Genomic DNA, 57204 nt, shown 5'->3' with positions numbered 1-57204 from the left:
GTTCTTCACGTTGTCGGCAACGAACGGCGCCGCGCTGAGGCGCTGCCCGAAGAGCGTGATCAGCCCGGTTCCGGATAGCATCATGATCGCGCGATGATTCTCGCTGCCGTAGAACGCGGATGCCGCAAAGTCGCCGATCTTGTACGTGGCCGCTGCCTGGTACGCGCGCGCATAGGCCGGATCGCCGGCCACGCCGGTCAGTCCGCCGAACAGCAAGCCGATCTCAAAGCCCTTGAATACGGGCGAGCGATACTTCAACGAGCTGTCGATCTGATGGCTGTTGAACAGGTCGTCGATGTTGCCGGGGTGATACATCAAATCGGTGCCGAGCGTCCATCCGGCTGCGTAGAGCGGCGAGATCATTTCGAATTCGAGCGACGCCTGATGCCCCATCGTCAAGGTGCCGTAGTCACGATTGGCGAGTCCCACATACGCCTGGCGATTGAAAAACGAATTCGGATTGATCTGCGCGCCCGTCGAAGCGAGAAAGCCGTTTTCGAGCTTGAACACCGCGCGCGTGCCGCCACCGAGATCCTCGGCACCTGTCAAACCCCACATGGTCGGCACCGAGGTCGCGTCGAGCATCTTCACGGCCGACGCGCCCCCCAGCTTGCTCACGTACGCGACGCCGAGATCGATCATGCCGTACAACGTCACGCTGCTCTGTGCGCAGGCCGGCATGCTGATGGCCGCGAACACGGCGGCACCTAGGCAATAACGCTTCATCTGTTTGTCTCCTGGAGTGGTATCTGTTGTTATTCGCGCCCGCGTGGGCCGGCTTTTGCGAGTGCGCGGGCGTCCCTCCCTGCCGTCCTGGGCGGACGGAGGGATCGCTCGGCTAACCGGTCGGAAAAAGCAGTGCGTCAGGCGGCGTGCGGCAGCGGCCACCCAGGGCGCGCGCGCGGTGATTCGTGCGAGTCCGCCGGATCCGCGGACTTTGCGAGCGCCACACGCCGGAGCACGTCCTTGAACCAGATGAGCGCCGCATCGCCGCCGCGCGAGTCGTGCCACTGCACGACCCAGCGGACGACGGGCAGCTCGACCGGACACGGCGTGAGCACGAGCGGCCAGGTCTCGGCCATGCGGTGGGCGAGCCGCGTAAACACGGTGCCGACGTAATCGGAGCCGACGACGAACTGCGGAATCTGCACAGGCGTCGAGACCGTGACCGCGCGCCGGCGGCGATAGCCGAGCTGCACCGTCGTCAGCTCGTCGAGGGCCGGCATGCGCGGCATGCCGAAGTCGAACACGACGTGCTGCGCCGACATATAGTCGTCGAGCGAAAGCGGCGCGCCCGCCCATTTGCCGTGCTGCCAACACAGGCAAGAAAACGTGTCATCGAAGAGCGGCTCGGACGGCAATTGCGGGCTCGCATAGCCGTCGACCACGATCATCAGATCGACGTCGCCCTGATTGAACTCCTCGGCGAAACGGTTCGTCACGGGGCGCACGTCGATCTCCATGCCCGGGGCCTGGGCGCGGACTTCGCGCATCACGTCGATCAGCAACACCGAGACGATGTTGTCCGCCGCGATCAGCGTGATCTTGCGCCCGGTCACGGCCGGATCGAAATCCGGCTTGATCAGCGTGATGGCCTGCGCTCTCAATAGCAGCTCGCGCACGGGTGCCTTGAGCATCGAGCCGAGCGGCGTCAGCGTCAACGTCTTGCCGACCTGCACGAGCAGCTCGTCGCCGAAATAGTCGCGCAGCCGCGCGAGCGCGCAACTCATGGCCGACTGGCTCAGGAACACGCGTTCGGCTGCCTTGCAGACGCTACGCTCGTCGAGCACGGCATCGAGTGCGACGAGCAGATTCAGATCGAGGCGGTTAAAGCGCATTCACGAATCTCCGGACAGAACGTGGACGTGGGCACCGCACGCGGCTCAGGCATTCGAGGACGGCATGCGGTCGAGGTCGAGGCATCCGACCCGCGCGAAAGTCTGCGCGGGCACGCCGCCCCACAGGTCGGCGCTCTCGCGCGTCGGCGGCAGCGTCTGCGCCGCGCGCGGATCGATCTCGGGAAATTCCTCCATGCCGAACGAGTACTCGGCGGTCATGCCGTCGGGGTCGAGGAAGTAGAGGAAGATGCTGCCCGACGCCTTGTGACGCCCCGGCCCGTAGACGATCTCGATGCCCGCCTCGCGCAGCCGGTTCGTCGCGCGGCCGAGATCGTCGATGTCCTTCACCATGAAATTGACGTGATGAAGCCCGTCGAAATTGCTTGTCGCGATGCCGATCGCGTGGTGGTACGGATTCGGAAACGCGCGCAGAAAGGTGAGCCGCTCGCCGACCCGATCGGAGACGCGAAATCCCGCATGATCGACAAGCCAGTCGATGGCGGCGCGCGCTTCGCGCAGATGCACCACGACATGCCCGAGCCGCTCGATCTGGGCGACGCCCGGTGAGTGCGCATCGGCGCGCGCCATCTCGCAGTACAACTCGATCAGCAGGCCGACGCCGGGGATCCGATAGCGCAGCGTCGTGCCCTGGCGCAGCGCACGGCATTGGCCGTGGTCCACGCATTCCACGGCCACGCCGTCGGCTTCGAGCGCGCGTCGCGCTGCATCGAGGTCCGCCAGCGATTCGAGCTCGAACGCGATGCGCTCGAGGCCCGGCGCGGCGCGTTCGCGCAAGATCAGGTTATGGTCGTCGCTGCTGCAGCGCAGATAGGCAAGGCCTGGTTCCGTGCGCGTGAGCGAAAGGCCGACGTGGTCGCGATAGAAACGCAGCGAGGCGTCGAGGTCGGTCACGTTCAGCATCAGGTAGCCGAGCTTCCTGTAACGATAGGGGTTCAATCTCAATCTCCGTGGTGAGGCGTGAGCAGGCGAATTCGCAGAGAGGCACCGGCAACGGTCAAGCGGGCCGCGCGGCCACGCCCCCTTGCTCGTTCGCATCCCTCACGCGGCCGACGCGATACGGACCGAGGCGGCTGATCAGCAGCGCGCCGAGCAGGCAGAGCGCCGCGCAGGCCCACACGCCGCTCGTGTACGAGCCCGTGAGGTCGTGGCACAGTCCGAGCAGATAGCCGCCGCTCCCGCTCGCGACGCTGAACGCGAAGAACACGAGTCCATAGGCCCGGCCGAACGTGTCGATGTCGAAGTAGCGGCTGACGAGGTAGCCGATCACATCCACTTCCGCGCCGAGCGCGCCGCCGATCAGCACGCTCGCAACGAGATACACCCAGGTCGGTCCGCCGACCGCCATCAGCGCGATGCCGAGCGCGCTGGCGACGAACGCGCAGGCCGCCACGCGCGGGCCGAAGAACACGTCGAGCAGCGCCCCCGTCAAGAGCCGGCCGCCGGCCGACGCGAGCCCCGCGCTCGACACGACCGAGGTCGCGATCAGCGCGGGCATGCCGCGATCGGTGAGCAGCGGCACAGCCGTCACAATCATCCCCGTCAGCGCAGTGCAGACGGCGAACACCGCGAGCGCCATCAGCCAGAATTCGGTGCGCGCGAGAATCGTGCGCCACGGCGCGGGCGTAAGCGGCCTGCGTTCGCGCTGCGGCGTGGCGACGGCGGGCGGGTCACGCAGCACGGACGCTGTCGCGACGAGGCCGATCACCGCCGCGAGCAGCGCGAGTCCCTGATAGCCCGCCCGCCAGCCGTAATGCGTGAGCAGTTCGTGCGCGAGCAAGGGGACGAGCGCGGCGCCGACCCCCGTGCCCGACATCGCGAGCCCGAGCGCCAGCCCGCGGCGGCTGCCGAACCACGCGGCAATCAGCTTCGCGTGCGGCACCGGCGTGATGCCGCCGCAAAACACACCGAACAAGGCAAACGCGAGCACGAACGCCCAGAAGCTGTGCGCGAGCGACACGGCCGCGAGCGCAAGGCACGAAAGCACGATCGACGCGAGCATCGGGCGGCGCACGCCGAATCGATCGATGCATGCGCCAAAGAACGGAATCGCGAACGCACCGCAAATATTGAGCGCACCCAGCGCAGCGCCGACTGCGCCGCGGCTCCACCCGAACTCGGCAACCACGGCCTTCGAAAAAATTCCGAACGTGAAAATGGCGATCGGTGCATTGCCGACGGCGAGCGCGCACGCGGATGCGAACACGATCGACCAGCGCCGCAAAGCGAGCGGGTCTGCAGGCATGATGTCTCCTGTTTGTGATGACGTGGCGCGAACTGTTTCGTTCGCTTTCAACTGGCATTCTATGAGCCGCGGTGAATAAGCTCTATCGATTAATTTTCAAGGTATTCAATCGATTTTCTTCATGTCTCGGCACCGTTTCCCCGCAGCCGCGGCGTGCTGCTCAGCGGGCTTCGGCCTGCAGCAGATCGTCGATGATGCGGCGCGCGCGCAGGCCCGCTCCGTCCAGCTTGATGTGCAGCGGGCTCAGGCCGGGATAGCGCCTGAAGCCCGCATGGACGCCTTCGATCGCGCGGACGTCCTCGCTGATTGCCGTGTCGATGAATGCGCAGGTCATCGCCGTGAGTTGCGTGTCGTCGAGCCGGAAATTGCGGTTGTGCGAGTAGAAGTAGTGGAACGAATCGGCGTCGGCGGGCGTCGCCAGATTGATCGCACGCATCTCGACGCCCTCGCGCCGGTCGCCCTGCCGTGCCCCGGTGCCCGTCGCGCAACTGCCCAGATCGACCTCGATAAAGCTCGGCGCCGTGAAGGTCGTGATCTGCCAGCGATCGACATTACCCGGGAAATCCCTCATTTGCGCGAACATCGGCGCGGGCGGACGGTCGATCGTCCAGCGCGTCGCGCGCACCTGCCACTCGCCGAAGTCGTATTCGACCGGCACATCGGAGACGTCGCTCGCGAGCGTCGTGCGATGCAGATAGGCGACGTGGCTCGAGTCGAGCAGATTGTCGGCGAGCAGCCGATAGTCGCCGTTCACCGTCACGCGCCCCGCTACGCTCGTCGCCCAGCCAGGCGCTTCGTGCATCCACAGATTGGGGATGAGCGATTCGTCGGCGAGCTGCGGGTCGCCCATCCAGATCCACACGAATTGCCATTTTTCGCGCACCGTGAAGCCGCGAATATGTGCGCCGCGAGGCACCGTGTCCTGACCGGGAATGCGCAGGCACTGTCCTTCGCAGTCGAATTCGAGCCCGTGATACTCGCAGATCACCGTATCGCCCTTCAGCATGCCGTTCGACAACGGATAGAAGCGGTGGGAACAGCGGTCTTCGATGGCGGCTGGCGCACCGTCCTCCTTGCGGTACAGCACCACGGCCTCGCCGAGCAGGCGGCGCGGCAGCAGGCTGCGTCCGACCTCATGGGAAAGCGCGGCGACATACCAGGCATTTTTCACGAACATACGACGTCTCCCTTTACGTGAACTCTGTTGCGATCGAATGGCGCCATGCTGAAGGCGCCGCGACGCGCCGTACATTTGATTCGCTCGATTCACGGCATTGAGGCCGTCAATGTCCTGCCGCAGTGCGCGCATTGACCTCGTCAATGCGCCGCCTTGAAACGATCAACTTGGTTCGCGGCCGGCGCCAGCCGATCATCTCGTCACGAAAGCCGGCGCGGCGCCCCCGCTCGCGCCCATGAGTTCCTTTCCTTCGTGGAGCACCTCGATGTTCGAATATTTCCCCGGCAATTACGTCTGGAACCTGTCCGTCAATATCGCCCTTGGCATGGGCGCCCAAATGGGCGAGATCGATGCGATGTGCGAGCCCTTGCGCGATGCCGCCCGGCACGGCGACGACGCCGGCACCGAAGCCTTCTTCCGCAGCTGGTGCGCACAGGCCGACACGCTCGTCGAGCTCGCGCAGGAAGAGGAAGCGGCCGGCAAGCGCCTGAGCGCCGGCGCCAAGTACGGCCGCGCCTCGACCTATTACCTGACCGCCGAGCGCATGCAGCGCCGCGATTACGCGCCGCGCAAGGAGGCCTATCGCAAGATGCTCGACACCTTCGCGAAGTTCATCGACCTGCACGACGAGAACTGCGAACGCGTGACGATTCCCTATGCGGGCACGACGCTCTCGGGGCTGCTCGTCGCGGGGCATCGGCCCGACGGCAGTCCGGCACCGTGCGTCGCGCATTTCAACGGCCTCGACAGCACCAAGGAGATGATCTACGGCGCCGGCATCGCGCAGGCGCTCGCGCGACGCGGCATCTCGACCTTGATGGTGGATCAGCCGGGCGTTGGCGAAGCATTGCGGCTTCAGTCGTTACCCGCCATCGTCGAAGCCGAGCACTGGGCGGGCGCTGTCGTCGATTACCTGGAAACGCGCGACGACGTCGACGCCATGCGCCTCGGCGTGTGCGCGTGGTCGCTCGGCGGCTACTACGCCCCGCGCGCGGCCGCGTTCGAAAAGCGCTTCAAGCTGTGCGTCGCGTGGGGCGCCAACTACAACTGGGGCGAGTTGCAGCAGCGCCGTCTCGCGCGCGAAGGCGACCGGCCCGTGCCGCACTATTGGGAGCACGTGCAGTGGGTATGGGGCCAGCCATCGCTCGAAGCGTTCATGGCGTTCGCGCCGCGCGTGACGCTCGAAGGGGTCGTCGAGCAGATCACGGTCCCCTTTCTTGTCACGCACGGCGCGCAGGACCGGCAGATCCCCATCGACTACGCGTTTGCGCAATACGAACACGCGCGCAACAGCCCCAAGCGCGAGCTGAAGATCTTCACCGCTCGCGAAGGCGGCGTCGCGCATTGCAGCGCCGACAACATGACTCACGCCCGCGACACGATCGCCGACTGGATCGCGCAGACTTTCATCGAGCAAGGCGCGCACGGCATCCGGCTCTGAGGCGGCCCATCGCTTCGTTACTCATACACCCGAATACTCAAGGAACCCATTTCATGACGGACTCCAGCAGACTCGATCTCGGCGGCAAACGCGTGCTCGTCACGGGCGCCGCGAGCGGAATCGGCAGGCAAACAGCGGCACGCCTGATCGCAATGGGCGCCCGCGTTACGATCGCCGATCTGAACGCAGCGCAGCTCGATACGGTCGGTAGCGAGATCGGCGCGCACGGCGTGAGCGCCGGCGACATCGCGAACGAAGTCGACTGCGCTCGCATGGTGGCCGACACGCTCGTGCATTGCGGCGGCATCGATGCCGTCGTCAACGCCGCCGGCATCAGTGACAAGGTCGGGCCGGCGCTCGACATCGCGCTCGCGGACTGGCAGCGCGTCGTCGACGTGCATCTGCGCGGCGCCTTCGCCATCTCGCGCGCGGCGGGGCACCCGATGCTCGCGCAGCGCAGTGGCTCGATTGTGCACGTTTCCTCGGCGTACGGCGTCGGCGGCACGCCGTTCCGTTATGCCTATAGCCCCGCGAAAGCGGCTGTCGCGATGCTCGCGCGCGATCTGGCCTGCGAATGGGGAAGGCACGGCGTGCGAGTCAATGCGCTCGTGCCGGGCTACATCGCGACGCCCATGATCGAGCGCCTGAGCGCCGAAGGCAAAGTCGACGTGCCGCGCCTTGAAGCGCGCACGCCGCTCGGGCGCCTCGGCCGCCCCGACGAAGTCGCCAACGCGGCGGCGTTTTTGATCTCCGATCTCGCAACGTACGTGACCGGCAGCCTGCTCGCCGTCGACGGCGGCTGGACCGCGTACGGCGGCCCCGGCGACGTGAGCGCCCCTTGAAGCACGACATGTTTTTACGGAGACCTCATGAATCTTGCACGCTCGCGCCGCGCGGCGCGTAACCCGCTGAAGGGCTGGCAGCTCGATCCCGCCGCGGTCCGAACGATTGGCCACGATCTGCGGCGCCCCGAGTGCATCCTCGCGGAGCGCGACGGCACGTTGTGGTCCGCCGACGCGCGCGGCGGCGTCATGCGCATCGACGCCGCCGGCCGCCAGAGCCTGATCGCGCCGCATGTCGACGGCCATTTCGATCTTCGAGGCGACGCGCATCGCAGTCTCGTGAGCGGCACGCTGCCGAACGGTCTCGCATTCGCCGCAAACGGCGACTTCCTGATCGCGAACTTCGGCACCGACCGCCTCGAGCGCATGACGCGCAACGGCGACTTGCACGTCGTCTGCGACACGCTCGACGGTTTACCGATGGGCAAGGTGAATTTCGTGCTGCGCGATCCGTGGGATCGTTTATGGCTGACGATCTCGACACGCGTGAACCCATGGACCGATGCACAGCGCACGGGGCTCGCGGACGGCTATATTGCATTGCTCGACGAGCGCGGCTTGCGCATAGTTGCGGACGGCTTTCACTTCACGAACGAAATCCGTTTCGACGCGCGGCACGAATGGCTCTATGTCGCGGAGACAACGGCGAAACGCGTCACACGGCTGCGCGTTCAGCCCGATGGCAACCTCACTGACCGCGAGATTTACGGACCCGATAACCTCGGCGCGGGCTTGATCGACGGCATCGCGTTCGACAGCTACGGCAACCTCTGGGCGACGATGATTCTCGCGGACCGCCTGATTGCGATCACGCCCGATGGCGAACTGCTCGAACTGTTCGCCGATGGCGACGCCAGCGCGCTTGCTCGTTTCGAGCGCGAGTTCGCGTCCGGCGAGATCGTCAGCAGCGAGACGTTGCTCGCGACGGGCGGCCAGCTATGCCGCTGGATGGCGAGCGTCACGTTCGGAGGGCCTGAATTGCGCACGGTGTATCTCGGCGGTCTGCGCTCCACCACGATCCCGTCTTTCCCGGTTCCCGTCAGTGGCTTGCCGATGGTGCACTGGTAGCATCATTACACGAGATCCGCCGCAATCGCATAACGCGCGCCAATGCCGAACGTACCCTGCGCGTAGTCGGCGCGAAAACTATAGGTGCTTGACGAACCCTGTTCGGTTGTCGTGCCGGTGGTCGTGAAGTGTCATGCACACGGCTTTTGCCGCGTCGCGCCAGATGGCACGGTCAAGAGCCTGGTGAACGACTTCAGGGCGCGCGCGGCGTTGCTGTCGACAATGACAATGCCCGGCATGTGCTCTACCGTTGACGGCGCCCTCGGTGAAGGAAGCGACCTCACCGGGCCCGTCCACATTCCGTTCATTTACTCGAGTGGCGCAACCGAGGCACCTGCAATGCGGTGACGCTCCAGTGCTTCTGCAACGAAGCCATTTCGTTTCATGTCCTCGACGAACTCGCGCAGCACCCCGGCAGCCAGTTCCCCCCGGCCCCTTGCGACGCCCATCGCCTGGCGGATCACCATGAATCGTTCGCCGAGCAAGCGCAATCCTCCGGCCTTCGCGGCATCGGCTTCGAGTTGCTGCTTCACGCCCGCGGCAACCTCCAGTTCCTGATCGAGGAATGTCTGCACGACCGTCGGCGAAGTCGGGGCGCGCACGATCGACGCCGCCTTCAGCTCGCGCGTGAGGAACAGGTCGTAGGCACTACCCTTGCCCACCGCCACGCGGTTATGTGGCTGATCGACTTCGGCATTGGTGCGGATCGGCGATGCTTCGCGCACCAGATAAAAGCCTTCGATCAGCACATAGGGCGCCGTAAACGCGATGGTTTCGCCACGCTCGGGGTCGACCGCGAAAAAACCGAAGTCGGCGCGCGCATCGCTCACGGCTTCAACGGACTTGCCCGCTGCATCGAACACGACGAGTTCGAGCGGCACGCCCAGGCATTGTGCGAACGCACGCGCGAGATCGACCGATACGCCAACCGGTTCACCCGACTGTGGGTCGCGGTTTGCGAGAATGGGATTGCCGAGATTGATGGACGCGCGAAGCGTGCCGCTGGGAGCGAATGCCTCGACGGCGGCGGAATCGATATTCATGAGGTCGTTTCAGATTGGGCCGTGTGTTGATCGTGCGGCCCGGAGTCGAGAATTTCGCGGATGCTCGCCAATGCCTCCAGCGTATGCAAAAGGTGCTGGCGCAGTGCCTCGGACGCCTCTTCGTTGCGCTCGCGCTCCAGGAGTTCGAGCACGTGCAGATGCTGCATCGCATGCTCCACGTAGCGCTCGCGATGCTGCATCGACCGGTAGGAGATCAGCCGGCGCACACGGTTCACACGGCGAATGGTGTCGATGAAAAAGCTGTTGCCCGACGCCTCGACAAGCGACTCGTGAAAGCGCACGCCGCGCTCGTGCAACTGGTCGGCGGTATCGGTTTCGATACCGCCCGCGAGCAGATGCTTTTCAACCTCGCGACAGCGCTCGAGAACCTTGCGTTCAAGCCGGTAGCCCGGCTCGAGCAGCGCGGCGGGCTCCAGCGCGAGGCGCAGCCGGTACGACTGGAGCAGGCTGTCGGGTGTCGTGAGCATCGGCGAGAATTCCCAGCCATAGCCGGGCTTGCGCTCCGCCCAGCCCTCCTGCGCGATGCGGTTCAGCACCGCCGTCAACTGCGCGCTCGTGAGACCGTAGCGTGTCCGGATCATCTGTTCGGACACGACGCCCGGCAGGACTCCCTTGAGGCGATCGTCGGCAATCTGGAAATAGACGCTCGCCAGAATGCTGGTCTCGGCAAGTCCCAGTTCGCTTACCACATCGGCAAGCGGACCGACGAGCGGCCGCGCCAGGAAGAAGCCCCGATTCTTCTCGCGCGTGAGCACCCCCTTCTCGTGCAGCAGCGCGAGTGCTTCGTTCACGGGCGAGCGCGACACGCGAAGCCGGTCGGCGAGCATTTGCGCGGGCAAATGCGCGCCGGCCTCGAGCCCTTCGTTCCTGATCAGTTCGAGTATTTGGGTCGCAATGGAGCGGTCAATCATCTCTGTCAGCCAGCGGCGCCGCGCAGGGCTTGCTGTCAGCCTTCCACGGTCGCGAGATTCTTTTGCAGGATTAGCGGAATGACGCCGCCCGAGCGCAGCAGCCTGCATTCGAGCTGCGTCTCCACGGCCGCGCGCACGTCGATCGCCTCGACGCGGCCATCGGCGCGCACGATACGAACGGGCACCGCACAGCGCGGGGTGATCGTGTCGGCGTGGGCGTCGACTTCGAGCATATCACCCGGGCCGAGCGCGAGTGTATCGGGATGGGTGCCGGGCGCGAAGCGCAGCGGCAGGATGCCCATGCCGATGAGATTCGAGCGGTGGATGCGCTCGAAGCTCGCGGCCAGCACCGCGCGTATGCCCAGGAGCCGCTGGCCCTTCGCGGCCCAGTCGCGCGACGAACCCGTACCGTAGCGTTCGCCCGCGACAAGCACGACGGAGTCGCCCGCATCGGCATAGCGCTGCGCGGCTTCGAAAATCGGCAGCACCTCGCCGCTCGGCGCGTGCAGCGTGTGAGCGACCGGCATGCCAGGCTTCAGCCGGTTGACGAGCGTTTTGTTGTAGAACGCCGCGCGCATCATCACCTCCCAGTTGCCGCGGCGCGAGGCGAACACGTTCAGGTCGTCGCGGTCGTCGCCGCGCGAGACCAGGAAATCGGCGACGAAGCTGTCTTTCGGGATCGCGCTCGCCGGCGAGATATGGTCGGTCGTAATGTCGTCGCCGAGCACGAGCAGCGGATACGCACGATAGCTGCCGAGCTGGCTGCCCTGATCCACTGCCGCGAATGGCGGGCGGCGCAACGCCGTGGACTTCGGATCCCACGGGAAACGGGCGGACGTTGGCGCGTCGAGATCGTGCCACGCCGGATTGCGGCTCGCCATTGCGAACGCGCGCGGATAATCCTCGGGGTCTGCCGACTGCGCGACGAGCGTGGCCACTTCTTCGCGCGTGGGCCACAGCTCGCGCAGCCAGACCGGCGAGCCATCAGCGGCGAGTTGCACGGGCTCGCGGCTCAGATCGATTTCGGCGTTGCCCGCGAGTGCGAAGGCGACCACGAGCGGCGGCGACATGATGAAGCCCAGATCGAGATCGGGGTGGATGCGTCCCGCGAAATTGCGGTTGCCCGAGAGCACCGCGACGGGATAGATGCGGCCTTCGGCCTGCGCCGCGCGCACGCTTTGCGTGAGCGGCCCCGAATTGCCGATGCAGGTCGTGCAGCCATAGCCGACGATGTCGAAGCCCACGGCCGAAAGATCGTCGATCAGGCCGGCGCGCTCCAGATACGCGGCGGCGGCGGGCGATCCGGGGGCGAGCGACGTCTTGATCCACGCCGGCACCGAAAGGCCTTTCTCGCGCGCCTTGCGAGCCACGAGGCCGGCGGCGATCAGCAACGCGGGATCGGACGTGTTCGTGCAGCTCGTGATCGCCGCGATTGCTACCGGGTGGCGCGGCATTTCAGCGTGCAGGGTTTCCGGCTTGAATTCGAGCTTCGCCAGCGTGGCAGGCAGCGCCGTGTAATCGAGCAGATCCTGAGGGCGGCGCGGGCCGGCCACATGCATCCCAATGCTCGCAAGGTCGATCCCGATCGTGCGCGTGTAACGCGGCGTAGCCTCGGGATCGAACCACAAACCGGCCGCGCGCGTGAACGCTTCCACGAGTTGCACGGCGGCTTCGCTGCGATGCGTTTCGCGCAGATAGTCGAGCGTGCGCGCATCGACCGGGAAAAATCCCGTCGATGCGCCGTACTCGGGCGCCATGTTCGCCACGACCGAGCGCTCCCCCGCGCTGAGCGTCGAAACGCCCGGCCCGAAGAACTCGACGAATTCGCCCGACACCCCGATCGCGCGCAGGCGCTGCGTGACCGTGAGCGCCAGGTCCGTGGCCAGCACGCCCGGACGCAGCGCACCGGTCAGACGCACGCCGATCACGTCGGGAATGCGCTGCATCACCGGCATGCCGAACATCACCGTCTGCGCTTCGAGTCCGCCCACGCCCCAGCCGAGCACGCCGATGCCGTTGATCATCGGCGTATGGCTGTCCGTGCCGATCAGCGTATCGGGCACCGCCCACTCCTCGCCGCCGCGCGTGACGCGTGTCACCACCGTCGCTAGCTGCTCCAGATTGATCGTATGCATGATGCCCGTGCCGGGCGGGTGGATGCGCACGCCCGTGAGCGCCTGTGAAGCCCAGCGCAGAAAGCGGTAGCGCTCCTCGTTGCGGCGCAGTTCGAGCGCGAGATTCCTCGGCGCGGCGTCGGGCTCGCCGAAGTATTCGACGGCGAGCGAATGGTCCACCGACGAATCGACCGGCAGCACCGGATTGAGCGCGGCGGGGTCGGCGCCGGCCTCCGCGAGCGCGTCGCGCATGGCCGCGATGTCGACCAGCGCGGGCGTGCTCGTCGTGTCGTGCATCAGCACGCGATTGGGCTGGAACGCGATCTCGTGCTCGCTGGTGGCGCGCTCGCGCCACGCGAATATCGCCGCCACGGCTTGCCGGCGCTCGTCGCCATCCGTGTTGCGAATGACGTTTTCGAGCAGCAGGCGCAGCACGACGGGCAAGTCGCGCAGCGATGCGCCGAACATCGCGGGCAGATCGACGAAACGCACGCTCGCGCCGGCAGCGTCGAGGCTGGAGATGAGGGGGGTGTCAGTGTTTTCCATAACTGTATTTTTGCACTTTACTAGATAAAAATGCAATCCAGTGAAAACCCGAGATCCAAAAAATCAGGAGACATCCGTGACGAAAACCGGCTTTCCGGAGGCCACACCACGAGAAACGGGGCCGCATGGCAGCCCGGACGCGGTCCGCCGCAGCCTCGTGCTGGGTGCCGCAACGCTTGGGGCGCTGGCGCTCCCCGGAGCGAGAACGCAGCCGGCCTGCGCGGATGAAGAGGCCCTGCACCACCCCATTTTGAAAGGAAAGAAACCCATGTTTGCTTATGTCGGTTCGCGCACCACGCGCGAACGCAACGCCCGCGGCGATGGCATCAGCGTCTATCAGGTCGATACGCAGACCGGCGCGCTCACGCTCGTGCAACTCCTCAAGGACCTGGTGAACCCGTCGTTCCTTGCGCTGAGCCGCGACGGCGCGCATCTCTACACGGTGCACGGCGACATGAGCGACATCAGCGCGTTCAAGGTGGACAAGGCGAGCGGCAAGCTCACGTTCATCAACCGCCAGAGCACCGAAGGCAAGAATCCCGTGCATCTCGCGATCGACCCGACGGGCCGCTACGTGGTCGTGTCCAATCACATCGGCGCGAGCCTTGCGGTGCTGCCCATCGCCGCGGACGGTTCGCTCGAACCGCTCACGCAGCTCGTGCACCTGGACGGGCCGATCGGCCCGCACCGCATCGAACAGAAGCAGTCGAAGCCGCACTTCAATCCGTTCGATCGCACCGGCCGCTTCGTGATCGTCCCGGACAAGGGACTCGACCGCACGTTCTCGTTCCGATTCGAAAACGGCCAGCTCACGCCAGCCGCGACGCCCTTCGTCGTTTCCCGCGAAGGCGCGGGACCGCGCCACATCGCGTTCCATCCCGATGGACGCTACGCGTGGGTCGTCAACGAGCTCGACTCGACGGTCACGACGCATGGCTACGATGCGGCCAACGGCTCGCTCACCCCGCTGCAGGTGCTTTCGAGTCTGCCGGATACCTGCACGGGCAATAGCCGCGCCTCGGAAATCGAAGTCGATCACACCGGGCGCTTCGTCTATGCGTCCAACCGCGGCGACGACAGCATCGCCGTGTTCCGCATCGATGCACCGACGGGGCATCTGCGCTTCCTGAATGCCGTACCCACACAAGGCAAGACGCCCCGTTTCATGACGAGCACACCCGATGGCCGCTTCATGTACGCACTCAACGAGGACAGCGACACCATCGTGGCGTTCTCCGTCGATGCGAACTCCGGGAACCTCGCACCGACCGGCTTCGTCGCCCCGTCGGGCAGCCCCGTTTGCATGGTGTTCTCGCAACGCCACGCCTGACACGCATTTTCGATTCACGCGAAACCCGGCGGGCTGGCCCGCCGGTGGAGAAACACATGCAAGCCAACCCTGCAATCGACGAACACGCGCTCGTACGCAAGATCACGTGGCGCATCATCCCGTTCGTTTTCATCCTCTACATCATTTCGTATATCGACCGCGCGAACATCGGCTACGCGGCGTTGCAGATGAATCACGAACTGGCGCTGAGCAGCGAAGCATTCGGCTTCGCCTCGGGAATCTTCTTCATCGGCTACTTCCTGTTCGAGGTGCCGAGCAACGTCATGCTCAACAGGTTCGGCGCACGCATATGGATCGCCCGCATCCTCGTTACCTGGGGCATCGTTTCCGTGGGCTCCGCATTCGTCCAGAACGCCACGCAGCTTTACGTCCTGCGCTTTTTGCTCGGCGTGGCTGAGGCCGGCTTCTTCCCCGGCATCATCGTCTACCTGACGTACTGGTTCCGCGCGAAGGAACTTGCCACCACGGTCGCGCTGTTTACGGCCGCCATCCCGGTCTCGTACATCGTCGGCGCGCCGCTGAGCACGTGGGTCATGGACAACGCGCAGTGGCTGAACTGGAACGGCTGGCGCTGGATGCTGGTTCTGGAAGGCGCGCCCGCGCTGATCGGCGGTGTGCTGTGCTTCTTCTGGTTGACCGACCGGCCCGCCGATGCAAAGTGGCTCAAGCCCCACGAGCGCGAATGGCTGCTGAACGAACTGGCCAACGACCGCAACGCTCGCCCCAACGCGAAGCATTTCGGTTCCCTCAAGGCGATGACCAATCCGAAAGTTCTCTACCTGTCGTTCATCTACTTCGTCTATCAATGCGGCAGCCTCGGCGTCGGCTACTGGATGCCCCAGATCATCAAGGGTTTCTCGAGGACGCTCAGCCATACGCAGGTCGGCCTCATCGCCGTGGTTCCGTACATTGTCGCGACGATCGCCATGGTGATGTGGTCCAGAAGCTCGGATCGCCGCAACGAACGACGCCTGCACTCAGCGATCCCCCTCGGCGTCGCTGCCGTCGCCCTGCTGGGCGCGGGACTCTCGACGAATCCTTATGTCTCGATCGCGATGATCAGCTTGAGCCTGGCGGGCCTCTACGCGTTCAAGTCCCCGTTCTGGGCGCTGCCTACATTGTTCCTGAGCCGCTCTACGGCTGCGGTTTCCATCGCTGTCATCAATTCGGTGGGAAATCTGGGCGGTTTCGTCGGCCCCTTCGCGATCGGGTATATCAAGGGCGCGGGAAAGAGCGCAACGCCCGGCCTGCTGTTTCTTTCGGCACTGCTGGTCGCGTCGTTCCTGATGACGTATTTCATCCGCATCAGCGAGCACGAGAACGAAGGCGCTGCCGGCGCTGTTCCGAATCAAAGCCATTGACTTCCTGTCGGGCAGGAATGCCCGACAGCCGGGAAGCCACATGTAGTCAATAAAATGAAGTAACTGGAGATCATTTCGATGAAGAAGTCTGCCTTTTCATTTGCAGTGCTAAGCGGTGTCGCGGGTCTCGCTCACGCACAAAGCAGCGTCACGCTGTACGGCATTATCGATAGCGGCGTGAATTACACGAACAATGTTCAGACGGCAAAGACCGCGAGCGGCTTGCAGGGCGGGCACCAGATCGCGATGATCGAAGGCGGCTCGGCGGGCTTGCAAGGCAGCCGCTGGGGCTTGCGAGGCACCGAGGACCTGGGCGGCGGACTCAAGTCGCTGTTCGTGCTCGAAAGCGGGCTTTATAGCAATAACGGCGCGCTCAATCAGGCAGGCGCCTTGTTCGGCCGCCAGGCCTATGTCGGCTTGAGCAACCCCTTCGGCACCGTGACGCTGGGCCGCCAGTACGACCCTGTGGTCGACAACTACGGGCCGTTTCTCGCCGCGCCGCAGTGGGGCGGCTATATGAGTTCGCACCCGGGCGATCTCGACAACGCGCTCAATACCCGCCGGATCAACAACTCGATCAAGTTCCGCAGTGCCAGCTACCAGGGGCTGACCATCGAAGCGATGATGAACCTCGGTGGCACGCCGGGTTCGTTTTCGAGCAACTGGATCTGGGGTGCCGGCGCAGCTTACTCGCATGGCCCCTTCTCGCTCGGCGCCGGCTACCTGAACATCCGCAATCCGAATACGTCGTTCTTCGGCGCGAATCCCAACGCCGGTCCGGCGACGACCAATAATCTGGGCAGCTTCGGCAGCCCGACCAGCCCGCAGAGCAATCCCGTGTTCGCGGGGTACGCGTCCGCGAACCGCCTGGAGATCGCGGGCGTGGGCGCCGGCGTGACGCTCGGCTCGCTCAATGTGAACCTCGCGTACTCGAATACCCGATTCGAGGACATGGGCTCCGCGTCGGGACCGGACACCCTGCACTACAAGGGTACGGCCGCCTTCAATAACGTCGAAATCAACGCGAAATACCAGCTCACTCCTTCGCTGCTCGCCGGTTTGGCCTACGACTACACGCGCAACGGCGGCGCAGGCGGCAGGGATGGCGCCAACTACAACCTCTTCAGCGCGGGGCTCGACTATTTCCTCTCAGCCCGGACCGATGTCTACACGCTTGCCGTCTACGAAAAGGCGAGCGGCACCGATTCGACCGGGCAGAGCGCCGTTGCGCAGATCACCGGCTTGACGGCGTCCACCACCGACAAGCAGGTTTCTCTGCGGGTCGGCATCCGGCACAAGTTCTGACGCCTGCGCATTCTGCTCGCGCAACTCGACGCGATCGGCAAGCCGGACGCGTGACCTCGCCAACCCGCCCGCCGGAATCGCAAGGCGAAAAAAACCGCGGCCGTAAGACCGCGGTAGACAGAGTTCTGCCACTCTCATCGGCCGCGCGCGCCGCTCCCTCAAGCGGCGCGCGCGGGAATTACGTCGCGCGAGCGATGCGGCTCTCGCCGCTCTCGTCGATTTCGCTGATCAGATCAGGTCTGCGAATCCGGCGCTGCGTCGCCTGCGTCGGCTTGCTGGGTGCCGTCGTCGGCCTGCTTGTCGTCCTCTTTCTTTTCGGCCATCTTTTCGAGCGCGCCCGCGCCCTCGAAGCCCGCGACCGCAGCGGCCGCCTTGGTCAGAAAGCCGGCGTCCGAGTCGACCTTTTCCGTCGCTTCCACCGCGGCAATCGCGCCTGCGACCTTGCCTACTTCGTCCAGAATGCCCATTTGATTCCTCCGGTTGATTGCCGCTTGATTACAGATTGATTGCTGATCGATTCTTGCGTTGTGCCTGTCGGGGCGCAGTTGCCGCGGCGCCGGCCACTGCATGGTTGGCCGACTCCTGCCACTGACACCGCGCCTACGCTCCCTGTTGCCCTTGCTGCTCGCCGCCGAGACGGCAGGCGTGGATGCATTTTGGGCGCGCACAGTACGCACGGCAATCATATCTCTCAAAATTTGACAATGGTTAACGGTTCAAACGGCTTACATTTCTTGCGACGCATCAAGGGCGTGCTTATACTGAATCCGTCTCCTCCATGTCTCCTTTTGATGTGGTTCTAGCCCGCCTCAGCTGGTCATTCAGTGGATCTTTTGGCGGGCTTTTTCTTTTTTGTCGCGGGGATTCCGCACCCGCCACGCCCCCCAAAGACAGCCCTCCCCCTCCCACCCTCCCAGCGCACGCGGGCTGGCATAATTCACGTTTTATCTTTCAACGCGCTGTCGCAATGAATCTCCATACCTGGTGGCTGTTCCTCGCCACTGTCTTCGTCGTCTGCGCCATTCCCGGCCCCAATATGCTGCTCATCATGTCGCACGGCGCGCAGTACGGTCTGCGCCGCACCAGCGCGACCATGGGCGGCTGCCTCTCCGCGCTCGTGCTGATGCTGGCCGTTTCCGCCGCCGGACTGGGAGTATTCCTCCAGGCGTGGCCGACCATGTTCAACGTGCTGCGCTTCGTTGGCGCGGCGTATCTCGTGTATCTGGGCGTGAAGGCGTGGCGCGCGCCCGTGCGCGAAGGCGGCGCCGACCACGGCGACGCCATCGCCGAGGCGCCCGCGACCGGCGCCGGCCGCTCGCCGGGTGCGCTCTTTCGCAACGGCTTTCTGGTGGCCAGCAGCAACCCCAAGGCCATCCTGTTCGCGGCGGCGCTGCTGCCGCAGTTCATCGACGCGAGCCGTCCCACGCTGCCCCAGTTCGGCGTGCTGGTGGCCACGTTCGCTGTGTGCGAGGTGAGCTGGTATCTGGTCTACGCGGGCTTCGGCACGCGCATCGGCGCGACGCTCAAGAGCCGCCGCGTGGCGAAGGCGTTCAACCGCGTGACGGGCGGCGTGTTCGTCGGCTTCGGCGCGATGATGGCGTTGATGCGGCAGTGAGTGGCTGCCGCCTCCCGCTTTCATAGCCTGGCCCGAGATGCGAAGCGCACGTCGGGCTTCAGCGCGCGAGCACGACACCTGCCTGCTCGCGGTCCCAGCAATCGGGAGTGACGCCCTCGGCGCGCAAGCGGTATTTGTCGACACGCTCGCTCGGCGTCTTCGGCAACGTGCTGCGAAAGGCGACGTAGCGCGGAATCGCAAAGTAAGCGAGCCGCGACTCGCACCAGGCAATCAGCTCGCGCGCGCTGATGTTCGCACCCGGCCGCAGCACCACGACGGCTTTGACCTCGTCCTCGCCGAGTTCCGAAGGCACGCCGACCACGCACGATTCGAGCACGGCCGGATGGCCGCCGATCACGGCCTCCACCTCGAATGACGAAATGTTCTCGCCACGCCGGCGCAGGGCCTGCTTCTTTCGATCGACGTAATAGAAGTACCCGTCCGCGTCCTGGGTCGCGAGATCGCCCGTATGGATCCACAGATCGCGGAACAGTTCGAGCGTCGCTTCCGGCTGCCGGTAATAACCGGTGGTACCCAGATGCGCGCGCTGCGGCCTCACGACGATCTCGCCGGCCTGGCCGGTTGGCACTTCGTTGCCATCCTCGTCGACGAGCCTCGCTTCATAGCCGTTGATCGCCTTGCCGCACGATCCCGGACGGCGGTCCTCATAGGGATTCACGAGGCAGCCGCTGCATTCGGTCATCCCGTAGAGCTCCAGCAACCGCGTCTGAAAGCGGTTCTCGAAAGCCTGCCAGATCTGCCTCGGGGCAGCGGCGCCGACCATCAGCCGAAGCGGGTTGTCGGCGTCGAGGGCCGCGGGCGGCTGCTTCATCAGGATCGCGAGCATGCTGCCGATGAATTTCGCCGACGTGCATTGCCAGCGCCGGCAATCGTCGAACAGGCGGCTCGCGGAAAAGCGTTCGACCAGCACGGCCTTCGCACCGGCCAGAATGGCGGGGCCGGTCGTCCCGTGCGCGCTCGTGTGAAAGAACGGCAAGCCCGTATAGAGCACGTCGTCCTCGGTGTAGCGCGCATACCGGACCGCTTGCGCCCAGATCTCGTACCAGTAGTGATGGCTGATCATGACGCCCTTCGAGCGCCCGGTCGTGCCCGAGGTGTACGAGATCGTCGACAGTTGCCGGAAGTCGACGATCACCCCCGGCGCGCTTTGCGCGTGCGCGAGCAGCGCACCGAAGTGGAGCGTCTGCACGCCATGCCACGCGGGCAGGCACGCGGCGTCGAACGCGCGCTCGCTTGCGAGGACGAGATGCCGCAACTTCGGCAAACGCTCCGCGACGGCTTCCAGCGCCGCCACATAGGCCGGCTCGGTCACGAGCGCCACGCAATCGGCCTGATCGATCTGCCAGGTCAGCCCATCGCCCTTGAGCGCCACGTTGATCGGCACGCAGACGGCGCCGATTTTCGCGAGGCCGAACCAGGCGAGCATGAATTCGAGCCGGTTCGCAAGCATCAGCGCAACCTTGTCGTCGGGCCGCACACCCATGGCGAGGAAGCCGTTGGCGACACGGTTGCTCAACGCATTCAACTGCTCGAACGTCACGGCGCTCTCGCCGAACTGAAAGACTTCGCGGTAAGGGAAGCGGCGGGCCTTGTCCTCCAGTATCCGGCCGATTACGCGGTCGGTCTGTCCGTACTCGGGCATCGTCCAGCTCGCCCATTTGCGCGCCGCGCGTTCGAACTTGTCATCCCACTGACCCATCGTTGTTCCCGTCCGCTAGTACGCTTGCTCAGGCCGGCACCGCGACGATCAGGCCGTCCAGCTCGGGCGTGATCTCGATCTGGCAGCTCAGGCGGCTATTGGCTCCCTGCACGCCAATGCCTTCGAGCATGTCCCGCTCGAGGTCGCAGGCCTCGCCAACGAGGCTCATCCACGCCGCGTCCACATGGACCGTACAGGTCCCACAGCTACACGCACCGCCACAGTCGGCCAGGATGCCTTCGATCATATGGGCGACCGCGCCCTGCATCACCGAACTGCCGAGCGGCACGTCGGCTTCCACGATCTGGCCATTCGCCTGGACATACTTGATAACCGGCATCACCCACCTCTCTCTCATGCAATAAAACGATCACGCCTGCGCACTGGCAACAAGCGTCTTCAGCGCGCGCCCTTCGTCGCCCCGTTGCGCTCCGCGGCTCAAATGTTGAGATTCACAGCGACCGCTTTCACCTGCGTATAGAGCTCGATCGCGTCGAAGCCGCGCTCGCGGCCCCAGCCCGATTGCTTGTAGCCGCCGTATGGCAGTGTCGCGTCGGGCGAGGACAGCGCGTTGACGTTGACGATGCCCGCCTCCATACGGCTGGCCATCTTGTGCGCGCGTGCGAGATTGCTCGTCCAGATGCTCGCGGCGAGGCCATAGGTAGTCGCATTGGCGGCAGCGGCGATACGGTCGAGCTCGTCGTCGCTCTCGAACGACATCGCACAGAGCACGGGACCGAAAATCTCCTCGTCGTGGACCTTCATGCCGGGTTTCACGCCGGTCAGCACGGTCGGCTGCACGAAATAGCCGCGCTCGCCATTCGAACCGCCACCGGCGGCGAGCGTCGCGCCCTCTTGCTGGCCACTATGGATATAGCCCGCGACGCGATCGAGCTGCCGCCGCGAAATGACCGGCCCCATCTCGGTGCCCGCGTCGAGCCCGTGGCCCAGCTTCATTGCATTCGCGCGCTGCGTGATGCGCTCGAGCATCTCGTCGAAGGCCCGCTCGTGCACATAGAGGCGCGAGCCGGCCGCGCAGATCTGCCCCGCGTGAAAGAAGATCGACGAGCATACGCCGGCGGCGGCGGCTTCGAGATTCGCGTCCGGAAAAACGATCACGGGCGATTTGCCGCCCAGCTCCAGCGAGACTCGCTTGAGATTGCCGCTGGCGGCCTGGAGAATGTGCCGGCCCGTTTCGCCGGAACCCGTGAAGGCCACCTTGTCGATGCCGGGATGTGCCGCCATGGCCGCGCCGACCGGATTGCCAAAACCGGTCACGATGTTGAGCACGCCGGGCGGAACACCCGCTTCGAGTGCGAGCTCACCGAGGCGCAGCGCGGTCAGCGGCGTCTGTTCCGAGGGCTTGAGGATGACCGTGCAGCCGGCCGCGAGCGCCGGCGCGATCTTCCACATCGCCATGTTGAGCGGGAAATTCCATGGAATGATCTGGCCGACCACGCCCACGGGCTCGCGTAGCGTGTAGGCATGCCACTCCCCCGGCAACGAGACATTGGCTGTTTCGCCGCCCATCTTCGTCGTCCAGCCCGCCATGTAGCGCAGCATCTCGACGATGCCCGCCACGTCGCCGTTGAGGCAGAACCGTAGCGGCTTGCCGCTGTTGATGCATTCGAGCTCGGCCAGCTCCTCGCTGTTTGCTTCGATCAGGTTCGCAAAGCGCAGCATGATGCGCGTGCGCTCCGCGGGCGAGACCTTGCGCCATGGGCCTTCGAATGCGCGGCGCGCGGCGTCGACCGCGCGGTCCACGTCGGCGGCGCCGCCCTGCGCGACCGTTGCGATGCGCTCGCCCGTGCCGGGGTCGATGATCCCGGTGCGTTCGCCGCTCTGTGCCTCGACCCCGCGGCCGTCGATGAGAAGCTGATGCGAGCGGGCGAGAAAGGCGCGGGCCGCAGCCCCGAGCGCCGGATGAAGTGCTGTCGTCATGCCTGTGTCCTTGCGAGTCGGAAGAGGTGTGCCACGCTCATTTGCCGAGCAGTTGGCGTGCGATGATGAGCCGGTGAATCTCGTTCGTGCCTTCGAGTATCTGATTGAGCTTCGCGTCGCGCATGAAGCGCTCCACCGGATATTCGGTCGAGTAGCCATAGGAGCCGTGCACCTGCACGGCTTCCAGCGCCACCTCCATGGCCACGTCGGTCACATAGCACTTGGACATGGAGGAGAGCAGCGTGAGACGGCTCGTATCGCCGCCGTCGATTTCCTGCGTACTGCTATAGAGCAGCGTGCGCGCCGCTTCGATCTTCATGGCCATGTCCGCGAGCTTGAACTGAATGGCCTGGAAGTCGCCGATGCGCTTGCCGAACTGGCGCCGGTCCTGCGCATAGCGCACCGATTCGTCGAGCGCCGCCTGCGCGAGACCGAGCGACGACGCCGCAACCGAAGGACGGTTCAGATCGAGAATGCGCATGCACGCCTTGAAGCCGTTGCCCTCCTCGCCCAGCAAACAGTCGGCATCCACGCGCATGCTCTCGAAGAACACCTGATAGCTCGGCGAGCCGTGGCGCCCCATCTTCACTTCCTTGCGGCCGATCTTCAGGCCCGGCGTTTTCGTGTCCACGAGGAATACGCTGATGCCGTCATGTCCGCGGCCTTCCGAAGTCCGCGCGAACACCAGCATGTAGTGCGCCTGCGCGGCCCAGGTAATCCAGCTCTTCTGGCCGTCGATCACATAGCTGTTCCCATCGCGGCGCGCGCGCGTGCGAATGGCGGACACATCCGAACCCGCCTCAGGTTCCGTGATGGCCACCGCGGAAATCGTGCGCCCTTTGGCGGCCTCGGTCAGATAGCGGTCTTTTTGTGCAGGAGTGCCAAAATGCAGGAGCGGCAAAATCAGGCCGATCGAATTGTTCGCGCACAGCGTGGACGCCGCGAGCGACGCCTTGCCGATTTCCTCTTTCGCGATGCACACCGAGGTCAGATCGCCGCCCGGCCCGCCATATTCCTCGGGCACCCACATCTGCAGCAGGCCGAGATCGCCGAACACCTCGACCAGTTCCTCGGGAAAACGGCGCGTCTCTTCCATGCCCGGCACGAGCGGTCGGACCTGCTCGTCCGCCACGCGGCGCACCATCTCGCGCAGCATCTGTTGTTCTTCACTGAATTTCACTTCGCTCTCCCTGTGCGGGCTTGCTCACATCGCGAAAGCCCAGTGCTCGCAGCGCCGGTTCGTCGGTCACGCGAACGAGTTGAGACCAGTCGGCAAGACCTTCGATGCTGAAGGCGTGCCAGCACGGCACGACCGCCACATCGCCACGCGTGAGCTCGACCGTGCCGAAATGCTCGATCGCCATGCGTACACGGCCTTCGATCACCGTGTAGAGGTTGTTGTCGATGCGCTTCGCCTGTTCGTGCGTGGCGCCGCGCTCGAGTCCCAGCGTATGGACGCCGGTCGTATGCAGACTGCGCGTATCGAGCTCGACCGCACCCTGTTCGCGCGTCGTGCGCGCGAGGTCCGCGCCCTTGTGCCGTAGCGGCGAATCCGGCGCGTCGCCCATGGCGGGCTCGTTGCGCTGCGGATGGTCCTCGAAGAACATGCATTCGAGGTTCTGCACGAGCGGCACGTCCAGGAAGTCGATCCAGAACGCGGGCGTGTCGCCGTGGTTGCTATGGCCGTGCCAGTGCCACGAGGGCGTGAGCACAACATCGCCTGGCGCCACCTCGATGCGCACGCCGTTGACGATCGTGCAGGTTGCGCCGCCCGCGTCGAGAATCAGGCGCAGCGCGTTGGGCGCGTGGCGATGCGAGCGCGCGGTTTCGCGGGCAGCACGAGCTGATACGCCGCGACCAGGTTGCGGCATGTGGGATAGAGGTTCTCCGCAACCGGATTCACCATGATCAGATTGCGCCGCTCGGCAAACTCCGGCGAAACGAAGGAACACGCGGCATCGAGCGCGGCGCGAGCCTGCGCATAGCGCCAGACCGCCGGCACGAACCGCGAACGCGGCGCCGCCCACATCTGGGGCACTTTCTTTGCCCAGCCCGGCGAGAGCGCGTGCGCCTGCAGATCCTCGAAATATCCGGGTGGCGCCGCCTGCATGGGCGCATCGACCTGGGTCATTGTTTTCTCCAGTCAATTAGTCATCCAGACCTACGCGCAGCTTCATCGTGCGGCCGCCTCCTCGCAAGCGGCGGGCTGTACGGCGAGCGGATACACGCCGCGCACGATGTCGACGAGCGCCTGGAGATCATCGGGCAGCGCATCGGCGCGCCAGGCGACATGACCGTCGGGACGCACGAGCACCAGCGCCCGCTCGTACAGGCCGCGCACCTTCGCGTCGTCGATGTCCTCGACCGTCAGCGGCAGGCCAACCGTGCGGGCGACAGCCTCGAGCGGGGCGGTATTGACAGCGCGGTCGAAACGCACCAGCACGAATCCGCGACCGAACAGATCGAGCGTCGAGCGACCGGGAGCAAGCCATGCGTGCGGAGCCCGATGGCCCGGACGCGCGGTCTGCGCATAGGTGTTGACGGTGTCCTCCGGCTCCGGTGTGCCGTCGGGCACCACGATCGACGAGCCTTCGTAGCGGAAGCCGAGATGAATGCCGATCGTGTACCACTCGCGCTTCATCATCTGCGTGTAGGCGTCGCCGAAGATCTGGCGCGCCACGTCGCCCTCGGGGCCGGGCTCGAACACCTTCGCGTTGAGGTTCTCGCGCGGCGTGAGCATCAGCTTGAGATTGTTGGTCGCCTCGGCCACGTTGCGGATCGCCACGGGACGGCGCTCGAACTCGTAGGTATCGAGCAGGTGAGCCCCACCCCAGCCTTCCACCATGGCCTGCAGTTTCCAGCCCAGATCGACCGAATCCTGAATGCCCATGTTCATGCCGAAGCCGCCCGTGGGCGAAGTCAGATGCGCCGCGTCGCCGGCGATCTTCACGCGCGTCGTGCCATAGTTGTCCGCCACCAGTTGCCGCCGGATCCACGGCATCAGCGAAACGATGCGGAATTCGAAATCGTCGCGACCGACCGCGCGCCGGAACGCCGCGGCGACCTCGTCTTCCGTGAGCGTGCGCATCGTGCCGTCACCGACAATCGAGAAGCGCCACCAGTTACGGCCATTGATCGCGACCACCGTGCTCCAGGTGCCCTCCGGCCCAATGAAGATGTAGCGGTAGCCCGGCTGCTTGTCGTGCAGCTGCTCGAGGCCCTCGCACTCGATAATCGCGTTGGTCGTGTAGGTCAGTGCCGGCGTGCCGCTCATGCGGGTGCCGAGTTGCTCTTTCACACGGCTCGCACCGCCATCGCAGCCAACCAGGTACTGGCATTCGATGCACTCTTCAGCACCAGTTGCGAGGTTGCGCACGCGCACCGTGACACCGTCCGCGCGCTCATCGTGCGAGAGATACTCGGTCTGGTAACGGATGTCGACACGGCCGCTGCGTTGCGCGAAGCGCGTGAGCACGGGGTCGAAGAAGTTCTGCGGGCAGCGCTCGCGCTTTTGCGGGCTTTGCTCCGGCTTCGCCTCGTCGCGCACGCTCGGGAACGGCTCGCGTCCGAATTCGTAGCCGCCGTGCAGCTTCGAGACCCACGCGTAGTCTTGCGGATAATCGCGGTTGTAGCCGGCGTTCTCCACGTCCTCGACAATGCCCCAGCGGCGGCAGAACTCCATCGTGCGGATACCGACCATATCCATCTTCGGCTGAAAGACCTGGCCATCGCCGCGCTCGATCAGCATGCACGGCACGCCGCGCCAGCCAAGATCGCCCGCCAGCGACAGGCCGATCGGTCCTGCCCCCACGATCATGACGGGCGTGCGGCCCGCGGTGTTCCGATTCGTCATAAGTGAAAGCTCCCTCGTGCTTGCGTCGTTTTCCTCAACGCCGGAAAGCTGTCCGGCGTTTCGAAGTAGAGGCAATTTAGCAAGCGGGAGCACATGCCGGCCAATACTGTTTGCGAAGGGTTTGAGAGGATATTCCTCTTGTCCCGCGCACCCACATTCTTCGTCTGACTGGATCGGAAAATCGTATTGGCGCCGCGTATGAATGCGCGACTATCCTGTGTGCGCAGGCTGGCTCGCGGGGACGATGCAATGTGATTTCAGCGCATGGAAAAATCGGCCGACTTGCGCACGAAGCACAGCACGAGAGCGCCCACTAGCGGACCCGCTGCGATCGATGCGATCGTCATGTCGAGCGAGTGTCCGTGAGCGAACACATAGCCCGCGATCATGGGCGAGGCGAAGCTGCCGACCGACCATACCGTGTTGACGAAGCCTGCCGCCGCGCCGGCAAGCCGTGGCCCGGACGCCTGCGTATAGAGGCCGATCAAAAGCGGCGTGTAGCCATACGCGGCCGCGCCAAGAAATGGCGCAAGCAGGAAGTAACCTGTGTTCGACGAACAGTTTCCGAACACGGCGAGCAACACCACGAAGATCACGAGATCAGCGACGGCCACGAGCTTCGCGTAGCCGCTCGCGGCGTCGTAGAGCCAGCCGAACAACGGCTTCGACACGAACGCGCCCACTCCGAACCCCATCAGGATCGAACCGGCCACGACCGGCGAGAGCCCGTGTGCAACCGTCAGGAGCGCGTTCGCCCACGCGACGAAGCCGAGCGTGCCGTAGAGCGCGCCCGCCCCGCCGAACGCAACGATCAGCAGGTTCCGGTTCTTCAGCAACGAAGCGAACTGCGCCGCCGTGGTGCGCGGGACGGCGCGGCCAACCGGCGCGTTCTTCACGAGCAGCACGCACAGGAGTGCGAACATCAGCGTGGCGACGCCGAGCACCTGATACGCGGATTGCCAGCCGTAGTTGACGGCCATGCGCGGCACGAAGGCGTTGGCCAGCACCACCGACACCGACGTGCCGGTCGCCCAGATGCCGAATGCCCGGCCCTTGTCCCTCGCGAACCAGATCGTCAGCACCTTGATCGTCGCACCATACTCGGCTCCCGCCGCAAACCCCATCAGCGTATGCAGCGCGACGCCGGCCGCGAAGCTATGGACGAAGCTGAACCCGAACGTCAGCAGGCCGAGCAGGAACATCGACACGGCCAGCGTCGCGCGGCTGCCAAGCCGGTCGGCGAGGACGCCACCGACCGGGCATGAAACGGTGTAGCCCACATAGAACGCGGTCGTCAGCGAGCCGAGCAGCGCCAGCTTGAATCCGAGCGCGTGGCCGGCCAGCGCCGCAATGCTTGCCCACGCGAACCGGTCGATACAGCTCACCGTGAAGGCCGACCAGATCACGAGCAGGATGATCCAGCGAAATCGACTGTCCGTCCGGGACGTGCCGGCCGGCGACAGTCCGTGCGCCGTCAACTCGCTATTCGAACTCGTCATCGTGAAGGTATCCTGAATGTTCTATCCGGCGGCCCGGTTACAGCGCATAGTCTCTTTTGCCCGCGCGGGCGGGTTGCCACACCCGATACGCAATCTCCGCCTCCAGCACGGGTGCCGTTGTCGAGTCGCACTCGACCGTGCATTCGAGCACGAACCGGAGGCTGGCGAGTTCGGTTCGCGCGCATTTGAGCCTGGCATCGAGCCGAATGCAGGAATTCACCGGCACGGGCGCCGGAAAACGCAGTCTGTCGATCCCGCACTGCCGGGCGAGCCCGATGTCCTCCAGCAGGAAGATATCGTTCAGCATCGGCGGCACCATCGCGAGAATCAGGCAGTTCTGCGCCACCGGCGCCCCGTAGGGACCGCGCGCGGCTTCTTCGGGATCCACGCTGAGCGGATCGCGGTCGTCGGAGACGGCCGCGTACGCGTCGATCGTCGGTTGCCCGATCTCGACCCAGCCGCTCTTGCCGAGATGGAAGCCCGCATAGGCGCGAATCCCCTCGATGCCTTTGAGCAGGATCGGCATGTCACTCCCCTATGCTCGTTACGCCGTGCCGCGATACGCATGGACGCCGCGCCAGCTCAGCGCCCCAGCAGTTCGGCATTGCCTTCCCCGAGGCCCGGCGCGGGCCGCATGGGCTTGAGCAACTGCCCGTTGATCCGCGCGGGATAGCGAATCGCGCGCAGCTTGCCGGCGCCCGTTTCGAGTTCCGAGTACAGCTCGTTGTGCTGCACCTGCGGGTCACGCAGATGATCGGCAGGCTCGCTGACCGGTCCCGCCGGTACGTCCATCTCGCGAAACCGCGCAAGCCATTCGGCCGTCGTGCGATCCCTGAGGGGCTCGGCAATCCGTTCGAAGAAGGTGTGCGTCATCTGCTTGCGGTCGGCAATGCCCTTGAGCTCCGCTTTCCATTCCGGATGGCCCAGCGCTTCGAGCGTACGGCTCAACTGCTTGCCCGATACCGGCGAGAGCACCATGTAACCGTCCCGCGTCGCGAGCACCGGTTGCGGGGCCAGCGTGCACGGTGCCTCGTCGTCGAGCCATGTCTGGTTATGGAACATATCGGGGAAGTTGAAATACGACAGCATGTCGAGCATCGAGGTCTCGATATGCACCGGCTTGCCGCTCCGATCGCGCTCGCGCAGTCCCGCGAGCGCCATTTGCGCGGCGAAGATCGCCGCCACCTTGTCCGCGAGAAAGCTGTTCGTCGCGCGCGGCACGCCGCCTGCCGCTTCGTAGCTCAAAAGCCCCGTGCGGCCCTGAATCAGGGCATCGAAAGCGGGTTCCTTCGCTAGCTCGCCGTCGGGCCCGTAACCGGTAATCGTGAGTTGCACGAGGCGTGTATTGGTCTCGCCCAGTTGCTCGAAGCTCAGCCCTAGCGAGGCCGAAACGTGCGGGCGCCAGTTCTCGATATAGAGGTCGGCGTCCTGCACGAGCGACCTGAAGTGCGCCAGGTCCGCGGGCAGCTTGAGATCGAGCGCGACGCTGCGCTTGCCGCGGTTCGAATTGGTCCAGACCGTCCCAACGCCGTCGCGGCTATGGCCGAAGTTGCGATACGGGTCGCCCGCGGGGGGTTCGACCTTGATGACCTCGGCGCCCAGATCGGCCAGCATCTGCGCGCAGAACGGACCCGAAATGTAGCTGCACGCCTCGACGACCTTGCAGCCTTCGAGCGGCCGCGCCTGGGCGGATGAACTCATAGTACGGACTCCTCTTTACGATGGGGAAGACGGGCTTGTGCCCGCAGCGAGGCGAGTGCGAGCACCGTGTCGAGCGTGGGTGCATCGGCGCCGGCGAGCCGCGCCACGGCGCGCAAAGAGCGCACGAGCGGCTCAAGCTCGAGTGGGCGCCCGGCTTCGAGGTCCTGCAGCATCGACATTTTGTGATTCGGCGCGCTCAGCGTCGTGGCGATGCGCCGGTCCGGCTCGGGACCCGGCTTCACGCCAAGCCGCACGGCAAGCGCATCGGCTTCGTGCATCAAGGTTCGCACGAGCGGCACGACGCCCGGTGCGTCGCGCATCTCGCCGAGTGTCGCCTGCGTCAGGACGGCGACCGGATTCCAGCACAGGCTGTTGACGAACTTGGTCCAGATCGCCGAACGAATGTCGCCGCTGACCTTCGAGGCGATGCCGCTTTCGTTGAGCAAGGCCGCCAGGCGCGTAACGCGCCCGGACGCGCTGCCGTCCAGTTCGCCCACCGGGCATCCGGCCTTGTCGCCGTCCTGCGCAATCACGCCCGGCTCGATCGTGTGTGCGCCGATCCAGTGCACACAGCCGAGCACCTGGCTGGGCGGCAGCGCGCGCCCTTGCCGGCCGCCCGGGTCGAGTTCAGGCAACTGCGCGGCGCCAGGCGCACGCCCTTCGAATGGCAGACCGTGAAAAAAATAATAAGGAATCCCTGTGGTGGGCGGCAGCACGGTGGTGCGCTCGTCCATCAGCGCGGCGATATCCTCGAGCGCCGCATCGAGTTGATGCGCCTTCAGCGTGATGAACACATAGTCCTGCACACCAAGCTCGCGTGCATCGGCCACCGCCTTCACGCGCGCGGCGATGGTTCCGCCTGGCGTCGCGACGCGCAAGCCTTGCGCCCGTATCGCTTCGAGCGTCGCACCCCGTGCGACCACACTCACTTCGCACTGCTGCGCCCGCGCGAGATGAGCGGCAATGTAGCCTCCAATCGCGCCGCCTCCAAAAATGCACACCTTCAGCATGTCGACTCCGCCCGCTTTGCTCTCTGGTTCGTTCAACCAGGTGATATGGAGCAAACGATAAGGGGCGGCAGCGGCGCGTGACAAATACTAAAAAACGATGATTCGAGCGGATCGCCCGATAGTTCAGCGCGCGGGCGCGTGCCGCTGCTGACGACACGCCTTGCGGTACGAGGCCGGGGGGTTGCCGGTGATGCGCGCGAACGCGGTGCAGAACGCGCTATCCGAGAGATAGCCGATCGAAAGCGCGATCTCTCCGATCGAGCGGTCGCTGTGAATGAGCGCATCCTTCGCGAGCGCGATGCGCCAGTTCGAAAGATAGGTCGCGGGCGCCACGCCGACGCGTTCATGGAAGCGCCGCGCGAACACGGCGCGGGACATGCCCACGTGTTTCGCCAGCGCGTCGACCGTCCACGGACGCGCGACCTCGGCATGCATGCGCTGAAGCGCCTGCGCGATCTGCGGATCGGCCATGCCGCTCAGCCAGCCGGTACGCTGCCCCTCGATCTGCAACATCGGGCGGCGCAGCACTTCCACCAGCATGATCTCGACGAGCCGGCTCATCACGAGATTGCTGCCCGGCATATCGCAGACCGCTTCCTCGCCGATCAATTCGAGCACGCGCGCGAGGCGTCCCGCTTCCTCATCGGACGAGCGCAAGCTGATCATTTGCGGCAGCAGCGCGGCGATTAGCGCGGCATGCTCCGGGCCAGTCTGGAAGTGGCCGCCCACGAGGCGCGTATAGTCGCCCGGCGCGGGGTCGTCCCAGCGCACGTAGTCTTCCTTGTGAGCCTTGCGCTGCGCGTCGAGCGTCGGCGTCACCTCGAGGTCGCTCACGAGGCAGTAGCAGGTTCTGCCGCCGAGCAGAAAATAGTCGCCCTTGCGCATGTGCAAGGGCCGCCCTTCGTCGGGTACGTACCAGCAATGCCCCTCGACCACGAGGCAAAAGCGTGGCGTTTCCCGTGACGGCACGCCAAGGCCCCAGCGCCCGGCCGCCTCGACGGCGCGCCATAGCACGCTCTGTGGCTGCATGAGACGTACGATGTCGGTCAGCAGGTCCATCGAGACGATCGGTAAAGAATTCGAGATAGTTCATTATGGATCATCTTTTGGTGTTTCGATAAGGTAGCTCCACAAACAGGCCTGCCGCCAACACGGTGAGCGGGCGCCGCCTGGCCCCGCGGGACACCCCCCGCACAGCGAGGGACGGCGGACACGGTGGAGACAGACATGAACAAGCTGAAAGACCGCGTCGTGATCGTCACGGGCGCGGCGCAGGGCATGGGTCGCGCAATCGCCGTCGAGGCCGCGCGCGAGGGCGCCGCGTGGATCACCGTCGCCGACCTCCAGGGCGAGAAAGGCGAAGCGGCCGCCCAGGCCGTGCGGGACGCCGGCGCACAGGCCTGCTTCATTCAAACCAATCTTGCGCAGACCGAATCGATTCGTCGGATGATTGACGAAACCGCGGAGCGCGCCGGGGGCATCGACGTTCTCGTGAACAACGCCGGCGTCACCGACGACAGTCTCACGCGCCGCGCGCCCACCATCGAGGATCTCCCCGAGGCAGTCTGGGACACGGTGATGAACGTGAACCTCAAGGCCATGTGGCTCGCCACGCGCTTCGCGGCGCCCTGGCTGCGCCGCTCCACGCGCAGCCCCGCCATCGTCAATGCCGCTTCGGTGGCGAGCATGGTCGCCTATCCGGGCCTGCCCGCCTATGCCGCGAGCAAGGGCGGCGTCGTGATGCTGACCAGAGCGACGGCCCTCGATCTCGCCCCGGCCGGCATCCGCTGCAATGCGTATGTCCCCGGCGCGATCGACACGCCCATGCTGAGCCACAGTCTCGACCACGCCGCCGACCGCGCGGCCGCCGAGCAGCGCCTTTACGGCACGCACCTGATCCAGCGTCTCGGCCGTCCCGAAGAAGTGGCGCGGCTCGTGTGCTTTCTCGCCTCGGACGAGGCCTCGTTCTCGACCGGCAGCACCTTCAATGTCGACGCCGGCACACTCGCCTGGCGCGGTGTGCACTGACACAGGAGCCTCGCGATGAACATGCGCCAGTTGCAATACTTTCTTGCGGTCGCCAGCGAGCTCAACTTCACGCGCGCCTCGGAACGCGTGAACATCGCACAGCCCGCGCTTTCCGCGCAGATCATCGCGCTCGAGGAGGAGCTGGGCACGCCGCTCTTCACGCGCGAGAAGCGCAAGGTGATGCTCACGCCGGCTGGCGACATTCTCGTCGAGCACGCGCAGCGCGTGCTCAACAGCGCCTCGGCGGCGATCGCCGCCGTTCGTGCTTCGGGACGCGGCGCGCAGGCGCATCTGATGGTCGGTGCGATCTACACGGCCATCTACTGCTTCCTGCCGACCACGCTGCGTCTGTTCAAGGTGCTCGCGCCGAACTCCGACGTAAGCCTGCAGGAAATGACGATCGCGCAGCAAATCGCGGCGCTCAAGGAAGGAGCGATCGAAGTGGGGCTGGTGCGCGGACACATCTACGACCCGAGCATCGTGACCGAGCTGCTCTATCGCGAGCTGCTCGTCGTTGCCGTTCCGGCCGGCAGCGAGTACGACCGGCCCGGCCCCGTCGAGCTGAAAGAGCTCGCGAGCTGGCCGCTGATCGCCGTCGCGCGCGGCAGCGCGAGCGGACGCGGCTACGCCGACCGCATCCTCGACATCTTCGAGGAAGAAGACCACAAGCCGGCCATCGCGCGCGAAGCTTATGACATGCATACGTCCGCATGCCTCGTGGCGGCGGGCATGGGCGTGGCCGTGGTGCCCGCCATCATGCAGCTGATGAAGCCGCTTGGCATCGCATGGCGACCGCTCGTGGCGCAGACGCCGGCCGTCTCGCTCTCGCTCGCGTGGCACAAGGACCGCGTGCCGCCGCTGCTCGAAAAGTGGCGCGAGGCCGCGCGTGAAAGCGCGAGCATGCTGATGGACGAGCACCCCGGGCTGTTCCTCGACGCTTCGCGAGGCAAGGCCGCCCTCTCCGCGCCCCTGGACGTGGAAGCCTGAGCCGTGAAGGCGGCGCACGCCGCCTCCGTGCTCGCTGGCCCCGGGATTTACCACGTGACGGGCAAGGTCTGCAGTCCCTGCACGAAGTGGTCTCCCTTGCTGCAAACCTCATCCACCGGCACCGCAAACCGCAGTTGCGGCAGGCGCTCGAACAGCGCGCCGAACACGACCTGCAGCTCCGTTCGCGCGAGCGGCTGCCCCAGACACTGGTGCACGCCGTAGCTGAACGCCACGTGATGGCCGGCCTTGCGCGTGATATCGAACCTGTCCGGTTCGGCAAACGCCTGCGGGTCGTGGTTCGCGGCGGAGATCAGCGCGATCACGCCCTCGCCCGCGCGAATCAGTTGGCCCGCTACTTCCACGTCCTCACGCGCCACGCGAAACGCGTTGTAGTGCACGATCGTATGAAAGCGCAGCATCTCCTCCACCGCGTTGCGCAGTAGCGCGGGCTCGGCACGCAGGCGCGCGAGCTGGTCCGGGTTCGTGAGGAAGCTATAGACGCCCAGCGCCATCTGGTTGGCCGTCGTTTCATGGCCCGCCATCAGCAGCAGCTCCGCCATGATGACGAGCTCGCGGTGCGACAGGTGCCCCGGCCGCACCTGCTCCACGATCAGACGGCTCAGCAGATCGTCACGTTTTTCGGCGTCCTGCTCGCGCGCGGTGATGAGCGTGTCCAGATAGCCGAGAATGCGCTCAGAAGCCTCGCGCGGCACCTCGGGGCCGACATCGAGCAGCACCTTCAGGCGGCTTTGCTCCTGAAAGAACGCGTGGTCCTCGCGCGGCACGTCGAGCAGCCACGCAATCACCTCCGAAGTCAGCGGCAGGAACAGGTCTTCCACCAGATTCGCGGGCGGCCCCTTGGCGAGCAGTTCGTCCACGAGACGGTTGAAGATCGACTCGATCATCGGCCGCATGGCGGAGACCTTCTTCACCATGAACTCCTTCGTCAGCATGCGGCGGAAGTGACCATGCTGCGGCGGGTCCATGCGGATGAATGCGGGCTCGAGCTCGAGCACCGCGTTGCGCGCGGCCGAGAGGCTCGGAAAGCCGGGCGTGGACGGATCGCCGCTGAAGCGGTTGTCGGCAAGCACGGCGCGCACGTCGTCGTAGCGCGTGAAGAGCCAGGCCTCCTTGCCATCCCACATATGGACCTTCGACGGCCCATCGTGCTGCTGGAACGCGCGATATTCGCGCGGCGGCAGGAACGGGCACTGCCGCGCGATGGGAAACGCGGCCTGGGGCTCCGCCTCCTGGTGAACCGGACATTGAGACATGCTTTCTCCCCTTGTTGCTCCTTTTACCGTCTTGCTCAGGTCACAGGCCGCCATTCACGTCGAGCGTCGCGCCCGTCACGTAGCGCGCGTCGTCGCTGACGAGAAAGCCGACTGCCGCCGCGATCTCCTCGGGTTCCGCCGCGCGCCGCAGGCCCGAGCTCGCGATCAGCTTGTCGCGGATCTCCTTGGGCACTTTCTCGCCCATCGCCGTATTGATGGTCCCCGGCGAGACGGCCGCCACGCGGATGCCATGCGGCCCGAGCGGCTTGGCCAGGCTTTTGGTGAGGTTGACGATCGCGGCCTTGGAGCCGCCATAGTCGGGCACGCCGCTGCCCGTGGTCGCCACGATCGAAGCGAGATTGACGATCACGCCGCCACCGCCGGCCGCGATGATGCGCTTCGCGACTTCCTGTGCAAGGAAGAACGGCGCACGCGTGTTCACGCCGTAGGTGAGGTCGTAGTCGGACGGCGTGATATCGAAAAAGGTCTTGCCGTGCCAGACGCCCGCGTTGTTGACGAGCACGCGGATCGTGCCGTATTGCGCGTCGATGGCTTCGACGGCGGCCTTGAGCTGCGTGTAGTCGGTGATATCGCACCGCTGCCAGGCGAAATCGCCCTTGGCGGATTCGCCGATGTCCAGGCCGACGACAAGATAGCCACGCGCGCTCAGGTTCTTCGCGATGGCCTGGCCCGTCAGGCCGTTGCACCCAGTGACGACTGCTACGGGTTTGCTCATGAATAGGGACTCCTGAATGAAATGAGGTTCGGCGTCGCGCATGGCGCGACGCAAGTATCGTTTACGGCGCCGCAAACGCGGGCCACGCCGCGCCGCCGGCACTGGCCAACGCGGCCAGCGCGTCGTCGTGCTCGCCGAGCATCGGCGGCGCAAGGCGGATCTGCGTCGGCGTATCGGAGAACTGCAGCGGGTTGTTGATGACCTTGAAGGCGCCGCCCTTCGGGTGATGCAGCGTGCGCAGCAGGTTCTGCACCACATGGGGGTCGCTGAATACCTCGGGCCACGTGCGCACCGCGCCATAGATCGCGCCCGCCGACGAAAGCGCCGCCTCCCAGTGCGCGAGATCGCGGCTCGCGAACACGGCGGCAAGACTTTCGTCCACGAGCGCGCGATTCGAGAGCCGCGCGGCCTTGGTCGCGAAGCGCGGGTCCGTCTTCCACTCGCTCTTGCCCGTTGCATCGCAGAGGATCTGCCAGAACTTGTCGTTGATCGTGATGATCATGATCTGGCGCCCGTCCGCGCTCGCGTATGTGTTGTTCGGCACGATGTCCCAGTGCTGGTTGCCCATGCGCGTCGGCGTGATGCCCGTGAGATCGAAATACACGTCGCGCGGCACCTGGCTGAATATGCTCGCATCGAGCATCGACAGATCGACCCGCTGGCCCTTGCCCGTGCGCTCGCGGGCCTGCAGCGCCGTGAGAATGCCGATTGTCGCGATCAGGGCGGTCACGAGGTCCGAGAACGGAAAGCCGGTCTTGAGCGGCCCCGACTCCTCGGTGCCCGTCACCTGCATCACGCCCGATACCGCCTGGATCACCATGTCGAGCGCGGGACGGTTCTGATCTGGACCGTCGCGGCCGAAGCCGGAAATCGAGCAATAGACGAGCCGCGGATTGATCTCTTGCAGCGCTTCGTAACCGAGGCCCGACCGCTCGATCAGTCCCGGCCGGAAGTTCTCGACGAGCACGTCGGCCTCGGCCGCCAACGCGCGCGCGGCCGCGCGCCCTGCCTCGCTCTTCAGGTCGAGCACGATACTGCGCTTGTTGCGGTTCACGCCGAGAAAGAATGCGCCGTCGCCGCCGAGCGCGGTCTCGCCCGAGCGCCGGAACGGGTCGCCGTCGGGCTGCTCGACTTTGAGGACATCGGCGCCGGAGTCGCCGAGCATCATCGTGGCGAACGGCCCCGTCATCATCTGCGTGAAGTCGAGCACCTTCAGGCCGCCAAGCGCCGCTGTCCCGCCGTGGCTCATGCGTCCTCCTTCTTCACATAGAATGCCTCGCGCTCGTGATTCGACGCCCGCACGCCCTTGTCGCGCCGCTGCTTCATGAAGTTGAACTCGTCGGCCTCGTAGCGCACGTTGGTCGCGAGCGAGTGCAGCACGTGGCCGTACGAGAATTGACTCGTGATGCCCAGGGAATCCATGGCGAGGCTCGTGGCGGCCTTGCCCATGACGATGCCGTCGCGCGGCAGGCGCACGATGCGCTCGGCCCAGGCTTCGCCCGCTTCCACGAGCTCCGCGAGCGGCACGACCTTGTTGACGAGCCCGTTGGCGAGACACGTTTGCGCGTCCCAGACGTCGGCCATGAGCAGCAGCTCGCGCGCCTTGCGCGGGCCCATCGTCATCATTTCCCAGGCTGCGAAATAGGCCGCGCCGGACAGCCCGAGCTTCTGCTCGGGGTGCCCCATCCTGGCGGTGTCGGCGGCGATCACGAGATCCGATCCCTCGGCCAGATAGAGCCCTCCGCCGAGGCAATAGCCCTTCACCAGCGACAGCGTCGGCTTCAGAAATTTGAAAACGCGCTCGAAGCGCTCGAGATAGCGCTTGTCGTGCAGCAACCGCGCGCGCTGGCTCGGCTTGCGCGGCCGCCCCTTGTCGTCATAGGTGGTTTCACCGTACTCGTTGCCGACCTCGGCAAGATCGTGGCCGGTGCAAAAATCGTCGCCCGCGCCTTGCAGCACGACCACACGCACGTCGTCGTCGTACTCTGCCCAGTGGTAGCACTGCATGAGCTGATCGAACATGGCGTCGGTCATCGCGTTCTTTTTCTCGGGACGATTCAACGTAATGTAAGCGCGGCCGTCGCGGGCCAGATAATCGACGCTGCCTGTCATGTGCCTGTCTCCTTGACTGTGGCTGAACCGGCGAGGCACGAGCGCGAACTCGCGCGCCTCGCACCGGAACGTTGCGTTGCGCGTCCAGCAATGCGACGCGATACAGGTCCACTCTAGCGACCGACCGCATGGCCTGGCCAATACTGTTTGCAGAGGTTTCCAGAAGATATTCCTCTGGCTCGCGCCGCAACTTCTTCCTCTTACACGATCGGAAAATCGTATTGGAGCGAAGCGGCACGTCGTGCCTATCCTGCGATCGGACGTCGCTCACGACGCCGCCCATAGAAAAACACACACCGGAGACAGATCCCATGCAGTCCTCAACGACGTGCGCGACGGCCGGCGGCCGCCAGGCGCGCCCCTCCTCTTCCCGACGCCAGGCAGACCCAAGATGATCCGTGAACCCCGCTGGTACCGCTGGTACGTCCTGCTCGTTTTGACGGCGATCTATGCATTCGGCTACGTCGACCGGCAGATCGTCACCATCCTCGGGCCCTGGCTGAAGAAGGACATGGGCATTTCGGACGCGCAACTGGGCCTGCTCTACGGCACGTCGTTCGCGCTGTTCTATTGCGTATTCGGCATTCCGCTCGCGCGGCTGGCCGATGGCTGGAGCCGCGTGCGCACGCTCGCGCTCGGTCTGTCGTTCTGGTCGTTGATGACCGCGCTCTCGGGCCTCTCGCGCAACTTCGTCCAGCTCGGCACGGCGCGCATCGGAGTGGGCGTCGGAGAAGCGAGTGCGACGCCCGCGGCGGTCTCGCTGCTCGGCGACTACTTCGAGCGTTCCCGACGAGGCACGGTGCTCGCACTTTACTCAGTGGGTGTGTATGTGGGCGCGGGCGCGTCGCTCGCGATCGGCGGCTCGATCATCGCCTTCTGGCAACGCACCTATGGCACGAGCGGGCTTGCTCCGCTGGGGCTCAGCGGTTGGCAGGCATCGTTCATGGGCGTGGGCCTGCCGGGCATCCTCCTCGCGATCGTGGTGCTCTTGACCGTGCGCGAACCGCAGCGCGGCCGGCTCGATACGGTGCCGGCGAGGCCCGACCCGCATCCGTTCGCCAACGCGATGCGCGATCTCGGCGCGATGGTGCCGCCGTGGAGCTGGATACACCTCGCCGCACGCCGGGCGCCGCCGCGCGAATTCGCGCGCAACGCGGCTTATCTGCTCATGGCTGCGGCCGTGGCCGTCTTCGCGACGCGGGCGACGAACGGCATGCTATCGGCGAACCGCAATGCGCAGATCGGCACCGTCTTCGGTATGCCGGTCACGACCAATCTGGTTCAATGGCTGGCCATCGCCATCGCCGTCTACGTCTGCTCGAACTGGTACCAGGCCACGCGTCTCGGCGACCCCGCCGCCCACCGGCTGATTACGGGCTCGAGAGCCTTTACGGCCGTCACGGTGGCGGGCGCGTTCCTCGCCTTCGCCATGAATGCCGTCAACGGCTTCGTGTTCGTCTACGCGAGCCGCACGCTCGGCCTCACGGCCGAGGCAGGTCTGCATCTGGGGATTATCGCGATCTTCGCGGGGGGCATCGGCATCACCATAAGCGGCTATCTGTGCGATTTCGCCAAACGCAGGCATCCGCTGGGCCGCCTCTACTTCGTCTGCTGCACGGCCACGTTGTTTACGGCCGCAAGCGTCGTCCAGTACATCACGCCGAACGTGAGCGTGTTCTATGGTGCCTACGCGCTCGCCACGTTCTTCGTGCCGATGTGGTTCGGCCCGCTGCAGGCCACCACCCAGGATCTCGTGATTCCGCGTCTGCGCGGCACCGCATTCGCGGCGTTCTCGCTCGGACCCAACATATTCGGGCTCGGCCTCGGCCCCTATTGCGTCGGTCTCCTTAGCGATGCGACACATGACCTGCGCCTTGCCATTCTGTGCGCATTGGGTGTTCTGCCGGTGTCGATCGGCTCGCTGATCGTCGCGGGAAGGTCGCTCGCGGACGGCGAGGAGGCCGCTCGCGCCGAGCTTGCGGCTTACGACGCGACCAGCGCGCCGGTCCAGGATGGCGTGGTCGCCGAGCATCAACCCTCCCACTAGATACCTCATTGCAAAAGGAGTCCGAATGACTGGGCTGACTCAACGACTCGCCACGTTCGTCGCCGAAACCCGCTTCGATCATCTGCCCGAAGCCGTGGTCACCGAGAGCAAGCGTCTGCTGCTCGATACGATCGGCTGTGCGCTCGGCGCCGTGCGCACCGAAAGCGGGCGAATCGCGCTCGAGTACGTGGGCATGCTTGGCGGCCACGCGGGCGCAACCGTGATCGGCGCTGCTGCGCGCAGCAGCGCCACGAACGCGGCCTACGCCAATGCGCGTCTCGCCAACGTGCTCGACGCCGACGACACGTTCCCGACCTCGACGCACTTCGGCAACGCCACGGTCTTTTCCGCGCTTGCGCTCGCCGAAATGCAGGCCAGCAGCGGGCGTGAACTGATCACGGCGATCGCCGTGGGCTTCGATCTTGGTGCGCGCATCGGCAGCTGGATGGGTGCGCCGATGCAGATCGAGAACGGCCGTGTCATCGGCTGGAACGAGCTGGGCGGCCCCGCCGCGACCATCGCCTGGGCGGCGATCGGCGCGGCGTCGAATATGGCCGGGCTCGACGCGCAACAGGCCAACCACGCGTTCGGCATCGGCGGCGCCAACTCACCCCAGCCGACGCTGCGCAAATGGGCCGAATCCGTCGAGCAGCCAATGTACAAGTACGCCGATGCAGGCTGGTGCGCCGAGGTCGGCGTGTCGGCAGCGCTGCTCGCGAAGCTGGGCAGCACGGGCTTCAAGGACTTTCTCGACGGCGAAAATGCGTTCTGGAAAACCTATGGGTCGCCCACACACGACGACGCCGCGCTCCTCTGCGGCCTCGGCTCGCACTGGCAGATCCTCAACACGACCTACAAGCCCTGGCCGTGCTGCCGGTGGATCCACCATCCGCTTACGGCATTCACGCGCCTGATGGCCGGGCACGAGCTGAGGGCCGACGAGATCGAGCATGTCACGGTGCGCGCGAACCCGTTCGCGCTTACCCGTATCTTCCGCGAGCAACAGCCGGCCGACATGCTGAGCGCCGAATTCAGCCATGCTCACGCGCTCGCCGCTGCGGCGCACGGCGTGCCGCCGGGACCGCTCTGGTACGCGCCGGAAACGATGAACGACGGCTCGATCGCGGCGTTCCGCTCGCGAGTGAGCGTCGTCGCGGAGCCGAGCTCGGCGAACATCGCTGAATGGATGACGGGTGGCCAATGGCGCGGCGTGCCGGGCGGCGTCGACGTTCACGCGCGCGGACGCGTCTTCAGCGCGACCGCCGATCATGCGCTCGGCGATCCATGGGATCCGCGAACGCGCTTCACGGATCAGGCCTTGCGAGCCAAGTTCAATGTGATGGTGGGCCTCGCCCCCAATGGCGAAGGCGCCCCGGCCCTCGTGCAAGCGGCGAACGCACTGGCCGACGCCGTCATGAATATCGAGGCCGTGCCCGTCTCGTGCATCGCGGCCCCCCTGCAGGCCTTGTTCGAAGCGGGCGCGCGAAGCTAGAGGAGCGTTGCGGATGCCGGCCGGCGTTGCTTGCCGGCCGCGCCGTGCAGATCGGCGGTTCTCACTCCCAGCAGCAACAGGGCGGCGATAGCTGCCAGGCCGGCTGCCAGCTCGAAGGCAACGTGATAGCTACCCGAGCGCGCGTACAGTTTCCCCAAGAGTGCGGGCCCGCATCCGAGGCCAAGGCTAAAGCAGAACATCAACGCTCCATACACGGCGCCCAGGTGCCGGCGGCCAAATAGCTGCGATGCGAGGTAGGCAAGCGCATCGACCTCCGCGCCTAATGCAATGCCGATCAGCACCGCGGCCGCTGGCACGGTCGTCGCGGATATGCCGGCCGCAAGACACAGGAAACCGACGGCGGCCCCGAAGCACACCAGCGCGGTGAGACGGGGTGCGCTGAAGCGGTCGAGCAAAACGCCGAACGCGAACCGCGCAATCATCATCGCCGCGCCAACAATCGTCATGACGAACGAACTCGATTGCGATTTCAGGCCATAGTCGGAGAGCACGATCGGAAGTACGTGGGTACCGGCGCCCACCACGACGGAAAGCAGGAAAAAGCTGATGGCAACGAGCCAGAACGGCCGGGTACGGACTGCACAGTCCAGCGTCATCCCCCGCTGCGCGCCGCGGTCATCGCCCGGTTGTCCGCGCACCGATCCCACAGGCGGCTCATGGAGTAGAAATGCGACCGACGGGATGCTCACCGCCCAGACAATGATGGCGAGCGCGACGTAGGCATTGCGCCATCCGAAGGCATTGATGAGCGCTGCCGACAGTGGCGGAAACACCGCGACACCGGCCCCGCTCAGTATCATGGCCGATCCCAGCGCCAGCCCGAGACGCTTTTCGTGCCAGTCCGCGACCGCCTTCACATAGGGCACCGGCACCTGTGCCGCGCCGAACAGGAAGCTCAAGGCGAAGCAGAACACGAAGCTTTGCGGGCTGCGGGATAACAAGCCGACGAGCATGATGCCCGCGCCCAGCGAAGGGCCGGCAAAGCGCGCGACGCGCCTCGCGCCGAACCGGTCCACAGCAAGCCCCGTCAACGGCGAGGCAAGCGCAACGAGCAATTGCCCCCACAAGGCCGCGGAGCTGACGTCGGCACGGGACCAGCCCGTGCTCTCGACGATCGGTTTCACAAACACCCCGAAACTGAACAAGAGCACCTGCCCGGTGCCAAGAAAAAGATTCAATCCCGCGCCGATCACGACGCACCTCGCCTGCAGCCTCAGCGAGTGCCCGGACGAGGCGCCGACGGCGGTCGCTTCTTTCATCAATTCTCGTTGCATGCCTGACTGCTCGCGATCATGTTCCGATTCATTGGCCGATTCATTGCGCTATCTCGCCGGACGCAATACAGGCCCACTCTACCGCGTGTGAGCCGGCGTCAGCCAATACGATTTGCAGAGCTTCCTAGAGGATATTCCTCTGGTTCGTGCCTCCGCTTCATCCATCCAGTCATCCTTCAATTGGATCGGAAAATAGTATTGGTGCCCGGCGGGGCATCGCGCCTATTCTTTGCTGGCGCGCCGGCAGGTCTCGAACAAGTCACGTTGACGGCTCATGATACCTCTGTATATATTAATGGTTCATCCAATGACTATTAAATGAAATGAGCGATTCCGCCAGACACGCGCTTGTCCGCCCTCCGTCCCTCTTCATTCTCGTTTGCATCACGCTGTCGGGCACTTTCCCGCTGCATGTATTCGTGCCCGCATTGCCGCTCGCGGCCAACGAACTGCATACGTCGTCGGCTGGTATCGGGCTCACTATCACGCTTTATGTGATCGGTCTGTCGATCGGGCAGTTGATCTACGGCCCCTTGTCGGATCGCTACGGTCGCCGTCCCGTGCTGCTCGCGGGCCTCGCACTATTCGTCGTGGCGAGCTTTGCGGCCGCGTTTGCGCCGTCGCTCAGAAGCCTGGAGTTCGCGCGCATTGTGCAAGCGCTCGGCGGTTGTTCCGGCCTCGTGCTTGGCCGTGCAATTGCGCGCGATAGCTCCGGATCGACCACGCTCATCCGGCGCCTCGCCACACTCAGCATTGCGATGGCGGTGGCCACGGCGGTTGCGCCGGTCATCGGCGCCCAGTTCGTCGAGCACCTTGGCTGGCGCGCGATCTTTCTCGCGCTATCGACCGTCAATGTGCTGATCCTGAGCGCCGTGTGGCTACGCGTGCCGGAAACCCATACCGCCTCGCGCGAAGTGAAAGTGGGACTCTACGCACGCAGCTATCTGCAACTGCTGCGCTCGCCCACCTTCATCGCGCACAGCCTTGGCGGCGCCAGCGCCACCACCGGCATCTACGCGTTTCTCTCCGCCTCGCCATTCATCCTCGAAGCCAGGTTCGGGCTATCCGCGCAGGCGTTCGGCTTTGCATACTTCTCGCTGGTAGTCGGGCTCGCGAGCGGGCAAACCACGGCAAAACGTCTTGCCGGCAAGGTTTTCCCGCGCACGGCGCTCATTGCGGCGAGCCTCATCATGGGCGCGGCGTCGGCGAGCCTGCTGGTGTCGTGGTATTTCGACACCCTTACCGTGGCGGGCGTGATGGCGCCGATGATCGTGATGTTCTTCGCGACCGGGCTGTCCAGTCCTTTCGCGATCAGCAGTGCGCTCGACGTGGAGCCCACCGTGGTGGGCGCCGCGGCCGGCCTGTATGGCTGTCTGCAAATGGGCTACGGCGCGCTCTGCACCGCTGCCGTGGGGCTCGTGCCGGCCAATCCCATGCTCTCGATGATCGTGGCTTTGATCGTCTCGAGCGCTATTGCGTGGGCGTCGTTCAAGGCCGTGCCACGAGCGGTTCAGGCAGCCGATCAGGGCTCCGTGGCATAGCCGCGAACGCGCACCTGGCTGGAAAGAAAAAACGGAGAAGGTCGAACGCAGCGCAGCCGATTGTGCGGACAAACATTGCAACCGCCATTGCAACAACCGTCACAACAACCGTTGCACCTGGGGTTTGTTCTCGTTTGACAGCGAAAAACGTCTCCTCGATAGTTTAATTAATGGTTCATCCAATGATTTATTGGACCAAGTGTTGGGCGAAATAGAAGCAGTGAAAATTTATCGGGTTTGGTGATCAATTCCCTACGAGGAGACGAAATTGAGGCTTGGAAAACCCCTGTTGGGCATGCTTGCGCTGGGTATGGCAGGCAGCGCTTGCGCGCAAAGCAATGTGACGCTCTATGGTTTGCTCGATGAGGGCATCAACTATGTGAACAATGTGCAAACGAGTGCAGCGGGCGCGGCCAACGGCCGCTCGGGCGGCTCGTTGTGGTCGATGTCGACAGGCCTGCTCCAGGCGTCGCGCTGGGGCCTGCGCGGCAACGAGGACCTCGGCGGCGGCTATGGGGCGGTATTCGTGCTCGAGAGCGGCTTCGACGTCGGCACGGGGCGTTTTCAGCAAGGCAACACCTTCTTCGGGCGGCAGGCCTTTGTCGGGCTCACCTCGCAGCGCTGGGGCAAAATCACGCTCGGACGCCAATACGATTCGATCGTCGACGTAATCGGTCCCATGCAGGCTGGCAGCTACGCGGGCGGCGCATTTGCCGACCACCCGGGCGATATCGACAATGTGGCGGACTCCCAGCGCATCAACAATTCGATCAAGTACACGAGCCCCGTTTTCGCCGGCGTCACGCTCACGGGTCTTTACAGCTTCGGCGGCGCTGCGGGGGCGTTTGGCCGCAACAGCATCTGGTCGGTCGGCGCGCACTTCGAATCCGGCCCGGTCGCGCTCGCGGCAGGCTACATGCACATCAACAACCCCAACCAGTCGTTCTACGGCAATAACACAACCGGCTCGACGACGGCCAACAATCTCGGCCCCACAAGCGGTGTGCAGGTGAATCCGATCTATGGCGGGTTCGCCTCGGCCGGCACGATGCAGATCGCGGCAGCGGCCGCACAGTACGCGTTGGGATCGCTGACGGTGGGGCTCGGCTACTCGAACATTCGCTTCCAGAACCTCAACGACCCGGCCTCCGGCACGCTCTCGCTCACCAACCCGTTCGGCTATACCGGCAACGCGGCATTCAATAACTACAACATCTATGCGGGCTACTACATCACGCCGTTTCTGCTCGCCGGCGCGTCCTATAACTATCTGCGCGGAGGCGCGATAGACGGCAAGGAAAGCGCCAGCTATCAGACCGTCAACGCCGCGCTCGACTACTTCCTCTCGAAGCGCACCGACGTCTATATCACCGCCGCATGGATGAAGGCCGCCGGCGAGGACTCCACCGGCCAGGCAGCCGTGCCCTACCTCGTCACGCTAACGCCCGCGAACAGGCAGAGCCAGTTCGTTGCACGGGTCGGCATCCGGCACAAGTTCTAGATTGAACGTGACGTGAAGTGCCCCGGGCCGGCTATCCATGCCGGCCTTTTTCCTTCAGATGCCGGCTTGACATCGTGCGGGGCTCCGCTCAACATGCTATAAATATCAAAGGTTGATCCAATGAATTTTGGTTCAATGAACTTTAAGGGCACTACACCGCCCGTCTTCTCCGGAGTCATCAGATGCCAGAAACCAACCACCCCGCCGCGGGCGCGGGCAAGCGTCCGCTCGAGGGCGTGACCGTCATCGAAACCTCGAGCTTCCTGACCGGCCCGTTCGCCTCAATGATGCTGTCGGACCTGGGCGCCGACGTGATCAAGGTCGAGCCGCCGGGCGGCGACGGCTTTCGCAAGTTCGGCCATAACCGCGACGGATTCGGCGCGTCATGGACCAACGCAAACCGTGGCAAGCGCAGCGTCGTCATCGACCTGAAAACCGAAGCCGGGGTCGCGCGGCTGAAGGCGCTGATCGAGCATGCGGACGTGCTGGTGGAGAACTGGCGCCCGCGCGTCGCCGTTTCGCTCGGCCTCGGCCAGGACGTGCTGGCTGCGCTCAACCCGCGCCTCGTGCGCCTGTCGATCAATGGATTCGGCGACACCGGCGCGCTTGCCAACGCTCCGGCATTCGATTCGCTCATTCAGGGCCGCACCGGCATCGTTGCCGCCGAGGGGCGCAACGGCAAGCCCTCCGTCACGCCGTTCAACATGGTCGACAAGATCACCGGAACGTTCGGTGCCCAAGCCATTCTTGCCGCGCTCTACGAGCGCGAGAAGACCGGCAAGGGCACGCACGTGAAGCTGCCGATGCTCGACGTCATGGGCTATTTCAACTTCCCGGACATGTACCAGCATCGCACGTTCGAGGGCGACACTTCCGCGTGGAAGCCGCCGGCCTCACAGGTGCTGGAGACATCGGACGGACACGTGGTGATCTCGCCGGCGAACGGCGCGCAGATGTCGAAGACCCTCAACGCGATCGATCGTCCCGAATGGAAGGCCGACTTCAAGCAGATGACCGACCCGGTCGCCATGGCCGAGGAGTTCTTCCGGCGCGTGGGCGAAGTCGTCAAGCTGCGTGACACGGCCTACTGGCTCGAGCGCTTCGAGTCGCTCGACGTCCCCGCCGCGCCCGTCTTTTCGCTCGACGATTATCTCAACGACGCCCAGGTGAACCATAACCGCGTATTCGAGTTCGTGCCTTCGCCGGTCGGCCCGATCCGCACCGCGCGTTATCCGGCGACGTTCGACGAACGACGCCTGCCCGCGCGATTCGGTCCGCCGTCGATCGGCGAGCACGACGCCGAAATCCGGGGCGCTTGATCCACTCGATCCGCTCGATCCGCTTGATCTCTTTTACCACCCACAGGAATTCAACATGAAACTCGCAAGCTTCGATGGCGGCCGCATCGGCCTCGTGGAAGGCGACGACATCATCGATATCACGGGCGAAGTGAACGTCACGCCCGGCGCATGGCCGCCCGTCGGCATGCTCCATGTGATCGAGCGCTTCCCTTCGCTCAAGGCGCGCCTCGCCGCGCTTGCCGCCACCGCGCCGCGCAAGCCGCTTGCGCAGGTGCGGCTCGAAACGCCCATCGCGTGGCCGAACAAGGTGATCGCGTTCCCGGCCAACTATCACGCCCACGTCGAGGAAATGAAGCGCGGCACCGGCCTCATTTCACCGTTCAAGGCGGACGGCCAGGGCTTCTTTCTCAAGGCCAATTCGAGTCTTTCCGGCCCTGCCGAACCGATCGTACTGCCAAGTATTCCCGGGCGGCAAATCCATCACGAGTGCGAGCTTGCCGTCATCATCGGCAAGGGCGGCCGGCAAATCAGCCGCGAGCAGGCGCTCGATCATGTGTTCGGCTACGCCTGCCTCATCGACGTGGTGGTGCGCGGCAAGGAAGAGCGCGTGATGCGCAAGTCCTACGACACGTTCTGCCCGGTCGGCCCGTGGATCGTCACGGCAGACGAGGTGCCCGATCACACGGCGATCGACCTCCAGCTCACGGTGAATGGCGAGCTGCGCCAGCGCGCCAGCACACGGGACCTCATCGTCGACATTCCCGAGATGATCCGCATGGCCTCGGCCGTGATGACGCTCTACCCCGGCGACATCATCGCGTCGGGCACGCCTGCCGGCGTGGGCCCGATCGTGGCCGGCGACAAGGTCGTCATCAAGATCGCGCGCGTCGGCTCCATGACGCTCGACGTCGTGCAGGGCGAAAACGGCGACCATCCGGTCTGGGACAAGTCGCGCACCCAGCCCGACCCGGCCTCCGTCTCGACGCCATGACCGGAGCGGCGCAGATGCACGAAAATCGCCTCGATTCCTCAGCTGCGCCGCTGCGCGACGAGCCGATCGCCGCTGGCGACGGGCTCACGCTCGCCGCCAGCGTTGCCGGCGAACGCGGCCAGCCCGGCGTGGTCCTGTTGCATGGCGCGGGTCAGACGCGCCACTCGTGGCGCGGCACCGTTGCCACGCTTGGCGCGCTCGGCTACCACGCACTGGCCTACGATGCGCGCGGCCACGGCGAGAGCGGCTGGTCGCCGCAGTCCGACTATTCGTACGAGCGGCTGGCCGACGATCTCGATGCGGTCGTGCGCCATCTGGGAGGCGCTCCGGCGATTGTGGGCGCATCGATGGGCGGCATGACCGCACTGCACTCGATCGGCCGCGCGCACGCCGGGTACGCCCGCTCGATCGTCCTCGTCGACATTGCGCCACGCGTCGAACCGCAGGGCTTGAAGCGCGTCCATGACTTCCTGAACGGACATCGAAACGGCTTTGCCAGCATCGAGGAAGCTTCCGATGCCGTCGCCGCCTATAACCCGCACCGTCCACGCCCGAGCAATCCGCAAGGGCTGATGAAAAACCTGCGCCGCCGGGACGATGGACGCCTTTACTGGCACTGGGACCCGGGATTCTTCGCACGACGCGACAAGCCCATGCGGGAAAGTCACGCGGCGAAAGTGCTCCAGATGTGCCGCAGCGTGACGATCCCCGCGATGCTCGTGCTGGCCGCGCAAAGCGATGTCGTGGGGCGCGAGGGGATCGAGGAGTTGCGCGAAGCATTGCCGCAACTGGAGATCGGCCTTGTGCGCGGCGCCGGACACATGATCGCCGGCGATCGCAACGAAGCGTTCAACGAAGCGATTCTGCCGTTCATCGAACGTCATTCGGCGCGCTGATCGCCCGCATTGATCGCTTGTCGCGCCTCGAAGAATACGCGCAGACAGGAAGCAAAAGAAAGGGCCGCTCCGGCGTTTGTTTAAGCCGGAGCGGCCCTTTTTGCGCGGCTAACTAACTAGCCGGATCTTGCCGCGCGCGTCGCTACGCACCTACACCGGCCTCGACGGCGCCCCGCACCGTGTCGATCAGCGAAATCGCATCTTGCGGCAAGGCGTCCCCGCGCCATGCGACCTGACCGTCGGGACGCACGAGCACAAAGTTACGTTCATAGAGCGTGCGTGCATCCGCATTGTCGATGGACACCGCCTCGAACGGAACGCCACGCAGGCGCGCTGCCTCCGCGAACGCATCGACGCCGCCGCGCTCCGTACCAAAGCAGAGGAGCACGAATGATTTACCGAACAGATCGAGCGTGGAATGCCCCTCCGCCAGCCAGACGTGCGGTGCACGCGAACCCGGGCGCGCCGTCTGAACATAGGTGGAGACTTCGTCCGGCGGCTGCGGCGTGCCATCCGGCACGACGATCGGCGAGCCCTCGTACATGTAGCCGAGGTGAATGCCGATCGAGAACCACTCGCGCTTCATCAGTTCCGTATAGGCGTTGCCGAACTCGATACGCGCCGCCTCCGACTCCGGCCCGTCCTCGAAGATCGCGGGCGAAGGCGCCAGTACGCGCGGCGACAGCATGCGCTTGAGATTGCCGGTCGCCTCGGCGACGTTGCGGATCGCCACGGGACGCTGCTCGGTCTCGTAGGTCGCGAGCAGATGCTCGCCGCCCCAGCCTTGCAGCACACCAGCCAGCTTCCACGACAGATTCACCGCATCCTGAATACCGGTGTTCATGCCGAACCCGCCCGTGGGCGAAGTCAGATGCGCGGCGTCGCCGGCAATAAACACGCGCTTGGTGCCGTAGTGATCGGCCACGAGCTGCCGGCGGACCCACGGCAGCAGCGAGAGAATTTCGAAGTCGAATTCCCGCCCGACCGCGCGCACGATCGCCTCGCGCATATAGGCTTCGTCATGCGTATGGCGCGTGTCGTCGCCGACCAGCGAAAAACGCCACTGATCGCGCCCGTTGATCGCCACGAGCGTCGCCCAGGTCCCCTCGGGGCCGATGAAGATATAGCGGTAAGCCCGCTCTTTGTCGTGCAGCGCTTCGAGATCCTTGCAGCGGAACACGACGTTGGTCGTATACGTGAGCGTCGGCTCCCCCGTCATGCCGATGCCGAGCGCCTGGCGCACCGTGCTCGCGCCGCCGTCCGTCCCGACCAGGTACTGTGCCTCGACCGTTCGTTCTTCCCCGCTCAGCGTATCGCGCAAACGCGCGGTCACGCCGCTTTCGGTTTCGGTGAAGCTCACGAGCTCCGTGTTAACCGAGATCGTGGCAAGCTGCGAGCGCTCCGCAAAGCGGCGCAGCACGGGATCGAAAAAGTTCTGCGGGCAGCGCTCGCGCTTTTGCGGACTCTGCGGCGGGCACTTTTCTTCATTTGGGCTCGGAAAGACTTCGCGGCCGAACTCATAGCCGCTCAGGCCGGTCACCCACGCGCAATCCTGCGGATAGTCGCGGTTGTAGCCCGCATCATGCACCCAGGGCACGATGCCCCAGCGGCGGCAATACTCCATCGTGCGCACGCCGACCATGTCCATTTTCGGCTGCACGACCTGGCCGTCGCTGCGTTCGATCAGCAGGGTTGATACGCCGCGAAAGCCGAGGTCTCCTGCAAGCGCAAGGCCGATGGGCCCCGCCCCTACGATCAAAACCGGTGTTTGCATCTCCATTCTCCATTTGTTGGGTCGGCGCATCGAGGCGCCGCCTGGTTCGATCAAGTTTGCGCGTCCGACGGTTCTTCGCGATACAGCCCGAGCTTGCGCAGCGCGGGAATGTCGTTGACCTGAAAGAGCATCGCGGATGTGTCCGGGGATCGGTTGATATGCTCGTGAACGGCCCACGGCGGAAGCGCCAGAAAATCACCGGCGCCCCATTCAAACGGTGTTCCGTCGACGATGGTCGTGCCCTGGCCGCGCATCACGTAATACACGACGCTGCCCGTATGCCGATGCGCCTTCGTGCGGAAGCCGGGGCGCAAGCTCTGCAGCACGGTGCCGATGGTCGGCAGCGCCGGGCCGCCCGTGAGCGGATTCAGGTATTCGAGCGCGGTATCGTCCCAGGGGTCGGGCGGCAGTTCGCCCGCGAGGCGCAGCGCATCTTGCGCGCGCCCCGCCGAATAGACGAGCAGCGGGTTCAGTTCGGGCACCTCGTGCGTGGACAGCGGCTTCATGATGCCGCTGCCATACGCGCGATACGAGCCATCCACGATGGGCGCGAGCGGCTGTCGCGGCGCCTCGCTGCCTTCGAAGAAGGTTGCATGCATCGAGCGCACGAGCGAAATGTCGAGTACGTCTAACCAGATCATGGGCTCGTCGCCCTTGTGCTCGTGATCGTGCCAGGTCCAGGCCGGCGTGAGCACGAGATCGCCTTCGTTCATCTCATAGCGCTCGCCGTTCACGATCGTGTCCGCGCCCCGCCCCTTCATGATGAAGCGCAGTGCACTGGCGGTATGGCGATGCGCCGTCGCGATCTCCCCCGGCAGAATGACCTGGATCGAAGCCCAGAACGTGGGCGTCGTGCCGAACGGCAAACCGCGATTGGCAAGACGCAACGTGCGCCGCTGGCCGCCCGCTTCGAGTTTCAGGTTCGCGCCGATCTTGTCGAGCAGGCGCTCGAGGTCGGCGGCCTTCCAGTGGGCGACCTGCATCGACGATTGAGGCGTGCGCGTGAAGAGCGGCCCGTCGGTGGGTTGCGCGACCCGGCAGTTGTACTGATCGAGCTCCGCGGCCAACGCCTGGCGTTGTGCCGTGTCGCTCATGGCAGCTTCGCTCATGAGGGGACTCCCGTTCTGGTTTCGAGACTGCTGACGAATTCCGGCACGAGCTCGAAGAGGTCGCCCACGAGACCGTAGTCGGCCACGCTGAAGATCGGCGCTTCGGCATCCTTATTGATTGCGACAATGACCTTCGAATCCTTCATTCCGGCCAGATGCTGGATCGCGCCCGAAATGCCGACCGCGACGTACAGCTTCGGCGCAACGATCTTGCCGGTCTGGCCGACCTGGTAGTCGTTCGGCGCGAAGCCCGCGTCGACCGCCGCACGCGAGGCGCCCAGTGCTGCCTGCAGTTTGTCGGCCAGCGGCTCCAGCACCTTGGTGTAGTTTTCCCCGCTGCCGAGCCCCCGGCCGCCCGAGACGACAATGTCCGCGCTCGTCAGTTCGGGGCGGTCCAGCTTCGTCACTTCGCGGCTCACGAACTGCGAGACGCCGGCGTGCGCTGCCGCCTCGATCCGCTCGATCGGCGCGCAGCCGCCATTGGCCCCGGCCGGGTCGAAACCGGTCGTGCGCACCGAGATCACCTTGACCGGATCGCAAGACTGCACCGTCGCGATCGCATTGCCCGCATAGATCGGACGATCGAACGTATCGGCGGCGTGGATGGCCGTCACGTCGCTGATCTGCGCGACGTCGAGTTTCGCCGCGATACGCGGGGCAATATTTTTTCCGTATGCCGTCGCCGGCACGAAAATGTGAGAGTAGCCCTGCGCGATGCCCAGAATCGTCGCCTCGACATTTTCAGCGAGGCCATTCGCCAGTTGCGGCGCGTCGGCCAACAGCACCTTCGACACGCCGGCAATCTTCGCCGCGGCGTCGGCGGCCGGTTGCGCCTGAAAGCCGGCAATCGCGACGTGAATCTCCTCGTCGAGCAACGTCGCGACAATCGCCGCCGCCGACACCGCATTCAACGTCGCGGCCTTGATCGACGTATTGTCGTGTTCCGCAATAACCAGAATCGTCATTTCCATGCACTCCCTTACAGCACCTTGGCCTGGGTCTTCAGTCCTTCGAGCAGCGCTTTCACGTCCGGTACGGTGACACCCGCCGTGCGCTTCGTCGGCTCGACGATCTTCAGCGTCTTCAGGCGCGGCGACACGTCGACGCCCAGATGCTCCGGATCGACCGTCTCGAGCGGCTTCTTCTTCGCTTTCATGATGTTCGGCAATGTCACGTAGCGCGGCTCGTTCAGACGCAGATCCGTCGTCACCACCGCCGGCAGCGTCAGCGACAGCGTTTGCGCGCCACCGTCGACTTCGCGCGCGACCGTGGCCTTGCCGTCGGCAATCGTCACCCTGGACGCGAACGTCGCTTGCGGCAGACCGCCCAGCGCCGCGAGCATCTGGCCGGTCTGGTTCGAATCGTCGTCGATCGCCTGCTTGCCAAGCAGCACGAGCGAGGGCTGCTCCTTGTCGACCAGCGCCTTGAGCAGCTTCGCCACGGCAAGCGGTTGCAACTCCGCCGTGGTTTCGACCAGCAGCGCGCGATCGGCGCCCATCGCAAGCGCGTTGCGCAGCGTTTCCTGCGCCTGTGCCACGCCGCATGACACGACCACCACTTCGGTCGCCACGCCCGCTTCCTTCAACCGCACCGCCTCTTCCACCGCGATTTCGTCGAACGGGTTCATCGACATCTTTGCGTTCGAGATATCGACGCTGCTCCCGTCACGCGCAATGCGCGGCGCCACGTTGTAGTCAAGCACGCGCTTGACCGCCACCATGACCTTCATGTTTGCTTCCCTCCGTATTTCTCGCTTCTCGCTGTGCGTATCAGCCCGCGAGCAAGCGTCGCGCGACGATCAGCCGGTGGATCTCGTTCGTGCCTTCGATGATCTGGTTGAGCTTCGCGTCGCGCATCATGCGCTCGACGGGAAACTCCTTCGAATAGCCGTAGCTGCCCAGCACCTGGACCGCTTCGATCGTGACCTCCATCGCCACGTCGGTGACGAAGCACTTGGTCATCGAAGAGAGCATGTTCAGGCGCGAGTGATCGCCCGAATCGATCTCGTCGGCGCAGTTGTAGAGCAGGTTGCGTGCGGCTTCCACCTTGATCGCCATGTCCGCCAGCTTGAACTGCATGCCCTGAAATTCCGCGATCGGCCGGCCGAATTGACGGCGCTCCTTCGCGTACGCCACGGCCACGTCGAGCGCCCCCTGCGCGAGCCCGAGCGAAGTGGCCGCGATGGTCGGCCGGTTCAGGTCGAGCACCTTCATGCAGGCTTTGAAACCATCGCCTTCGGCCCCGATGCGGCAATCCGCGGGAATGCGCATGTCGTCGAAGAACAGCTCGTGATTGGGCGCGCCGTGGCGGCCCATCTTGTGCTCCTGACGCCCGAGGCGAAAACCCGGCGTGCTCGTGTCGACCATGAAAGCGCTAATCCCCTCCGAGCCCGGCGCGTCCGACGTGCGTGCGAAGAGCAGCACATACTGCGCGTGGCCGCCCCAGGTGATCCAGTTCTTCTGTCCGTTGACAACGTAGCTATCGCCGTCGCGCACCGCCCGCGTTCTGATCGATGAAACGTCCGAGCCCGCCTGCGGCTCGGTCACCGCAATCGCGCTCACGAGCCGGCCTTGCGCGGCGAGCGGCAGCCAGCGCGCCTTCTGTTCTTCGGTGCCGTAATGCAGGATGGGCAGCACGAAGGAAATGGAGTTGTTGCCGCAGAGCGTGGCGGCCGCAAGCGAGACCTTCGCGATCTCCTCCTTCACGATGCACACCATTTTCAGGTTGCCGCCGGGCCCGCCGTACTCCTCGGGGAGCCACAACTGGAGCAGGCCCATGTCGCCGAAAATCGGCACGAGTTCCGCAGGGAAACGATCGTCCTGCTCCATGCCCGGCACGAGCGGCAAGACATCCTTCTGGACCATGCGGCGAACGGATTCGCGGATGGCGACGAGATCTTCGTTAAGACGCATATGCTTTCCTTCTTCCTGGATCGTGGCGCGCTCAGTAGCTCGGGAAAGACAGGCCGCCATTGATGCTCAACGTCGACCCGGAAACCTGGTCCGACTCCCGGCTCGATAGATAGAGGATGTACTCGGCGAGATCCTCGGCGCTGTTGAGCTTGAACTTCACGCGTTGCTCCGCCTTCGTGAAGGCCTTCACGATGACCTCCTGCGAACCGGCTTCCTTCGCGGCGAGAAAACGATCGTGCGCCGGCGTTCCGGTGGTCAGCGTGGTGGCCACCGAGTTGATGCGGATGCCCAGATGCGCGAGCTCGGCGCCGAGCGCGCGCGTGAGGAACATGATCGAAGCGCCCGCTGCGCCGATCATCGATTCGCTCGGCGTGGGAATGCGCGCGGCGTCAGTGGTGATGAGCACAATCTTGCCGTACTGCTGCGCTCGCATGAACTTCACGGCTGCATGAACAGCATTGAGGCGCGGCATCAAGCGGCTCGTCAGGCAAGCGATCCCTTCGTCGGCGGTCATGTCGACGAAGAGCTTCGGCTTCGGTTCGCGCGGGCCGCCGCTCGCCACCACGATGTCGACCTTGCCGTAGCGCGTGGCCGCATGCTCGACGGCCGCCTCGACCCCGCCATACGAAAGCAGGTCGCTGGCGACGAACACCCGCTCGCCAGGCCAGCCGCGGCATGCGTCGATGAGTTCGCGCGCCGCCGTTTCGTCGCGCCCCTGGATCACGACGTTCGCGCCGCTTTGCGCGAGCTTCATGACTGACGCGCGCCCGATGCCCTTCGTTCCTCCGAGCACGACCGCCGAAGCGCCGGTTAGATCAGTTTGCATATTCCGCCTTTATTTCAGCTTGCCCGTGCCCCACGGGCAAATAGTGTGTCAGTGCCTGGCGCCTCGGCATCAGTCGCCCGATTTCGCGTCGTTTTCGTAGCGGTTCTCGCGCGAGTGCGCCGCGCCCGTCACGCCCTTGGCGCGGCGCTCCTTCATGAAGTTGTTTTCGTCGGCTTCGTAGCGGATGTTGGTCCCCAGCGCATGCATCACGTAGCCCTGCACGAATTGCGAAGTCATGCCAAGCGAATCGAGCGACAGATGCGTCGCGGCTTTGCCGATCGCAATCGCATCGCGCGGCAGGCGCACGATGCGCTCCGCCCAGTCCTCGCCCGCCGCTTCGAGCTCGGCGGCAGGCACCGCCTTGTTGACGAGGCCGATGCGCGCCGCCTCGTTCCCGCTCATCACCTCGCCGAGCAGCAGAATTTCGCGCGCCTTCTTCGGCCCGAGCGCGAGGATGTTGATGCTGGTCATGTACGACGCCCCCGCAAGGCCCATCTTCTGCTCGGGGTGGCCGATCTTTGCGTCTTCGGCCGCGATCGCCAGATCGCTCGCCTCGACGATGTAGAGTCCCGCGCCCACGCAGTAACCCTGGACGAGCGAAAGCGTCGGCTTGGTGCAATAGAGCAACTGACGAAATTGCTCGACGTGACGCTTGTCGAACGAAAGACGAATCCGCTGGCTCGGCCGGCGCGCGCCGGGATCCTTCGAAAAGCCGTATTCCTTTGCGCCCACCTGCGCCAGGTCGTGACCGGTGGAGAAGTCGCGGCCTTCGCTGCGGAAAATGATCACGCGCACATCGTCGTCGGCTTCGGCGCGCTCGATGTGCTCCATCATGCGGTCGAACATTTCATACGTCAGCGCATTGCGCTTGTCGTCGCGGCAAAACGTGATGTATGCCCTGCCGTCCCTTGCCTCGTACGTCACGAGGTCCCTCAGGTCTTCGCTCATCGTGCCTCCTTGCTGGATGGGTCGGCCCCCGCTGTGCAGGCAGGTGTCCGCCGACTGAAAGTTATCGAGTTATTGGTTCAACCTTTGACTAATATTGGAGTTATAGTTGCGCAGAAGAAGCCGCATGTCAAGTGCGTTAAACGCCAGGCACGGCATCGCGGGTTCGTCTGGTTTTGCCTGGGTGTGCGTGGCCATTCGGCACCTTGTCGATTGCCCCCCGAGCGGTTAGCATCCGTTTATCCTTCGAATGGATTAATCATTGAAAGCCTCCACCATGACCCGCACTTCCCGGCGCGCCACCCCGAACACCGATGCCCCCGCTTCCGCCACACCCGCGTCGGGGTCCGCGCGGCCAACGCCCGCCTATTCGCCGGTGCAGACGCGCCGGGCATTCGAATTCGTGGCCGACCAGATCCGCAGCCAGCTCGCCACTGGCGCGCTGCAGCCAGGCGACCGGCTCCCCTCGGAACGGGAACTCGCAGAATCGTTCGGCCTGTCGCGCAATACCGTGCGTGAGGCATTGCGCTCGCTGGAGATCGGCGGAGTGCTCGAGTTCCGCAAGGGCGCAACCGGTGGCGCGTTCGTGCGCGAAGGCCAGGGCGACGCGGTGATCGCGGGTTTCGCCGACCTGTTCCGGCTCGGTGCGATCAAGCCCGCCGATCTCACCGAAGCGCGGCTTATCGTCAGCGTGGCCGCCGCTCGTTTCGCGTGCACACGGGGCAGCGAGGAAGACTTCGAGGCGCTACGCGAAAACGTGAAGGAAAGCGAGGCTGCGGTCGCAAAGGGGGATTTGCGCGAGCGGGTGCGCATCAAT

At 65.0% G+C, this 57204-nt stretch carries 50 protein-coding genes (2 of these 50 cut by a window edge); 17 read left to right on the top strand and 33 right to left on the bottom strand.

Annotated elements, in window-relative coordinates; all coding sequences use genetic code 11:
* From U5775_RS05280 to U5775_RS05260, 5 genes are all read right to left on the bottom strand, one after another.
* On the bottom strand, nt 1-726 hold the 5' portion of the coding sequence (locus U5775_RS05280) for a porin (RefSeq protein WP_322057066.1). The gene continues 360 nt to the left of window position 1, outside the view; 726 of the gene's 1086 nt are visible here — the first part of the coding sequence; the start codon lies at nt 724-726; its stop codon lies beyond the left edge, outside the window.
* Nucleotides 727-863: 137 nt separating this feature from the next.
* Nucleotides 864-1838 (bottom strand): LysR family transcriptional regulator, encoded by a 975-nt coding sequence (locus U5775_RS05275; protein ID WP_322057065.1) that lies wholly within the window; start codon nt 1836-1838, stop codon nt 864-866.
* Nucleotides 1839-1883: 45 nt separating this feature from the next.
* The gene (locus U5775_RS05270) at nt 1884-2795 is read right to left on the bottom strand and encodes a VOC family protein (protein ID WP_322057064.1); all 912 of its coding nucleotides are present in this window, start codon (nt 2793-2795) and stop codon (nt 1884-1886) included.
* A gap of 58 nt (nt 2796-2853) precedes the next feature.
* Nucleotides 2854-4101: an MFS transporter gene (locus U5775_RS05265; protein WP_322057063.1), complete on the bottom strand. Its 1248-nt coding sequence runs from the start codon at nt 4099-4101 to the stop codon at nt 2854-2856.
* 160 nt (nt 4102-4261) lie between these two features.
* Complete coding sequence (locus U5775_RS05260; protein ID WP_322057062.1) at nt 4262-5278, bottom strand: aromatic ring-hydroxylating dioxygenase subunit alpha; 1017 nt, start codon at nt 5276-5278, stop codon at nt 4262-4264.
* 265 nt (nt 5279-5543) lie between these two features.
* On the opposite strand from U5775_RS05260, the gene U5775_RS05255 reads away from it, so the two are divergent.
* From U5775_RS05255 to U5775_RS05245, 3 genes are read left to right on the top strand one after another with little or no spacing between them, the layout of a single operon-like run.
* Nucleotides 5544-6719: an alpha/beta hydrolase family protein gene (locus U5775_RS05255; protein ID WP_322057192.1), complete on the top strand. Its 1176-nt coding sequence runs from the start codon at nt 5544-5546 to the stop codon at nt 6717-6719.
* Nucleotides 6720-6772: 53 nt separating this feature from the next.
* Nucleotides 6773-7561, top strand: coding sequence for an SDR family NAD(P)-dependent oxidoreductase (locus tag U5775_RS05250; protein WP_322057061.1), 789 nt, complete (start codon nt 6773-6775; stop codon nt 7559-7561).
* A 27-nt stretch (nt 7562-7588) separates the two neighbouring features.
* Complete coding sequence (locus tag U5775_RS05245) at nt 7589-8629, top strand: SMP-30/gluconolactonase/LRE family protein (RefSeq protein WP_322057060.1); 1041 nt, start codon at nt 7589-7591, stop codon at nt 8627-8629.
* A gap of 308 nt (nt 8630-8937) precedes the next feature.
* On the opposite strand, the gene U5775_RS05240 is transcribed toward U5775_RS05245, so the two are convergent.
* The 3 genes from U5775_RS05240 to acnA are packed head-to-tail and all read right to left on the bottom strand — an operon-like array spanning nt 8938 to nt 13264.
* Nucleotides 8938-9672 (bottom strand): ABC transporter substrate-binding protein, encoded by a 735-nt coding sequence (locus U5775_RS05240; protein ID WP_322057059.1) that lies wholly within the window; start codon nt 9670-9672, stop codon nt 8938-8940.
* Nucleotides 9669-10604, bottom strand: a complete 936-nt coding sequence (locus U5775_RS05235) for a GntR family transcriptional regulator (RefSeq protein ID WP_322057058.1) — start codon at nt 10602-10604, stop codon at nt 9669-9671. The genes U5775_RS05240 and U5775_RS05235 overlap by 4 nt, the downstream gene beginning before the upstream one ends.
* 35 nt (nt 10605-10639) lie before the next feature.
* Entirely contained in the window at nt 10640-13264 is a 2625-nt protein-coding gene (acnA, locus tag U5775_RS05230) for an aconitate hydratase AcnA (RefSeq protein WP_322057057.1), read from the bottom strand.
* A 268-nt stretch (nt 13265-13532) separates the two neighbouring features.
* Here acnA and U5775_RS05225 point away from each other — a divergent pair, with 268 nt between their 5' ends.
* The 3 genes from U5775_RS05225 (at nt 13533) to U5775_RS05215 (ending at nt 17281) form a co-directional block, all read left to right on the top strand.
* On the top strand, nt 13533-14594 hold the full coding sequence (locus U5775_RS05225; RefSeq protein WP_322057056.1) for a lactonase family protein: 1062 nt from the start codon (nt 13533-13535) through the stop codon (nt 14592-14594).
* A gap of 56 nt (nt 14595-14650) precedes the next feature.
* Nucleotides 14651-15976 (top strand): MFS transporter, encoded by a 1326-nt coding sequence (locus tag U5775_RS05220; protein ID WP_322057055.1) that lies wholly within the window; start codon nt 14651-14653, stop codon nt 15974-15976.
* 78 nt (nt 15977-16054) lie between these two features.
* Nucleotides 16055-17281, top strand: coding sequence for a porin (locus U5775_RS05215; RefSeq protein WP_322057054.1), 1227 nt, complete (start codon nt 16055-16057; stop codon nt 17279-17281).
* Between the two features lie 233 nt (nt 17282-17514).
* Here U5775_RS05215 and U5775_RS05210 read toward each other — a convergent pair whose 3' ends face one another.
* A complete protein-coding gene (locus U5775_RS05210) occupies nt 17515-17748 on the bottom strand; it encodes a hypothetical protein (protein ID WP_322057053.1) in 234 nt (77 codons plus the stop codon).
* Between the two features lie 500 nt (nt 17749-18248).
* Between U5775_RS05210 and U5775_RS05205 the strand changes: the two genes are divergently transcribed.
* Nucleotides 18249-18896 (top strand): LysE family translocator, encoded by a 648-nt coding sequence (locus tag U5775_RS05205; protein WP_322057052.1) that lies wholly within the window; start codon nt 18249-18251, stop codon nt 18894-18896.
* 58 nt (nt 18897-18954) lie between these two features.
* Here the strand turns inward: U5775_RS05205 and U5775_RS05200 are convergent, their stop codons facing one another.
* The 12 genes from U5775_RS05200 to U5775_RS05145 all read right to left on the bottom strand — a co-directional run bounded on the left by U5775_RS05200 (nt 18955) and on the right by U5775_RS05145 (nt 31679).
* Complete coding sequence (locus tag U5775_RS05200; protein ID WP_322057051.1) at nt 18955-20616, bottom strand: ATP-dependent acyl-CoA ligase; 1662 nt, start codon at nt 20614-20616, stop codon at nt 18955-18957.
* 28 nt (nt 20617-20644) lie between these two features.
* Entirely contained in the window at nt 20645-20956 is a 312-nt protein-coding gene (locus tag U5775_RS05195) for a 2Fe-2S iron-sulfur cluster-binding protein (RefSeq protein WP_322057050.1), read from the bottom strand.
* A gap of 98 nt (nt 20957-21054) precedes the next feature.
* Entirely contained in the window at nt 21055-22557 is a 1503-nt protein-coding gene (locus tag U5775_RS05190) for an aldehyde dehydrogenase family protein (protein WP_322057049.1), read from the bottom strand.
* Nucleotides 22558-22594: 37 nt separating this feature from the next.
* Complete coding sequence (locus tag U5775_RS05185; protein ID WP_322057048.1) at nt 22595-23737, bottom strand: acyl-CoA dehydrogenase family protein; 1143 nt, start codon at nt 23735-23737, stop codon at nt 22595-22597.
* Nucleotides 23724-24428 carry a cupin domain-containing protein gene (locus U5775_RS05180; protein WP_322057047.1) on the bottom strand — a complete coding sequence of 235 codons (705 nt, stop codon included), beginning with the start codon at nt 24426-24428 and terminating at the stop codon, nt 23724-23726. The genes U5775_RS05185 and U5775_RS05180 overlap by 14 nt, the downstream gene beginning before the upstream one ends.
* On the bottom strand, nt 24341-24688 hold the full coding sequence (locus tag U5775_RS05175) for a hypothetical protein (protein WP_322057046.1): 348 nt from the start codon (nt 24686-24688) through the stop codon (nt 24341-24343). Before U5775_RS05175 ends, U5775_RS05180 begins: the two co-directional genes overlap by 88 nt.
* 42 nt (nt 24689-24730) lie before the next feature.
* Nucleotides 24731-26410, bottom strand: coding sequence for an FAD-dependent oxidoreductase (locus tag U5775_RS05170; protein ID WP_322057045.1), 1680 nt, complete (start codon nt 26408-26410; stop codon nt 24731-24733).
* A gap of 257 nt (nt 26411-26667) precedes the next feature.
* Nucleotides 26668-27909 carry an MFS transporter gene (locus tag U5775_RS05165; protein ID WP_322057044.1) on the bottom strand — a complete coding sequence of 414 codons (1242 nt, stop codon included), beginning with the start codon at nt 27907-27909 and terminating at the stop codon, nt 26668-26670.
* A gap of 37 nt (nt 27910-27946) precedes the next feature.
* A complete protein-coding gene (locus tag U5775_RS05160) occupies nt 27947-28435 on the bottom strand; it encodes a MaoC/PaaZ C-terminal domain-containing protein (protein ID WP_322057043.1) in 489 nt (162 codons plus the stop codon).
* A gap of 56 nt (nt 28436-28491) precedes the next feature.
* Nucleotides 28492-29610, bottom strand: a complete 1119-nt coding sequence (locus U5775_RS05155) for a CoA transferase (protein WP_322057042.1) — start codon at nt 29608-29610, stop codon at nt 28492-28494.
* Nucleotides 29607-30620 carry a 2-dehydropantoate 2-reductase gene (locus U5775_RS05150; protein ID WP_322057041.1) on the bottom strand — a complete coding sequence of 338 codons (1014 nt, stop codon included), beginning with the start codon at nt 30618-30620 and terminating at the stop codon, nt 29607-29609. Before U5775_RS05150 ends, U5775_RS05155 begins: the two co-directional genes overlap by 4 nt.
* A 123-nt stretch (nt 30621-30743) precedes the next feature.
* Entirely contained in the window at nt 30744-31679 is a 936-nt protein-coding gene (locus tag U5775_RS05145) for an AraC family transcriptional regulator (protein WP_322057040.1), read from the bottom strand.
* A 168-nt stretch (nt 31680-31847) separates the two neighbouring features.
* Here U5775_RS05145 and U5775_RS05140 point away from each other — a divergent pair, with 168 nt between their 5' ends.
* Together U5775_RS05140 and U5775_RS05135 are read left to right on the top strand one after the other, a co-directional pair.
* Nucleotides 31848-32648 carry an SDR family NAD(P)-dependent oxidoreductase gene (locus U5775_RS05140; protein WP_322057039.1) on the top strand — a complete coding sequence of 267 codons (801 nt, stop codon included), beginning with the start codon at nt 31848-31850 and terminating at the stop codon, nt 32646-32648.
* Nucleotides 32649-32663: 15 nt separating this feature from the next.
* On the top strand, nt 32664-33635 hold the full coding sequence (locus U5775_RS05135) for a LysR substrate-binding domain-containing protein (protein ID WP_322057038.1): 972 nt from the start codon (nt 32664-32666) through the stop codon (nt 33633-33635).
* Between the two features lie 47 nt (nt 33636-33682).
* Here U5775_RS05135 and U5775_RS05130 read toward each other — a convergent pair whose 3' ends face one another.
* The 4 genes from U5775_RS05130 to U5775_RS05115 all read right to left on the bottom strand — a co-directional run bounded on the left by U5775_RS05130 (nt 33683) and on the right by U5775_RS05115 (nt 37757).
* Nucleotides 33683-34909: a cytochrome P450 gene (locus U5775_RS05130; RefSeq protein WP_322057037.1), complete on the bottom strand. Its 1227-nt coding sequence runs from the start codon at nt 34907-34909 to the stop codon at nt 33683-33685.
* 40 nt (nt 34910-34949) lie between these two features.
* Nucleotides 34950-35645 carry an SDR family oxidoreductase gene (locus U5775_RS05125; protein WP_322057036.1) on the bottom strand — a complete coding sequence of 232 codons (696 nt, stop codon included), beginning with the start codon at nt 35643-35645 and terminating at the stop codon, nt 34950-34952.
* Nucleotides 35646-35706: 61 nt separating this feature from the next.
* Nucleotides 35707-36894: a CoA transferase gene (locus U5775_RS05120; RefSeq protein ID WP_322057035.1), complete on the bottom strand. Its 1188-nt coding sequence runs from the start codon at nt 36892-36894 to the stop codon at nt 35707-35709.
* Complete coding sequence (locus U5775_RS05115; protein ID WP_322057034.1) at nt 36891-37757, bottom strand: enoyl-CoA hydratase/isomerase family protein; 867 nt, start codon at nt 37755-37757, stop codon at nt 36891-36893. Before U5775_RS05115 ends, U5775_RS05120 begins: the two co-directional genes overlap by 4 nt.
* Before the next feature lie 391 nt (nt 37758-38148).
* Here U5775_RS05115 and U5775_RS05110 point away from each other — a divergent pair, with 391 nt between their 5' ends.
* Both U5775_RS05110 and U5775_RS05105 read left to right on the top strand, forming a co-directional pair.
* Nucleotides 38149-39804, top strand: a complete 1656-nt coding sequence (locus U5775_RS05110) for an MFS transporter (protein ID WP_322057033.1) — start codon at nt 38149-38151, stop codon at nt 39802-39804.
* Nucleotides 39805-39829: 25 nt separating this feature from the next.
* Nucleotides 39830-41296, top strand: coding sequence for an MmgE/PrpD family protein (locus tag U5775_RS05105; protein ID WP_322057032.1), 1467 nt, complete (start codon nt 39830-39832; stop codon nt 41294-41296).
* Here U5775_RS05105 and U5775_RS05100 read toward each other — a convergent pair.
* Nucleotides 41293-42576 carry an MFS transporter gene (locus U5775_RS05100; protein ID WP_322057031.1) on the bottom strand — a complete coding sequence of 428 codons (1284 nt, stop codon included), beginning with the start codon at nt 42574-42576 and terminating at the stop codon, nt 41293-41295. The two genes, U5775_RS05105 and U5775_RS05100, sit on opposite strands and share 4 nt — an antisense overlap.
* Before the next feature lie 338 nt (nt 42577-42914).
* Here U5775_RS05100 and U5775_RS05095 point away from each other — a divergent pair, with 338 nt between their 5' ends.
* From U5775_RS05095 to U5775_RS05075, 5 genes are all read left to right on the top strand, one after another.
* On the top strand, nt 42915-44132 hold the full coding sequence (locus tag U5775_RS05095) for a multidrug effflux MFS transporter (RefSeq protein ID WP_322057030.1): 1218 nt from the start codon (nt 42915-42917) through the stop codon (nt 44130-44132).
* Nucleotides 44133-44442: 310 nt separating this feature from the next.
* On the top strand, nt 44443-45633 hold the full coding sequence (locus U5775_RS05090) for a porin (protein ID WP_322057029.1): 1191 nt from the start codon (nt 44443-44445) through the stop codon (nt 45631-45633).
* Nucleotides 45634-45815: 182 nt separating this feature from the next.
* Nucleotides 45816-46952 (top strand): CoA transferase, encoded by a 1137-nt coding sequence (locus U5775_RS05085; RefSeq protein ID WP_322057028.1) that lies wholly within the window; start codon nt 45816-45818, stop codon nt 46950-46952.
* Between the two features lie 55 nt (nt 46953-47007).
* Nucleotides 47008-47925, top strand: coding sequence for a fumarylacetoacetate hydrolase family protein (locus U5775_RS05080; protein WP_322057027.1), 918 nt, complete (start codon nt 47008-47010; stop codon nt 47923-47925).
* A gap of 14 nt (nt 47926-47939) precedes the next feature.
* Nucleotides 47940-48821, top strand: a complete 882-nt coding sequence (locus U5775_RS05075; protein WP_322057026.1) for an alpha/beta hydrolase — start codon at nt 47940-47942, stop codon at nt 48819-48821.
* 142 nt (nt 48822-48963) lie between these two features.
* Here U5775_RS05075 and U5775_RS05070 read toward each other — a convergent pair whose 3' ends face one another.
* The 7 genes from U5775_RS05070 to U5775_RS05040 form a co-directional block, all read right to left on the bottom strand.
* Nucleotides 48964-50595 (bottom strand): FAD-dependent oxidoreductase, encoded by a 1632-nt coding sequence (locus tag U5775_RS05070; protein WP_322057025.1) that lies wholly within the window; start codon nt 50593-50595, stop codon nt 48964-48966.
* A gap of 50 nt (nt 50596-50645) precedes the next feature.
* Nucleotides 50646-51704, bottom strand: coding sequence for a cupin domain-containing protein (locus U5775_RS05065; RefSeq protein WP_322057024.1), 1059 nt, complete (start codon nt 51702-51704; stop codon nt 50646-50648).
* Nucleotides 51701-52669 (bottom strand): electron transfer flavoprotein subunit alpha/FixB family protein, encoded by a 969-nt coding sequence (locus U5775_RS05060; protein WP_322057023.1) that lies wholly within the window; start codon nt 52667-52669, stop codon nt 51701-51703. The genes U5775_RS05065 and U5775_RS05060 overlap by 4 nt, the downstream gene beginning before the upstream one ends.
* A gap of 14 nt (nt 52670-52683) precedes the next feature.
* A complete protein-coding gene (locus U5775_RS05055) occupies nt 52684-53433 on the bottom strand; it encodes an electron transfer flavoprotein subunit beta/FixA family protein (protein ID WP_322057022.1) in 750 nt (249 codons plus the stop codon).
* Between the two features lie 40 nt (nt 53434-53473).
* Nucleotides 53474-54616, bottom strand: a complete 1143-nt coding sequence (locus tag U5775_RS05050; RefSeq protein ID WP_322057021.1) for an acyl-CoA dehydrogenase family protein — start codon at nt 54614-54616, stop codon at nt 53474-53476.
* 31 nt (nt 54617-54647) lie between these two features.
* Entirely contained in the window at nt 54648-55442 is a 795-nt protein-coding gene (locus tag U5775_RS05045; protein ID WP_322057020.1) for an SDR family NAD(P)-dependent oxidoreductase, read from the bottom strand.
* A gap of 69 nt (nt 55443-55511) precedes the next feature.
* Complete coding sequence (locus tag U5775_RS05040; protein WP_322057019.1) at nt 55512-56390, bottom strand: enoyl-CoA hydratase/isomerase family protein; 879 nt, start codon at nt 56388-56390, stop codon at nt 55512-55514.
* A gap of 274 nt (nt 56391-56664) precedes the next feature.
* Here U5775_RS05040 and U5775_RS05035 point away from each other — a divergent pair, with 274 nt between their 5' ends.
* A protein-coding gene (locus U5775_RS05035) for a FadR/GntR family transcriptional regulator (protein WP_322057018.1) crosses the window boundary here: on the top strand, nt 56665-57204 show its 5' portion. It continues 264 nt past the right edge of the window; 540 of the gene's 804 nt are visible here — the first part of the coding sequence; the start codon lies at nt 56665-56667; its stop codon lies off the right edge, out of view.

The sequence above is a fragment of the Paraburkholderia sp. J63 genome (assembly GCF_905220245.1).
Lineage (GTDB): Bacteria > Pseudomonadota > Gammaproteobacteria > Burkholderiales > Burkholderiaceae > Paraburkholderia.
The sequence above is the reverse complement of the archived record's forward strand: the minus strand, read 5'-3'. Positions and strand labels throughout refer to the sequence as shown.

What these genes read in the sequence shown, in the direction of transcription:
- U5775_RS05275 (WP_322057065.1), bottom strand. Translation starts at nt 1,838, where the DNA reads ATGCGCTTTAACCGCCTCGATCTGAATCTGCTCGTCGCACTCGATGCC.
- U5775_RS05265 (WP_322057063.1), bottom strand. Translation starts at nt 4,101, where the DNA reads ATGCCTGCAGACCCGCTCGCTTTGCGGCGCTGGTCGATCGTGTTCGCA.
- U5775_RS05260 (WP_322057062.1), bottom strand. Translation starts at nt 5,278, where the DNA reads ATGTTCGTGAAAAATGCCTGGTATGTCGCCGCGCTTTCCCATGAGGTC.
- U5775_RS05255 (WP_322057192.1), top strand. Translation starts at nt 5,544, where the DNA reads ATGTTCGAATATTTCCCCGGCAATTACGTCTGGAACCTGTCCGTCAAT.
- U5775_RS05250 (WP_322057061.1), top strand. Translation starts at nt 6,773, where the DNA reads ATGACGGACTCCAGCAGACTCGATCTCGGCGGCAAACGCGTGCTCGTC.
- U5775_RS05245 (WP_322057060.1), top strand. Translation starts at nt 7,589, where the DNA reads ATGAATCTTGCACGCTCGCGCCGCGCGGCGCGTAACCCGCTGAAGGGC.
- U5775_RS05240 (WP_322057059.1), bottom strand. Translation starts at nt 9,672, where the DNA reads ATGAATATCGATTCCGCCGCCGTCGAGGCATTCGCTCCCAGCGGCACG.
- U5775_RS05235 (WP_322057058.1), bottom strand. Translation starts at nt 10,604, where the DNA reads ATGATTGACCGCTCCATTGCGACCCAAATACTCGAACTGATCAGGAAC.
- acnA (WP_322057057.1), bottom strand. Translation starts at nt 13,264, where the DNA reads ATGGAAAACACTGACACCCCCCTCATCTCCAGCCTCGACGCTGCCGGC.
- U5775_RS05225 (WP_322057056.1), top strand. Translation starts at nt 13,533, where the DNA reads ATGTTTGCTTATGTCGGTTCGCGCACCACGCGCGAACGCAACGCCCGC.
- U5775_RS05220 (WP_322057055.1), top strand. Translation starts at nt 14,651, where the DNA reads ATGCAAGCCAACCCTGCAATCGACGAACACGCGCTCGTACGCAAGATC.
- U5775_RS05215 (WP_322057054.1), top strand. Translation starts at nt 16,055, where the DNA reads ATGAAGAAGTCTGCCTTTTCATTTGCAGTGCTAAGCGGTGTCGCGGGT.
- U5775_RS05210 (WP_322057053.1), bottom strand. Translation starts at nt 17,748, where the DNA reads ATGGGCATTCTGGACGAAGTAGGCAAGGTCGCAGGCGCGATTGCCGCG.
- U5775_RS05205 (WP_322057052.1), top strand. Translation starts at nt 18,249, where the DNA reads ATGAATCTCCATACCTGGTGGCTGTTCCTCGCCACTGTCTTCGTCGTC.
- U5775_RS05200 (WP_322057051.1), bottom strand. Translation starts at nt 20,616, where the DNA reads ATGGGTCAGTGGGATGACAAGTTCGAACGCGCGGCGCGCAAATGGGCG.
- U5775_RS05195 (WP_322057050.1), bottom strand. Translation starts at nt 20,956, where the DNA reads ATGCCGGTTATCAAGTATGTCCAGGCGAATGGCCAGATCGTGGAAGCC.
- U5775_RS05190 (WP_322057049.1), bottom strand. Translation starts at nt 22,557, where the DNA reads ATGACGACAGCACTTCATCCGGCGCTCGGGGCTGCGGCCCGCGCCTTT.
- U5775_RS05180 (WP_322057047.1), bottom strand. Translation starts at nt 24,428, where the DNA reads ATGCCGCAACCTGGTCGCGGCGTATCAGCTCGTGCTGCCCGCGAAACC.
- U5775_RS05175 (WP_322057046.1), bottom strand. Translation starts at nt 24,688, where the DNA reads ATGACCCAGGTCGATGCGCCCATGCAGGCGGCGCCACCCGGATATTTC.
- U5775_RS05170 (WP_322057045.1), bottom strand. Translation starts at nt 26,410, where the DNA reads ATGACGAATCGGAACACCGCGGGCCGCACGCCCGTCATGATCGTGGGG.
- U5775_RS05165 (WP_322057044.1), bottom strand. Translation starts at nt 27,909, where the DNA reads ATGACGAGTTCGAATAGCGAGTTGACGGCGCACGGACTGTCGCCGGCC.
- U5775_RS05160 (WP_322057043.1), bottom strand. Translation starts at nt 28,435, where the DNA reads ATGCCGATCCTGCTCAAAGGCATCGAGGGGATTCGCGCCTATGCGGGC.
- U5775_RS05155 (WP_322057042.1), bottom strand. Translation starts at nt 29,610, where the DNA reads ATGAGTTCATCCGCCCAGGCGCGGCCGCTCGAAGGCTGCAAGGTCGTC.
- U5775_RS05150 (WP_322057041.1), bottom strand. Translation starts at nt 30,620, where the DNA reads ATGCTGAAGGTGTGCATTTTTGGAGGCGGCGCGATTGGAGGCTACATT.
- U5775_RS05145 (WP_322057040.1), bottom strand. Translation starts at nt 31,679, where the DNA reads ATGGACCTGCTGACCGACATCGTACGTCTCATGCAGCCACAGAGCGTG.
- U5775_RS05140 (WP_322057039.1), top strand. Translation starts at nt 31,848, where the DNA reads ATGAACAAGCTGAAAGACCGCGTCGTGATCGTCACGGGCGCGGCGCAG.
- U5775_RS05135 (WP_322057038.1), top strand. Translation starts at nt 32,664, where the DNA reads ATGAACATGCGCCAGTTGCAATACTTTCTTGCGGTCGCCAGCGAGCTC.
- U5775_RS05130 (WP_322057037.1), bottom strand. Translation starts at nt 34,909, where the DNA reads ATGTCTCAATGTCCGGTTCACCAGGAGGCGGAGCCCCAGGCCGCGTTT.
- U5775_RS05125 (WP_322057036.1), bottom strand. Translation starts at nt 35,645, where the DNA reads ATGAGCAAACCCGTAGCAGTCGTCACTGGGTGCAACGGCCTGACGGGC.
- U5775_RS05120 (WP_322057035.1), bottom strand. Translation starts at nt 36,894, where the DNA reads ATGAGCCACGGCGGGACAGCGGCGCTTGGCGGCCTGAAGGTGCTCGAC.
- U5775_RS05115 (WP_322057034.1), bottom strand. Translation starts at nt 37,757, where the DNA reads ATGACAGGCAGCGTCGATTATCTGGCCCGCGACGGCCGCGCTTACATT.
- U5775_RS05110 (WP_322057033.1), top strand. Translation starts at nt 38,149, where the DNA reads ATGATCCGTGAACCCCGCTGGTACCGCTGGTACGTCCTGCTCGTTTTG.
- U5775_RS05105 (WP_322057032.1), top strand. Translation starts at nt 39,830, where the DNA reads ATGACTGGGCTGACTCAACGACTCGCCACGTTCGTCGCCGAAACCCGC.
- U5775_RS05100 (WP_322057031.1), bottom strand. Translation starts at nt 42,576, where the DNA reads ATGAAAGAAGCGACCGCCGTCGGCGCCTCGTCCGGGCACTCGCTGAGG.
- U5775_RS05095 (WP_322057030.1), top strand. Translation starts at nt 42,915, where the DNA reads ATGAGCGATTCCGCCAGACACGCGCTTGTCCGCCCTCCGTCCCTCTTC.
- U5775_RS05090 (WP_322057029.1), top strand. Translation starts at nt 44,443, where the DNA reads ATGGCAGGCAGCGCTTGCGCGCAAAGCAATGTGACGCTCTATGGTTTG.
- U5775_RS05085 (WP_322057028.1), top strand. Translation starts at nt 45,816, where the DNA reads ATGCCAGAAACCAACCACCCCGCCGCGGGCGCGGGCAAGCGTCCGCTC.
- U5775_RS05080 (WP_322057027.1), top strand. Translation starts at nt 47,008, where the DNA reads ATGAAACTCGCAAGCTTCGATGGCGGCCGCATCGGCCTCGTGGAAGGC.
- U5775_RS05075 (WP_322057026.1), top strand. Translation starts at nt 47,940, where the DNA reads ATGCACGAAAATCGCCTCGATTCCTCAGCTGCGCCGCTGCGCGACGAG.
- U5775_RS05070 (WP_322057025.1), bottom strand. Translation starts at nt 50,595, where the DNA reads ATGCAAACACCGGTTTTGATCGTAGGGGCGGGGCCCATCGGCCTTGCG.
- U5775_RS05065 (WP_322057024.1), bottom strand. Translation starts at nt 51,704, where the DNA reads ATGAGCGAAGCTGCCATGAGCGACACGGCACAACGCCAGGCGTTGGCC.
- U5775_RS05060 (WP_322057023.1), bottom strand. Translation starts at nt 52,669, where the DNA reads ATGACGATTCTGGTTATTGCGGAACACGACAATACGTCGATCAAGGCC.
- U5775_RS05055 (WP_322057022.1), bottom strand. Translation starts at nt 53,433, where the DNA reads ATGAAGGTCATGGTGGCGGTCAAGCGCGTGCTTGACTACAACGTGGCG.
- U5775_RS05050 (WP_322057021.1), bottom strand. Translation starts at nt 54,616, where the DNA reads ATGCGTCTTAACGAAGATCTCGTCGCCATCCGCGAATCCGTTCGCCGC.
- U5775_RS05045 (WP_322057020.1), bottom strand. Translation starts at nt 55,442, where the DNA reads ATGCAAACTGATCTAACCGGCGCTTCGGCGGTCGTGCTCGGAGGAACG.
- U5775_RS05040 (WP_322057019.1), bottom strand. Translation starts at nt 56,390, where the DNA reads ATGAGCGAAGACCTGAGGGACCTCGTGACGTACGAGGCAAGGGACGGC.